Below are 54370 nucleotides of genomic sequence, written 5' to 3' on the forward strand. Positions count from 1 at the left end.
CGCCGGTCCGGGCAGCTCGGCGAGCCGGGAGCGCAGGGTGGCGAGCCAGCCGTCGGTGACGAGCTCGACCTCGGCACCGTCCACTTCGGTCGTGCCGGCCAGGACAGCAGCCAGCGCGTCGACGGGCGCGAGGGGTTTCAGCGCCCGCTCCCGGGCGCGGCTCGCCGACGCCGGGTCGAGCAGCACCCACCGATCCCGCAGCCGCACGACAGGCCGGCGGGCCTCGGCGAGCACGTCCAGCTCGGCCGCCGACAACTGCGTGCCACCGAGGGTGAGCTGCCAGTCGAGCTCCAGCGCGCGGCCGCCCCCGAAGAACGCCGGCACGTCGTCCGGCGCGGCACCGGGGCGCACGACGGCGCGGGCCGTGAGCCCGGCCAGCTCGGCGGGCCAGTGGACGGCGACGCCGAGCTCGGCCAGCCGGCCGGCGGCGTCACCGAGCAGCTCGCGGATGTCGTCGTCGCGCAGCGCCACCTCCGCGGGCACGGGCGCGGCCAGCAGCGGCGCGAGCGCCGGCCACACCTCGGCGCAGCGCCGCAGCAGGAGCAGCACCTCGTGGCGGACCGCCTCGGCACCGGTTCGCCACAGTTCCGCCGCATCCACGAGCGTGTCGCCGTGCACCTGCACCACCGCGCGGAACCGACCGTCGTCCAGGTCGTCCGATTCGAGCCGCAGCGACACCCGCGTGGTGGCGGCGAGGCCGGCGACGTCACGCAGGAACCGCAGCAGCAGCGGGAACGGCTCGGGCAGCCGGGCCGGGTCACCGGGCAACGGGGTGGCGTGGGCGTGCGGCGGCATCGCGTCCGCGAGCCGGCGCAGCCACTGCTCTTCCTCCGGTGCCAGCGGTCCCGTCCATCCGGCCTCGGCCAGGCGCGTCCCCGCCTGCGCGGCGATCGACCAGAACTCGGCCGACGCGTCGCCGCGGGCTCGGCCCAGCAGTTCGACGGCGTCGGCGACCGGGACCCGCCGCGCCGGAACCGTGCGCGGACCGTCTCGCAGCACCACGTCGAGTGGTCCCCGCTCGCCCGGTCCCACCGCTGTCGTGCCGTCCGGGTGCCAGAACGCGACGAAACCCGGCTCGACGACGACGGCCTCCCCCGGCGATGCGCTCCCCACGACTCCCCTTCCCGTCGGTCTCGGACGCCGTCCGCCGACGTTACCAGAACTCTGTACGACGTACGAGGAAATACAGGGCAGAATGACGCGGATGAGCACGGAGTACACCGGCGGCGGCGACCCGCGGCGCACGATCGAGCTGCTCTGGGGCGTCCCCGGGCCGCCGCGGCGCGGGCCGAAACCCAAGCTCACCGTCGCCGATGTCGTCGCGACCGCGACCCGGCTGGCCGACGCCGACGGGCTGGAGGCCGTGACCATGCGCCGCGTCGCCGACGAGCTCGGCGTCGCCCCGATGTCGCTCTACACCTACGTGCCCGGCCACGCCGAGCTGATCGACCTGATGCTCGACGACGCCCACGGCGAGCTCACCGCCGAACTGCCCTCGACCGGCTGGCGCGACGCCCTCACCGCCGTGGCCGAGGACCTGTGGCGCCTCTACCACCGCCACCCCTGGCTCCTGCAGATCACCACCGGCCGCCCGCCGCTCGGACCCAACACCTTCGCCAAGTACGAACGCGAGCTCAGCGCACTCGACGGCCTCGACCTCGACGAGCTGGAGCTCGACGCCGTCGTCAGTCTCGTCATCGGGCTCGTGCAGGGCACCGCGCGCGGCTCCATCGACGCCGTCCGGCTCGCGCGCCGCACCGGCCTGACCGACGCCGAGTGGTGGGAACGCAGCGCGCCCGTCCTCACCGAAATCCCCGCCGCCGACGCCGCGAACTTCCCGCGCGCGAGCCGCGTCGGCACCGCCGCCGGCCAGGCCCACAACGCCGCGTCCAACCCCGAGCACCACTTCCGCTTCGGCCTCGCCCGCATCCTCGACGGGGTGACGCTGCTCGTCGAGCGCCGCTGAAGGCCTGGAGACTGTCGGTCCCCCGGTTTAGGTTCGCACCAGGTGTCGGTTTCGCGCATGCCCGATCGTCGAGCGGGTACGAGCGAGCCGGTACCGGAGGGAGCACGGGTGGAGGAGCACGGGCGGGACGCCGCGGTGGAGGCCGCCGTCGCGCGGGCGTTCCGGGAAGAGTGGTCGCTGGTCGTGGCCACCCTCATCCGGATCACCGGCGACTGGGACCTCGCCGAGGAGTGCGCCCAGGACGCCTTCACCCTCGCCGTGCGCACCTGGCCGCGCGACGGCATCCCGACCCGACCCGGGGCCTGGCTCACCACCGCCGCCCGCAACCGAGCCGTCGACCGGATCCGCCGCGACGCCGTCGGAGCGGGCAAGCTCCGGGAGGCCGCGCGCATGATCGTCCCCGACGAACCACCCACCGACGACACCACCGTGCCCGACGACCGCCTCCGCCTCATCTTCACCTGCTGCCACCCGGCGCTCGCCGTCGAAGCCCAGGTCGCGCTCGCGTTGCGCACCCTGGCCGGGCTCAGCACCGCCGAGATCGCCCGCGCGTTCCTCGTGCCGGAGGCCACGATGTCGCAGCGGCTCGTGCGTGTGAAACGCAAGATCCGCAGCGCCGGCATCCCCTACCGCGTGCCGCCCGCGCACCTGCTGCCCGAACGCACCGCGGCCGTGCTCGGCGTGCTGTACCTGCTGTTCAACGAGGGCTACACCGCCAGCGCCGGACCCGACCTGCAACGACCGGACCTCGCCGCCGAAGCGATCCGCCTGGCCCGCGTGCTCGTGCACCTGATGCCCGACGAACCCGAGGCGACCGGTCTGCTCGCGCTCCTGCTGTTGCAGCACGCCCGCCGCGCGACCCGCGTCGCCGGCAACGGGGAGCTGGTGCCGCTGGAGGAACAGGACCGCGGCCGCTGGGACGCCGCCGCGATCATCGAGGGCACGACCCTGCTGGAAGCCGCGTTGCGCCGCCGCAGCCCCGGGCCGTACCAGGTGCAGGCCGCGATCGCCGCGTGCCACGCCACCGCCGCCCGCGCCGCCGACACCGACTGGGCCCAGATCGCCGGCCTCTACCGCGAGCTGCGCCGGCACCTGCCCACCCCCGTCGTGGAGCTCAACCACGCGGTCGCCGCGGGGATGGCCTTCGGGCCCGCGACCGGCCTCGCGCTCGCCGACGAGCTCACCGCCCGCGGCACGCTCGCCGGCTACCACCTGCTGCCCGCCACCCGCGCCGACTTCCTGCGCCGCCTCGGCCGCACCGCCGAAGCCCACGCCGCATACACCGACGCGTTCGACCTCACCCGCACCGACGCCGAGCGCAGCTACCTGCGGCGCAGGCTCGCCGAAACATCGCCCGAAAAATCCCGCGCCGGAGTGTCGGTCCCGGCGCCGCCCGTTCGTCGGCTGGACGAACCGACCCGTGAACCGGAAGGACCGCGATGATCACCAAGACCCTGCGCGTGCCCGGCGCCGAGCTGACCTACGACGTCGACGGCGACGGCCCCGTGCTGCTGCTCGTGCCCGGCGGACCCGCCGACGCCACGGCGTTCACCGGCCTGCGCCCGCACCTGACCGGCCACTACACCGTGGTCACCTTCGACCCGCGCGGCATCTCCCGCAGCCCGATCGCCGGCGAACCCGGCCGCGACCTCGTCGGCGAGCACGCCGACGACGTGCACCGCCTGCTCACCGAAATCGGCGGCGGGCCCGCGCACGTGTTCGCCAACAGCGGCGGCGCGATCACGATGCTGGAGCACGCCCGGCGCCACCCGGGCGAGGTGGCGACCCTGGTCGCCCACGAACCGCCGATCAGCCGCTACCTCGGCGAAATGCTCGCCGAGTTCCCCGACATCCCGGCGATCTACCGCGAGCAGGGCATCGAAGCCGCGCTCGGCGCGTTCATGGCCGCCTCCGGCTTCGACGTGCCGCCGCCACCGGCTCACCCCTCGGCCGAGCAAATCGAGCAGGGCAAACGGATGCAGGGCAACTTCGCCTTCTTCTTCGGCCACCTCATGGCCGCCATCGGAGCCTGGGAACCCGACCTCGACGCCCTGCGCGCCACCGACACCCGCCTCGTCGTCGCCGTCGGCAAGGCCGCGGCCGGCACCCCCGCCCACACCGCCGGGCTCGAACTCGCCCGCGCGCTCGGGCAGGAAGCCGTGGAGTTCCCCGGCGACCACGGCGGGTTCGCCGGCGAGCCCGGCCCCTTCGCCACCCGGCTGACCGAAGTCCTCACCCACGCCTAGGAGACCGCTCATGCGTTACCTGCTCATGATCGCCGGCGAAGAGCCCACGGAAGAACAGAAGATCGCCGGGTGCGGAGGCTGGTCCGACGACCTGCTCGCCCGCGGCATCTTCGTCGGCGGTGGCGGCCTGCACCCGCCGGCCACCGCCACCTCCGTCCGCGTGCGCGATGGAGACGTCCTGCTGACCGACGGCCCGTTCGCCGAGAGCAAGGAACAGATCGGCGGCTTCGTCATGATCGACTGCGCCGACCTCGACGAGGCCGTCGAAATCGCCTCCCGCCACCCCGCCGCCGCGTACGGCACCATCGAAGTCCGCCCCATGCTGGGCTGACCCGAACCCAGAGGAGAACCCCATGCCGTCCCTGGTGGAGCGCGAAGACCAGCCCTACGTCGGCTACCGCGCGACCGTCGGCCTCGACGGGCTGCGCGAGGTCGCGCACCGCATCGCCACGATCGTCGGCGCCCTCGCCGAACGCGAGGTCGCGCCGGCGGGCGCGCCGTTCTTCCGCTACCTCGTGATCGGCTCGGACATGGCGAGCCTGACGGTGGAAGCCGGTGTGCCCGTCACCGCGCCGGTCGAGCTGGGCGAGGAGTACCGCAACGACGTCGTGCCCGGCGGGAAGTACGTGCTGGCCACCCACTACGGCGCACCCGACGGACTCGTCGCCGCCACCGCCGAACTGCTCGAGTGGGGCGCGGCCGAAGGCGTGCGCTGGGACCGCACCCAGGCCGCCGACGGCGAGCACTGGACCGGGCGCCTCGAGGTCTACCGCACCGACCCGCGAGTGGAACCCGACGCCACGAAGTGGGAGACCGACCTGTACTTCCGCGTCGCCGACTGACGAGCGCGCCGCGGGACCGGCTTGAGCATCGCGTCAGCCGGTCCCGCGCGCCAGCCACCCGCCGAGCAAGCACGCGAATCCGGCCGTCGAAGCGAACGCGCGCAGCAGGTTCCACCGCACCCAGCTCGTCTCGAACCGCGCCCGCAGTTCGGCCAGCGGCGCCGTGCCGCGGTCCAGCGCGTTGTTCATCGGGATGTTCTTCACCGCCGTGATCACGATCATCGCCAGCAGCAGCGCGAACCCGGCGATCAGCCACGGCAGCGCCCCGCGCCCGCCGGATGCCAGATCCAGCACCGCCGCGGCCGCCGCCAGCAGGGGCGCGCCGAGGAACGTGAGCAGGAACCAGCCGTTGACGATCGCGATGTTGATCTCGCGCATCGCCGTGACGAACGTGTGGTCGTCCGCGCGCGCCAGTCCTGGCATCACCGACACCGCGTAGGAGTAGAACAACCCCGCGATCAACCCCGCCGCGACGATCGCGACCACCAGCACCACCCCGGACACCGTGGACATGCCGTGCTCCCTTCCCCAGCCGGCGCGGCTCACCGCGTCCAGACGCCCGTCGCCGCCGTCGAGCGCGCGTAATCGCCGAAATCGCGCGCCGGGCGCCCCAGCACCAGCTCCACGTCGCCGGTCACGTGCGAGTTGCGCCCGTCCAGCACCCGCGCGAACAGCTCGACCAGCACCCGCGCCTCGTCCTCGGGCACCCCGCCGTCGGTCGCGAGCCGCACGAACTCGTCCGCCGAAACCGGACGATAGCGGACATCCCGCCCGATCGCGGCGGAGATTTCCCCGGCCACGTCGCCGAAGGTCAGCAGCCGCGGGCTGGTCAGCTCCAGCGTGCGGCCGTCGAGCGCACCCGTGGTCAGCGCCTCGGCCGCGATGTCGGCGACGTCGTCGGCGTCCACGAACGGCTCCGTGGTCTGCCCGGCCGGCAACGCGATCTCGCCCGCCAGCACCGGCTCGAGGAAGAAGTGCTCGCTGAAGTTCTGGAAGAACCAGCTCGCCCGCAGCACCGTCCACGCCGCGCCCGACTCGCGCACCACCTGCTCGCTGACCGCCGCGTCCTCCTCGCCCCGCCCGGACAGCAGCACGATCCGCTCCACCCCGGCCGCCACCGCCTCCGCGCAGAACGCCCGGATCACCGGCGCCGCCCACGGCACCACGAGGTCGGGATAGAACGTCAGGTACACCGAGCCGACGCCGTCGAGCACCGGCGCCCACGTCATGTCGTCCGCCCAGTCGAACCGCGGCTCGCTGCCCCGCGAGACCACCCGCACCTCGGCACCGCGCGCAGCCAGCCGCTGCGACACCCGGCGCCCCGTCTTGCCCGTACCACCCAGAACCAGAGTTGTTTTCGTCATGAGAGCCAGTGAAGCGCCGATGAATGAGACTCTCCATGGTTCATCGGCTCGATCCCATGTTCCAGCGTCTACACTGCTCGCATGGATCCGCTCGCCGCGCTCCTCGACGGGCCCCGCGCGCACGGGGCCTTCCTGCTCCGCTCGGTCCTGACGCCACCGTGGTCACTGCGCATCGAGGACGAGGCCCCGCTGACGGTCGTGGCCGTGGTGACCGGCGAGGCCTGGCTCGTGCCCGACCACGACGACGCCACACACCTCGGCGCCGGGGACATCGCGGTCGTCCTCGGCCCCGAGCCGTACCTGTTCGCCGACGACCCGGCCACCCCACCGCAGGCGGTGATCCTGCCCGGCCAGGAATGCCGCGCCCCCGACGGCGAGCACCTCGTCGACCTCGTCGACGTCGGCGTCCGCACCTGGGGCACACCGGGCGGCGGCACCACAGTGCTGCTCACCGGCACCTACCCCCGCGTCGGCGAAGTGTCGCGACGGCTGCTCGCCGCCCTGCCGCAGACCCTGCTCGTGCGCGCGGCCGACTGGGACAACGCGCTCGTGCCGCTGCTCGCGACCGAGATCGGCAGAGACGTGCCCGGCCAGGAAGCCGTGCTCGACCGGCTCCTGGACCTGCTGCTCATCGCCGCCCTGCGCACCTGGTTCGCCCGCCCCGGCTCGCCCGCGCCGGCCTGGTACCGCGCCCACGACGACCCGGTCGCCGGCCGTGCGCTGCGGCTGCTGCAGGACCGGCCCGCACACCCCTGGACCGTCGCCGAGCTCGCCGCCGGCACCGGTGTCTCCCGCGCCGCCCTGGCCCGGCGCTTCACCGCGACCGTCGGTGAACCCCCGATGGCCTACCTGGCCGCGTGGCGCCTCGCCCTCGCCGCCGACCTGCTGCGCCAGCAACCCGACACCACGATCGGCGCCATCGCCCGCCAAGTCGGCTACGGCAGCGCGTTCGCGCTGAGCGCCGCGTTCAAACGCGAATACGGCCGCAGCCCCCAGCAGTACCGCACGCGCGTGCCGGCCTGACCGCGCCGCCGGAGCCCGTCACCGGAGGTTCGAGGTCGCCGACGTCGCGAAGTGGGCGACCGTCCCGGCGATCGCGTCGAGGTAGTGGCTCAGCACCACCTGGTTGACGTTGTCGAGGCGATCACAGCTTCGGTGATAACACGGGTCGTACCGCTCGTCGGCCAACCCGCCCCACGCCTGGGCCTGCGGCTCCGACTTCCGCTTGCGGTCACCGTTTTCCGCGCCACCCGACGGGATCCCGGCCTCGACGAACGCCGATTCGTCGTCGCCGACGAACTCGATGATCTGCGGCTCCACCCCGGTCTGCTTCAGCTGGCCCGCGAGGACGCCGGCGACGGTGGCCGAACCGGGCGGACCCGACGCGGACCGGTCGTCACCCACCCCGCCCTGCGCGAAGTACCCGCCGTTCGGCGAAGCGATCATGTCCACGTTGAGGTAGAGCAGGATCTTGCCGAGCTCCTCGGTGGAAAGCCCGCGCACGTAAGCCTTCGAGCCCTGGGAACCGTCCTCTTCGGACCCGAAGAACGCGAACCGCACCGCGTTGCGCAACGCCGCCGAAGGACCGAGCCGCTTCGCGATCTCCAGCAGCGCCGCCACACCCGAACCGTTGTCGACGATGCCCGGCCCCTCCTTCACCGAATCCAGATGAGCCCCGACCACCACCACGTGGTCGGGGCTGCCGGTGCGAGTCTGGGCGACGACGTTGCGCATCGTGCCCCGCTGCCGCGACCCCTCGTAAGTGGGTGTGTCCACCTGGTAACCGGCAGCCCGCAGGACACCGGCCACGTAGTCGACGCTCGCGTCGTATCCCGGGCCCGGGGACGCCCGATTGCCGCCGTTCTCGTCGGCGATCCGCTGCAACGCCTGCAGGTGGACGACCGCGCCGGCGTCACTCACCGCACTCTTCAACTGCTGGGCCACCGGACCGTCGGTGGCCGGAACGCTGACGGGCTCCTCCGCCGGAGCCGAACAACCCGCCACAACCACGCCCGCGATCAGCGCGAGCAGGAGTCTTCTGCGAGACGGGACCCGTTTCGACGACCGCATCACCAGGGTGCTCCTCCCCGAGCCCGAGCCCGTGCCACGAGATGACCGGACGGGCCCGCGCCCGCACCGGCCACCATCGTCGCCGCTCGCCCGGGCCGCGGCACCGCACGGCAAAGGTGAAACCGGCTCCGGTCCACCCCGGACGATCTCAGGCCGTGGCGACCCGCGCCGCACCCACGATGTGGTCCACGAACCCGTAGGCCAGCGCCTCCTGCGCGTCGAACCACCGGTCACGGTCGGCGTCGGCGGTGATCCGCTCCACCGACTGCCCCGTCTGGGCCGCCGTCAGCTCCGCGATCCGCCGCTTCATCTTCCCGAACACCTCGGCCTGGATCGCGATGTCCGTCGCCGCCCCCGAGATCCCCGCCGACGGCTGGTGCATCACGATCCGCGTGTTCGGCAGCAGGTGCCGCTTGCCCGGCGTGCCCGACGAGAGCAGGAACTGCCCCATCGACGCCACGAACCCCAGCCCCCAGGTCGCCACGTCCGGCTTCACCAGCTGCATCGTGTCGTAGATCGCCATCCCCGCCGTGACCGAACCCCCGGGCGAGTTCAGGTAGAAGGTGATGTCCTTCTCCGAGTCATCCGCGGCCAGCAGCAACAGCTGCGCCGTGATCCGGTTCGCCACCTCGTCGGTCACCTCCGTGCCCAGGAACACGATCCGGTCGCGCAGCAACTGCTCGTACACCGACTCGTTCGGCTGCTGCCCCGCCGCGTGCATTTCGGGAACCACCGTCAGCGTCATCGTCTTCTCCTCACTCGGTGCGAGATCCCTGTCCGCCCCGAACGTAGGAGCGCGGGCGCGGCCGTGGGGGCGCCGTTCGCTCACGGCGTGGCCGGTTCGCTCCCGGCGATCACCCGGGCCGAAGCCGCTCAGCGCAGGACGGCCGCCAGCAGATCGGTCCCCAGCGCCGTCAGATCGGGCAGGTTGAGGGTGTAGCGGACGTACCGGCCGTGCCGGCGGGTCGTGAGCAGGCCCGCACGGCGCAGGACGGCGAGGTGGCGGGAGACCTCCGGGGGCGAGAGCTCCCAGGCGTGGGCGAGTTCGCCGGTCGTGTGCGGGCCGCGGGCCAGGGTGCGCAGCAGCCGCAGCCGCACCGGATGCGCGAGTGCTTCCAGCCGGAGCGTGACCGTTTCCAGCGAGACCGGCGCCGACGGGCTCGCCGCGGCGACGGGGTACTGCACCACCGGCCGCCACCCGGGCGCGTGGATCGCCACCAGGTGCGGGCGGCCGAAGACACTGGGCAGGAACGTGACCCCGGTGTCGCGGGCGGCGGTCGCGTTGTCCTGCAGCTTGTCCACGATGATGCAGCTGCCGTCCGGAGCCAGGGTGACGGCGCCGGAGACCGACGCGAGCGCCGCCCCGGTACCCTGGCGCTTCAGCAGATCGTTCTTCAGCCGCAGATCGGCGGCGAGCTGCGCGGCGACGCCCCGCCAGGCGGCGCCGAAGAACGCTTCGGCGCACTGTTCGAGGGTGTGGCGCACCCGGGCCCGCACGGCTGCGGGGTCCGCGAGCAGCCGTTCCGCGAAAGCCTCTTGGAGCGCGCCACGGGCTTGAGCGAGGTCCAGGGCCCGCTCGCGCGCCGTCGCGTCGGCGAGCGGTGACGGCCCGGAGAAGTGGACCCGGTTGCTGCCGCACGTGGTGATGAGCGCGGCCGTCACGTAGGTTTCGTCGTCGATCCGGTCCACGTCGTCCAGCTCCTCGGCGAGGGTCGGCCGGGGCCGCGCGGGGACCAGGAAGTCGGCTCGTGAGGAACGCCAGAGGAACTCCGCCTCCCTGAGCCGCTCGGCCAGCTCCGGCGGCAGCCCCGCCCACACCTCGCCCGCCCAGCCGGCGAGCTGCGGGTGATGCCCGGGCTCGGCCAGCACGTGCAGCATCGCGGTCAGCTCGGCCAGCGGCGACGCCGCGAACCGGAGACCCCCGGACGGCAGGCCGCCGATGTCGATCCTCAACGTCATCCCCTCATCTTCGCCGGTCCGACGGCCGGAGACCGCGTCGATTGACGGGGTCCGTCAACCGACGCGGTGATCCCGGCGGCCGGCCGCACCGTGGACGCCATGGCAACCACCACCAAGATCCGGCCGGGCGTCCTCGTCCGTGCCTCCGGCGGACCCCGCTACGCCGTCGCCCTGGCCGTGGACGCGCTCGGCACCGGCCTGCTGCGGCCCTTCCTGTTGCTCTACGGGGTGACGGTGCTCAGGCTCTCCCCGCCGGTCACCGGCATCGCCATGACCGTCGGCGCCGTCGCGGGCTTGGTGTGCATGCCCGCCGTCGGCCGCTGGCTGGACCGGGGCGCGCGCAGCACGGCCGTGGCGACGTCGATGCTGGTGCGGGTGCTGGGCGTGGCACTGCTGCTCGCCGCCCCAGCGGGGCACGTCTGGCTGTTCGCGACGGCGGCGCTGTTCCTCGGCATCGGCAACCAGGCCTGGCCGGCCGCCCACGCCGCCCTCGTGGCCACGGTCTCCCACGGCTGGGAACGGGACGCGGCACTCGCGGGAGGCCGCGCACTGCGCAACGCCGGCCTCGGCGCGGGCGCCCTCCTCGCCACCGCATGCCTGACCGGCGGCACCACCGCACTTCAGGCGCTGGCAGCCGTCACCGGACTCGCCTACCTCGCCGCGGCGGCCTTGGCGTGGTCGGTGCACATCCGCGCGCATCCCGCCGCTGCTCCGGCCGACGACGGGGCCGATCGGCCCGCACCTCGGATGCGCACGGTGCTGGCCGCCAACGTGGTCTACGTCTTCTGCCTCAACGTCCCCGAAGTCGCGCTTCCCCTGGTCCTGGTCACACAGCTGCACGCGTCCCCGGTGTGGCCGGCAGCCATCTTCGTCGCCAACACGGTGCTGGTGGTCACCCTGCAGGTTCCCGTCACCGTCCTGCTGTCCCGCTTCTCCCGGCGCACCGTGCTGGCTCTCGCCGGTGTGGTGATCACCGGGTCCTACCTCGGCTTTCTGGCGGCCACGTCACTGGGCGGTGGCTGGGGAGCCCCGGCCGTCGCGGCGGTGTCCGTGGTCTGCACCCTCGGCGAGATCATCTACGCCGGCAGCGCGACCGCGCTCGTCACCGCCCTGGCCCCGGTACCGGTCCTGGGCCGCGCCCTCGCCCGCTTCCAGCTGTCCACGGGCTTCGGCCTCGCCGTCTCCCCGGCGGTCATCACCGCGCTCGCCGCCCACGGCCCGGCCGCCCTCTGGGGCAGCCTCACCGCGGCGACGCTCGTCTCCGCCGCCGCCATCGAGAAGGACCAAACACCAGCGAGGCGCTCTGCTCGCCGGCACGGGTCAGGGCCGAGCGGCGGTGCCGGTGCGGGCCGCTGATTACGCTTCCACCATGGACACTCCGGCGGACGACCGCGTCCCCATCTTGTTGCGCAGCCGGCCCAGCTGGCTCGTCGCCCAGCTCGCCACGCAGGTCACGCGGCTGGTGGGCGAGGCGTTCGACGCCGCCGGGTTCCGTCGCTACCACTACGCACTGCTCGCCGCGCTCGACGAGTTCGGCCCCGCGAGCCAGGCCGCGCTCGGACGGCGCTGCCGCATCGACCGCAGCTACGTCGTCGAGGCCGTCAGCGAGCTGGAGGCCGGCGGCCTCGTGCTGCGCGCCCCCGACCCGGCCGACCGGCGCCGCAACGTCGTCACCCTCACCGGCGCGGGCCGCACCCACCTCGCCGCGATGACCCGGACCCTCGACGACGTGCAGGCCGAGCTCACCGCACCCCTGCTCGCGGCCGAGCGCGTGCAGTTCGTCGACCAGCTCGGGCGGGTCCTCGACCACCTGCGCGAGCCCCGCGTCACCGGTAAGGGTTCCGAAATCCCGTGATCTCGATCATGGCGGTGAACGGGGCTAGCGTGGCGTACGTGTGAGCCGCAGGCCGTACCGGCTCTCTCCGTCCGTTCGCATGCGAAGGATCCGCCCCTATGACGAACCACCCCTTCCGCTTCGGGGTCTCCCTGCTCAACGTCGGTTCCCGCACGGACTGGCGCGCCCGCGCCCGCGAAGTGCAGGACCGCGGCTACGACGTGCTCCAGGTCCCCGACCACCTCGGCATGGCCTCGCCGTTCCCCGCGCTGGTCGCGGCAGCCGACGTCACGAGCATCCGGCTGGGCACCTACGTGCTCAACGCCGGCGTCCTCAGCCCCGCCTACCTCGCCCGCGACGTCGCCGACGTGCAGCGCCTCACCGACGGCCGGCTGGAGCTCGGCCTCGGCACCGGCTACATGCCCAACGAGTTCGAGGCCGCCGGCGTGCCGATGGGCTCCGGCGGCGAGCGCATCCGCAAGCTGGAGTCCACGCTCAAGGCCACGCGCGAACTGCTCGCCGCCGAAACGGGTGCGCCCGTGCCGCCGATCATGCTGTCCGGCTCGGGCGACCGCATGGTGGCGCTCGGTGGCCGTGAAGCCGACATCTTCAGCTTCTCGATCATGGCCGGCGTCACTCCTGGCACCGCCCCGGAAGACGCCTTCGCCCACCGCGTGCAGGTGCTGCGCGACGCCGCGGGCGACCGCTTCGGCGACATCGAGCTGAACCTGTTCGTCGCGGCCGTCGGAGACAGCGTCGAGGAGCTCGACCTCGGCATCATCCGCCAGGCCAGCGGCCTGCCCGACGAACAGCTCACCCAGCTGCCCGGCGTGCTCGTCGGCTCGCCGCGCGAGATCGCCGAGCGGCTGGAGCGCTACCGCGAAACCTTCGGCACCACCTACATCAGCGTGCTCGAACCGCACCTCGCCGCGTTCGCCGAGGTCATCAAGCACCTCAGCTGACCGACGTCGCGGGCGCCCAGGGTCCGCATCCGGTCCAGCACCCCTGGGCACCGCGCGGCGAATTTTCTGTGACCCGAGAGCACGAGAAATCGGGCCGGGTATCCCGTTGTGCGAATCGGCATTTTATGACCTGTTCGAGCGGCCCCTAGGGTCGAAATCATGGAGTGGAGTTTTCAGCCGGCCGAAAAGCTGGCGGCCGCATTGCATGCCGGTGAAGTGACCTCGGCGGAACTGACCGACGAGGCGATCGCCCGGATCGAGCGCGACGACAAGGTGATCAACGCGATCTGCGTGCCGGACTTCGACCGTGCGCGAGCCGCCGCGCGCGATGCCGACCAGGCGCGCGCTCGCGGCGAGGACCGGCCGCTGCTCGGCATCCCGGTGACAGTCAAGGAGTCCTACGACATCGCCGGGCTGCCCACGACCTGGGGCATGCCGCAGCACCGGGGTTACGTGCCGGCCGAGGACGCGGTCCAGGTGGCGCGGCTCAAGGCCGCGGGCGCGGTCGTGCTGGGCAAGACCAATGTGCCCTTGGGGCTGCAAGACATCCAGACCTTCAACGAGATCTACGGCACCACCCACAATCCGTGGAATCACGACCGCACGGCGGGCGGATCCTCCGGCGGATCAGCGGCGGCCCTCGCGTCCGGATTCTGCGCGCTGTCCATCGGCTCCGACCTCGCCGGTTCACTGCGCACCCCCGCGCATTTCTGCGGCATTTACGCGCACAAACCCACACTCGGACTGGCCGCGACCCGTGGCATGGTCGCGCCGCCGGCACCGGCTTTGCCGGTCGACCTCGACCTCGCCGTCGTCGGCCCGATGGCACGCACCGCCCGTGACCTCACACTCCTGCTCGACGTCATGGCCGGACCGGACCCGCTCACCCACGGCAAGGCGCACAACGTGACACTGCCGCCCCCGCGCCACGAACGGCTCGGTGACTTCCGCGTCCTGGTCCTCGACGAGCACCCGCTCATCCCGACCGGGTCCGCGGTGCGGGCGGGCGTGAACCGGGTGGCCGACGCACTTTCCGACCCCGGCGCCCGCGTCGAACGGCAAACTCCGCTGCTGCCCGACCTGGCCGAAGCCGCGACGCTGTACATGCAGCTGCTGGTTTCGGGCTCCGTCGCACGGTTTCCGATCGACGCCTACGAGCAGCTGCAGACCCGCGCGGCCGGACTGAACGCGGACGACCGGAGCCTCGACGCGACGCGGTTGCGCGCCATGGTGTTGAGCCACCGCGACTGGCTCGAGGTGAACAACCGCCGCGAGCTCCACCGCCACGGCTGGCGGCAGCTCTTCGCCGAGTTCGACGCCGTGGTCTGCCCGATCACGCCGACTCCGGCGTTCGGTCACGACCACCACCCCAATCCGCTCGAACGCCGGATCGACATCGACGGCGCCGCGTACCCGTACTTCGACCAGCTCGTCTGGGCCGGCCTGGCCACCATGCCCGGCCTGCCCGCCACCGCGATACCAGCGGGCCAGTCCCCCGAGGGGCTGCCGGTGGGGGTCCAGCTCATCGGCCCGATGTTCGAGGACCGCACCCCGCTGCGGCTGGCCGAACTGCTCGAACAGAAGATCGGCGGCTTCCAGGCCCCGAGGCAGGACGTACTACCCACCCTCGGTGGCCTGCTTACCGCTTAAGCGGCAAGATCGCGGGCGTGACCCCCGAGCTCGGCCCGACGACCCGCGTCATGCACGCGATGGAACAGCTGTGGGCGGAAATCCGCAGCCGGCACCCCGACGTGCCCGACGCCATCCTCGTCCTGGCGTCCGGCACGATGGGCACCACCACCGAGATCCACGGCCACTTCGCCCGCTCCCGCTGGCACGTCGGCCCCGGCGAGGACCCTCGCGCCGAGTTCTTCCTCGGTGCCGAAGGCCTGCGCCGCCCCGCCGCGGAAATCCTGGCCACCACGTTGCACGAAGCCGCGCACGGCCTGGCCGCGACCCGGGACATCGTCGACGTCAGCGACGGCCGGTACCACAACAAGCGGTTCGCGGCGCTCGCCCACGAGCTGGGCGTGCGGGCCGAGCAGGCGGACCGGATCGGGTGGTCGGCCACCACCGCCCTGCCCGCGACGATCGACGCTTACGCGGGTTCCCTGCGCGTTCTCGAACGGGCGTTGACGGTGTGGCGGCACACCGAACAGGAGGCCGCGGTCCGCGCGCGGGCTCCGGAACCGCTGCCCACGGATCCCGACCAGCCCGACGTCGTCGTGCCGGCACCGGTTCCGGTCGTGATCGCGCCGGTGGACGGCCGCGGCGCTCACCGCGGCGGGCCGAACTACGTGGCGGCGGTGTGCGGGTGCGACAAGCCGCGCCGCATCCGGGCCGCCCGGTCGGTTCTCGAGCTGGGGCCGATCACGTGCAGTCTCTGCAACTCGCCCTTCACGGAAATCGCGAACTGACCAAGGCCCTCAGCGGTAGCAGTACGAGTCCGACGAGGCGTCCCCGCCCTCCAGCCGGACCTGGTGCGGCCGCAGGCCACGGAAGTCTTCGCCGTGCAGGAAGCACTTCCCGTCGACGCGCAGGCCGCCGCGGACGGGATCGGTCTCGAGCTTCGCCATCCAGGCCCCGACACCGTCCGGGTAGAACTGGTCGTCCCAGGCGCCGTAGAGGGAGTTGGTGACGTAGATCCGGCGACCGTCGCGGCTCACCTCGACCATCTGGGGACCACCCGAGAGCTGCAGCGACGGCGCGGACGGGTGCGGCACCCGCCCGGTGATGCCCCCGAGGCGCACCGAGCCGGTCTCCTTCGGGTGGGCCGGGTCGCTGACGTCGAACTGCTTGAGCTCACCGATGCCCCAGCACGACACGTACAGGAACCGGTCGTCCACGCTGAGGCCGATGTCGGTGATCAGCGGCGGCACGGCCCCGAACGGCCGCAGCGCCGGCGGCAGGTCCGCGGCGTCGGCGGGCTCGGCGGGCACGGTGATCACCTTGTCCACCGCCCAGGTGTCGCCGTCGAGGTGCCAGCGCCACACCGACGCCGACAGGTCCTCGGTGGACACCACCACACCGACGAACCCCCACGTGGCGTCCGGGTCGTGCGACGGACGCACCTCGAGCACCATCTGGTGCTGCTCACCGAGGTCGACGCTCTGCAGGTGCCGGCCCTCGGCGAGGTCCCAGAAGTGCAGCGAATGCCCGTACTTGTGGCCCAGCAGCAGCTCCGGGTCGATGCCGTCCTCGATCATCGCGGGGGTGCCCCACTCGCTGCTGATCAGGACGTTCCGGTTGAGGTGCCACCACGCGTCGTAGGCCAGGTACTGCGGGCCCCGCTCGGTCTCCCACGCGCGCACCACGTCGAACGTGTCGTGGTCGAGCAGCGCGATGCCGCCCGGACCGGCCGAGCCTTCGCCGGCGCCGAGGCACGACAAGTACACCCCGTCCGGCCCGCAGTGGGAGGTGTGGGGACGGGAGTACCCGGCCTTCTCGGCCAGCTCCGCCGCGGTCACCGTCTTGTGAAGGACCGGCTGCCGCGGGTCGGGCTGGGTGTCGAAGACGTGGACGTTCGAGGAACGCAGCCCGGGCAGCAGCAGGAACCGGCGGCGCAGGCCGTCGGTGTCGTGGCCGGTGTGCGCGAACGCGCTGCTGCACGCGTTCCACCCGAAGTGGTGCAGCTCGTCGCCGCTGCCCGGCAGCTCCGACCAGCCGACCACGCTGCCGTAGGTACCCGAGTCGGGATCCACGTCGACCGTCGCCAGGGCGTCCGGTTTGGCGGCCGTCCGGTCGAACGCCACGACATAGGCGAGCGTCTCCGGCGGGGCCGCGATCGCGTCGCCGGGGCTGCGGTAGAAGGTCGGATCGGTCTGTGCCTGTGCTGACTGTCCCGTCGTCACGTTCTGCCTCCCGTGTCCGATTCCCCGCGGCCAATGTCCCGCGCGTGCCGTCGGGGCCGCAAGGCATGAACGCGCACGTCAGACGGCATCGGCGCGGGCTCCGCGAGAGCTGCCGGGCCGCTGCTCACGCGGTGCGGCAGCAGCATGCTGCTCGCGTTTTCCCTTGGCCGCGCAAGGGAAAACGGCCGGTCCAGGCCGCCTGCGGCAGGTGCCCGAGCGGGCAGTCACCACGGTGGCCATGCGGCGCGAGGGTGAAACTTCACGGTCAGGGCCGAGGGGTTTCCCCGGGCAGGTCGAGCAGTTCCGCCAGCAGGTCGGCGCGCAGGTCGGTGTTCTCGGTGGGGGTCACCAGCGCGAGCCGGTGCACGCGCTCGAGCCGGGATCGCAGGCCGTTGTGGTGCTCCGCGGCGCGGGTCAGCTGTTCGTGGGCCGCGTCCAGCCGGCCGGCCAGGACGGCGGCCCGGCTGCGTTCCTCGGCGAGGGCTTCGGCTGAGGCAGCGGATTCCGTGCGCTGGTGCTGGTGGGCAGCGTCCAGGCGTTGCTCCAGGTCCCCGAGGGAAGCCCGGGCGACGGCGAGTGTCTCGGTGGTCTGGTCGAGCCGGCCCGTGAGGTCCCGGCGGACCTCCTCCTCGCGGGCGCGGGCCTGCGCGAGGTTCGTGAGCGCGGCGTCGCGTTCGGCGGTGCGGACGGCGAGCTGCTCCGAGCGCTGGGCGAGCTCCGCGGCGAGGGCGTCGGCACGGGAACGTTCGGAGCGGATGTCGGTGGCGGCCTGGTCGGCGCGTTCGGCCGCGGCGGTGGCGGCCGCTTCGGCACGGGCCTGGTCGAGCTCGGCCGTCTTGCGGGCTTTCACCGCTTGCGCGGCGGTTTCCTGCGCGGCTTTCGCCAGCTCGGCCTGTTCCTGGGCGTGAGCCTGGGCGGCGGCGGTGGCTTCTTCGGCCTCCAGCGCGCGGGCTTCGGCGGCTTGGCGCAGGCCGTCGGCTTCGGTGGCGCGGCCTTCCGCGGTTTCGGCGCGGGTGAGCGCGGAGGTCACTTCGTCCTGCGCGCGGGCGGCGACGCTGTCGAGGGCGTTGCGCAGCGTCTGCAGCGGCCCGCCCAGTTCCGTGGCGGCGCGCACGAACTCCGCGGCCGCGTCCGTCAGCCCGGCGTGGGAGACCGAGTCGCCCAGTGCTTCCCGCAGCGCCTGGTCGGCGGCGGCGAGCTGCTTGCACGTGCGGTCTCCGGGCCAGCGGCGGTCCGGACAGAACTCGAACGGCCGGCCCCCGCGCGGCCCCGGCGGCGGCAACGGCGCCCGGCACTGCCTGAACCCGCACAGCGCGGCCGTCCGGTCCTCGATCACAGCTCCTTCAGTCACTCCTGAACCCTATCCGATTAGTTATGTACCCCATAACCGAGGTTGTAGTTATCTAACTTAATACCCAGGTCAGCTACAGAACAGAGCTTTTGTTGCTAAGCTGCTCGAGAAGATGATTGGTCGACGGAGAGTGACGGAACCGGCAGCTGTGAGTGAGATCGTGAGCCTCGGAACCGGCTCGAAAACTGGGTACCCCCTCTCGGCCGACCACGACGTCTGGCCGGGCGTCGAAGACCCCGCCGCGCTGCTCGACGCGATCGCAGAGTGGCTCGCCGGCTACGGCAACCAGGCCACCCGCCGCACCTACGCCGAAGGACTCGGCCTCCCCGTCACGGCGGCCGACCTCGCCGAGTGGGCCGAACCGGGCCGTCACCTCGACACCTGGCGAACGGCCGTCTTGCACTACGCCGACGCACTCCGCCTCACCGCGAGCCCGGCCACTGTCACCGCTCCCCCGCCCGCACCCCGCGGCCGGCTGCGCGCGCACCACTGGTTCCGCTGGTGCGCCACCCGCGGCCTCGATCCGATGGCCGCGACCTCGGCCGACGTCAAGAGCTGGCTCGACACCCTCGCCACCGCCGACGCCGCACCCGCGACGCGCGACCGGATGCTCGCCACCGTCAAAGCGCTCTACGGCTACCTCGCCGACACCGGCCTCGTCACCGGAAACCCCGCCGCGCTCAACCGCCGCCGGCTCGGCCTCGCCACGGCCGCGAGCAGCACGTCCGGCACCGTCACGCTCACCACGCGCCAGGTCCGCGCCCTCTACACCGCCGCCGGCACCCCCCGCCGCGGCGCGAGTCCCTTGGACACGGCACGCGCGGTGGCCGTGGTCGCGCTGTTCACGCTGGGGCTGCGCGTGAGCGAACTGTGCGGGCTGGACCGCTCCGACCTGCACGTCACCCGCGGCCGCCGCGCCCTGCGCGTGCTCGGCAAGGGCGGCAAGATGCGCGTGGTCTACCTCAGCGTCCCGGCGGAGAACGCGCTCATGAGCTACCTCTCCGCCCGCGACACCGCGGCCGCCTCACGCGAGACCACGGTCGAACGCCGCACGCAGGCGCGCCACGCCCCACCGTCACCTCTCCTGCAGACCCGCACCGGCAACCGCTACCAACGCCAGGCGATCTGGCAGCTGCTCCGCCGCATCACCGCCACCGGCGGCACCGAACTCGAACCCATCGCCGGCGCCATGCACCCCCACGCGCTGCGCCACTTCTACGTCACCACTGCCGTGGAAGCGGGCGCCCAGCTGGTCCACGTGCAGGCCGACGTCGGCCACAGCAGCATCGACACCACCCAGCAGACCTACGACCACGCCGCCCGCGCCCCGGAACGCAGCGCCGTCGACCTGGTCGCGGCCAGCTGGTTCCCCGACGACACCGGCACCGGCTGACGTGCGGTCGTGGCGAGTCAGGCCTTGGCGGATTCTCGTTCGGCGATCCGCGCAAGCCGCTCCAGACTCACGCGCATGTTCGCGTTGAGGTCGGCCTCCAGATCCCGGACCCCGAAGAACACCCGCAGGATCACGTGCAGGCCCCGCGGCACGGATTCGACGACCTCGTAGGACTCGATCGCCGCGGTACCGGTCCCATCCGGGCGGAACACGTACCGCCACCGGATGCCGCCGCCGCGTTCGGTGCGGCGGATGCCGAACTCCCGCGCCGGATCGGCGACTTCGACGACCGGCTTGTTCGACCAGGTGAACCAGCGCCGCTTGTTGCGGGCGACGAACGTGGCGCCCACCGCGGCACTGCTCGCACCGTCGAGCCAGCGGCACTCGATCACCTCCGGACTCCACTCGGGCGTCCGGGTCACGTCCGACACCAGGTCGTACAGCGTCCGAGGGTCGGCTTCGACGTGCCGGTGCACCTCGTCGCGAGTGAGCTCGCCCATCGTCCCCTCCCGGGAGCTGATGCGTTCTCACCGCCGCTCGACCGGCCTCTCGACACTCGTCGACGGCGGTTCCGATAGGCCATAGTGTGGCCGATACCCTATCGGGTTGTCTACGCTGCAGGTCATGGGATCTTTCAACCCGCATCCCGGCTCGGCCGGCCTCGACGCCGACGGCGGCCCTCGCCACGCTTCGCCACCGTCGGGCCGGCGTGAGCGGCTGCGGCTGCAAGCGATCGACGAGATCCTCGACGCGGCGCTCGACGTCGTGACCGAGCAGGGCGCCGCCGCGCTCAACCTGTCGGAGGTGGCGCGACGGGTGGGGTTGCGGCAGTCGTCGCTCTACCAGTACTTCGACTCGCGGCTCGCGGTGTACAACGCGCTGTTCGAACGGGGAATGGAGCAGCACCTGGACGTCGTCCGGACGGCGGTCGCGGCCGTGCCGGAGGGCTGGGCGGCCCTGCGCGCGATCGCCGCCGCCACGGTCCGGTTCTCGGTCGACCACCCGGCCTTGTCCCAGCTGCTGTTCCTCCCGGCGGTGCCGGGGTTCGAGCCGTCGGCGCGGGCGTATCGGCCCAGCTTGGCGGTACAGGAGCTGACCACGCGAGCGTTCGCCGCGGCCGTCGACCGCCACGAGCTGCACCCGGCGGCCGCCTCGGAGCGGGGCGTCGGGCTGTTCATCGCCCTCGGCGCCGGCGTCGGCTCGCTCCAGCTGGGCAACGATCAGCACGCCGGCTTCGACGAGGGCCGGTACGCCCGCCTGGTCGAACCCGCCCTCGACATGTTCGCCGCCTACTTCTCCCCGGACAAACCGGCCGGTTGGGTGCCCTGACCGAGGAGCCACGGCCCGCCCGGCTCGCTGCACACCCGTCGCGCCGAGCGGCGAAAGCGCCGCCGATACGCTGGCAGCAACCCCGCAGCCTGGAGAACACTTGCCCCACCACGATCCGCTCACCGCCGACTGCAGCAGCTGCTTCGGGCTCTGCTGCGTCGCCCTCACCTTCACCCGCTCCGCGGACTTCGCGATGGACAAGGCCGCCGGCGACCCGTGCCCGAATCTCGAGCCGGAGTTCGGCTGCGGCATCCACGACCGCTTGCGGGACAAGGGATTCTCCGGCTGCACCGTCTACGACTGTTTCGGCGCCGGGCAGAAGATCTCACAGATCACGTTCGGCGGGCGGGACTGGCGCAGCGAACCGGGCGGTGCGAAGCAGATGTTCGCCGCGCTGCCCGTGATGCGCCAGCTGCACGAACTGCTCTGGTACCTCACCGAAGCGCGGTCCCTCGACGTCACGCGGGAGCTGCACACCGAACTCGACACCGCGCTCGGCGAGACTCAAGCGCTGACGCTGACCGACCCGGACACCCTGCTCGCCGTGGACGTCGCCGGGCAGCGCGCCCGCGTGGACGTGCTGCTGCAGGCCACGAGCCGGCTCGTGCGGGGCGGGGTGCGCGGCAAGAAGAAGGACCGCCGCGGCGCCGATCTCATCGGAGTGAGGCTCGCGAACGCGGACCTGCGGGGCACGAACCTGCGCGGCGCCTACCTCATCGCCGCGGACCTGCGCCGCGCCGATCTGCGCCAGGCCGACCTGATCGGGGCGGACCTGCGCGACGCCGACGTCCGCGGCGCGGACCTCACCGCGTGCCTGTTCCTCACGCAGTCGCAGGTCAACGCCGCCCGCGGCGACGCCACGACCCGGCTCACCGAACGCCTCAGCCGGCCCGCCCACTGGTAGCCGGGCGCGTCGACCCGACCACGACGCCACCGAGCCGCGCGACCCAGCTGCCGCACAGGCAGCGGACGTAGTCGGCCCGGCTGCCGCGCGAGCCGGGCACGACGGCGGACGGGGGCAGTTCGGCCAGCGGCCAGTCACAACGGGGGCAACGGTTCTCATCCATGCCCCGATCGTGCTGTAATGAGTCAGTGCACTTCAACCCTTACGGCGGCTCCGGCGCGCAGGTGGCCGCGGCGCTGGCCACTCTGGTCCGGGACGACGGCGTCCCGGCGGACGACGTGCTGGACACCTGCCGCGCCCACGGCATGACGCTGACCGGGCTCACTGACGACGAAGGCGCCCGGATCCTCGACTGGGGCCGGCGGCTGCGTGAAGTCTTCGCGGCCGGCAGCGCAGATCGGGTCGGGCTCGTGAACCGGTTGCTCGCCATCGCGGCCGTGCGCCCGCACATCTCCGGCCACGACGGCAAGCCCCCGCACCTGCACTACGCGAGCGAGGACGCCGGGGCCGTGGAACGCGTGCAGGCGCACTCGACCGGCGGGCTCGCCCACCTGGTGTGCGAAGCACCCGACCGCTTCGGCCTGTGCGCGCGCGAGGGCTGCGGGATCGCGTTCGTGGACACCTCGCGCAACGGCCGCCGCCGCTTCTGCTCGACGCGGTGCGGCACCCGGGTCAACGTCGCCGACCACCGGGCCCGGCAGCTCAGCGCCTGACTCAGCTCATCTGCTCGTGGATCCAGTCGAGGATCGTGTCCACTCGCGCGGTGGTCTCCACGCCGGGCTGGGGGCAGTCCGGGCCGTTGTCCTCGACCGCCACCAGCCGGCCCTTCTGGTTGCCCTCGGGGACGAAAAACGGTGAGCCCGAGTCGTCGTGACACGGGCTGTTCTCGACGGTGCGCGCCTCCCGGGGGCTCATGTCGAGCTCGGTGTGGCGGATGTCGCTGACCTCGAAGTGGCCGCGTTTCATGTGGTCGGCCGGGGCGACGACGGTGGCCGAGAGCGAGCCCCAGCCCACGAAGTCGACGTCCTCGCCGACCTTCGGCGGACCGGTCGGCAGCGTCAGCGGCGCGATGTCGGTGATCGGGGCGCTGAGCTTGACCAGCGCGAGGTCGTTGACCGGCGACTGGCGCACGTCCACCGCCTGCACCACGTGCCCGCGCGGGTCGTCGTCGTTGATCTTCCCGACCGCCACCGTCATGTGGTACTGCGGCGCGCCGCCGACGCGGGTGCCGTCGAGGTCGTGGAAGCAGTGCCCGGCCGTGATGATCCAGTCCGGCGCGATCAGCGAACCGCTGCAGCCGCCGCCGCGTACGCCGCCGCCCTCGACGGGGATGTCCTTCGACGTGAGCTTCGCGTTGAACGGCATCACACTCGGCGGCAGAGCCGGCGCCGTGCTGCTGGGCGCCGCGTCGGGCTGAGCCGACGAGCCCTGCCCGGCGGCGCCCGCGCGCGTGTGCGCGACTTCGGCCGTGTCGGCGTGCCCCTCGGCGGACGCGGTCGCACCCTTCTGGACGGTGACGTAGCCGCCGGCGAGGCCCGCACCAGCGACGATGGCGAGTGCCAGCGCGCCGTGCCGGGAACGACGGTGACCGGATCGTGACTTCACACTCGCAACAACGGACGGAGACCCCAAGAAGTTCATCCATCCGTGGAGAAATCTCAGCGAATCTCGTCACTCTGTGACACCGCAGCCGATCAAGGGACGTTTCGGGCTGCATTAGGGTTCCCGTTATGACCAACCGCTTGGTATCCCTGGGCGATTCCTTCACCGAAGGTGTCGGCGACGACGATCCCGCCGCGCCGAACGGCGTGCGCGGCTGGGCCGACCGCGTCGCCGAGGTGCTGGGCGCTCGTGAGCCGGACTTCCGCTACGCCAACCTCGCCATCCGCGGGAAGCTGCTGCCCCAGGTGCTCGCCGAGCAGGTCGAGCCGGCGATCGCGATGGAACCGGACCTGGTCACGCTCTACGCGGGCGGCAACGACCTGATGCGCCCGAAGGTCGACATCGATGCGCTGACCGACTCCTACGAGCTCGCCGTCGCCCGGCTGCGCGGCACCGGTGCGCGGGTCGTGCTGTTCACCGGCGTCGACGGGGTCGAAGACGCGTTGTTCCGGCAGATGCGGGGGCGCGTCGCGATCTACAACGAGAACGTGCGCGGCATCGCCGCCCGCCACGGCACGCTACTGGTGGACATGTGGTCGATGCGGCAGCTGCGCGACCGGCGGCTCTGGGCACCCGACCGCCTGCACCTCAACTCCCGCGGCCACCTCGAGGTCGCCATCGCGGTCCTCGGCGTGCTGGGGGTCCCCCACGACCTCACCTCGGCCGAGCTGGGGCCGCGCCCGCGCCTGTCGGCCCGCGAACGCCGGGAGGAGAACCTGCGTTGGAGCCGCGAGCACGCGTGGCCGTGGGTTCAGCGCCGCCTGCGGGGCGAGTCGTCCGGCGACACGATGAGCCCGAAACGCCCCGTGCTGGAGCCGTTCGGGTCCGGTGCACTCGGATCAGGCACGCTCGGATCAAGCGCCGACGCGCGGCGCGTGCGCGGCTGACAAGGCGGGGCGCAGGCCGTCGAAGAGGATCGCGACCACGCGGTCGCGCAGGGCGCAGTCGGCACCGATGTGCTCGGCGGCCTTGGCCGTGCCGATGATCACCGGGATCAGCTCGGCCACGGTGAGGTCGGCGCGCACCGCGTCGGCGTCCTGCGCGCGGCGCAGCAGCACGCCGAGCGCCTCCAGCAGGCGGGTGGCGACGTCCGAGCCGGCCTGTGGCACGTGGATGCCGGCGGCGCTGAGGGCTTCGAAGTAGGCGTTTTTCGCGCTGGACATCTCGATCCAGCTGGTCAGGAACGTGAAGAACGCGGCGCCGGCGTCGGGTGAGTCCTGCGCGACGACCGCCTCGGCCTCGTCGACGAAGCGGTGCAGCCGTGCGTAGAGCACCGCTTCGAGCAGTGCTTCCTTCGTCGGGAAGTGCCGGAACACCGTGCCGACGCCCACGCCGGCCTCGCGTGCGACCTCTTCGGTCGGGGCGCCCGTGCCTTTGGCCGCGAACACCGTCTCCGCGGCTTCGAGCACTTTGGCCCGGTTGCGCCGGGCGTCGGCGCGCAGCGGTTTGGACTCCGTCACGGTGCCTGATCGTAGCCGGGTTCAGCCGGGCAGCGCGCTGAGCACGCGTTCCAGGGCTCGCGGCACGTGCGAGCGCCAGCCGCCGCCCATGATCCGGCGGGAGACGCGCTCGAACTCGTCGTCCGGGTCGAAGCCCTCGTGGCTGAGGAACAGCCGGGTGCCGGTGCCCTCCGGCACGAGCCGCCACGTGACCGTCCACTTCGGACCCCACTTGATGCTCAGCTCGCGTTCGGGGTCGGCCACGAGCACCTCGCACTGCACCGGCCCGCCCGCGAACCCGGCCGCCGGCACGGGCTGAGCGAGCAGCTCGAACCGGTGTCCCACCACGGGTTTGATGTCGTTGGGCATCGTGAGCCAGCGTTCCAGCAGCTCCGGTTCGGTGAGCGCGCGCCAGACCTTGCGCGCGGGGTGCGGCAGGAACTGGTCGACGTGCACGGCCGTCGGGTCTTCCGCGTTCGGCACGGCCTCGGTCACAGGTCCTCCTCGTCGAGCAGGTCACGCAGGTTGGTGAGCTTGGTGCGCCAGAACTGCTCGAACGGGTGCAGCCACGTCGTCACTTCCTCCAGCGGTGCGGCTTCGAGGGAGTAGACGCGGTTGCGCCCGGCACGCTGCTCGGTGACCAGTCCGGCCTCCCGCAGCACGCGCAGGTGCTCCGACAGGCTGGGCCGGCGCATGTCGAAGCGCACGGCCAGATCACCGGCGGCCATCGGGCCCTCCAGCAGCATCCGCAGCACCTCGCGCCGCGCCGGGTTGGCGAGCGCGGCGAAGACGTCGTCGTTGACCGGCACGCCGCTCAGCCCGGCCGGTTGCCGAACGCCGACGGCTCGAGCAGGCCGACACCGTTGCCGTCGAGGTCGCGGAACGAGGTCGCGCGACCCCACGGCATCCCCTGCGGCTTGGGGACCTCGATCCCGTTGTCGCGCAACGCGGCCACGTCTGTGTCGAGGTCGGTGGTGTCGAGCTGGAAGTGCAGCGGTCCGGTGAGCGTGACGCCGGAGATCGGGTAGTCGACCAGCACCAGACCGGTCTGCGCCCCCTTCGGCGCCACCATCACGAACCGCCCGGCCGGCCCACCGCGATCGACCACGACCTCGAACCCGAGCTTCTCGACGTAGAAGTCGCGCGCTTTCGCCTGGTCGGCCACCGGCACGGTGACGAACTGAATGCGGGAGACGGTCATGCCGGAAACAATAGGTAGGAGAAATCCTACGTGTCAACCCGCAGGGCTTTGCGACAGAGCGGAGGGCGCGCCCGTGCAACATCGCCATCGCCGGAGCCGCACCGGGTCACTGAGCTCGCGGCCGACTTCTCGGTCGCGAGCCATGCAGACGGCGATCGAGCACGTCGAGGGGCGCTCGCTGGTGAAGGGCACCGGGATCACGCGCGCCGCGGGGCGGCCGCGGCACACTGCGGGCCGGCCACTTCGCCGGGCAGGGCGGCGACGTGACCCACCGCGGGTTGAGCTCTACCGCGACGTCTACGCGATGTCCTGGCCGACCAGGCTCAACGACGCGGCGTCACTCGCGCAGCCGGGAGTTCAGCCGGGCGGCCTGCCGGGTGAGGTGGTCGCGTTCGGGCAGGTTGGGGGCGGCCGCGGCGGCTTCGGTGTAGAGGTGGGCCGCGGTGGCGGGGTCGCCGGCGCGTTCGTGGAGGTAGGCCGACGCCGCGGTGTGGCGGGGCAGGGTGGGGTCGAGTTCGGCGAGCGCGGCCAGGCCTGCGCGGGGACCGTCGGCCTCGCCGACCGCGACGGCTCGGTTGAGGCGGGCCACCGGGCTGTCGGTGAGGCGCACCAGCTCGTCGTACCACTCGACGATCTGCACCCAGTCGGTCTCCTCGGCCGACTGGGCGTCGGCGTGCAGCGCGGCGATCGCGGCCTGGGCTTGGAACTCGCCCAGGCGGTCGCGCGCGAGCGCGGCCTGCAGGATGTCGACGCCCTCGGCGATCAGGCGCGTGTCCCACTGGCTGCGGTCCTGTTCGGCCAGCGGGACGAGCCGGCCGTCGGTGCTGGTCCGCGCGGGGCGGCGGGCGTGGTGGAGCAGCATCAGGGCGAGCAGGCCCGCGACTTCCTCGTGGTCGATCCGAGCGGCCAGCTGGCGGGTGAGCCGGATGGCCTCGGCGGCGAGGTCGACGTCCCCGGAGTAGCCCTCGTTGAAAACCAGGTACAGCACCCGCAGAACCGTGGCGACGTCGCCGGCCTGGTTCAGACGCACGCCCGCCACGGTCTTCTTGGCCCGGGTGATGCGCTGGCCCATCGTCGCCTCGGGCACGAGGTAGGCCTGCGCGATCTGCCGCGTGGTCAGCCCGCCGACCGCGCGCAACGTGAGCGCGACGGCCGAAGCCGGGGTCAGCGACGGGTGCGTGCACAGGAAGTACAGCTGCAGCGTGTCGTCGGCGACCTCGCTCGGGCCCGGTTCCGGCTCCTCGTCCGCGCGCAGTTCCCGGTTGCGGCGCGAGGAGTCGGCGCGCGCGGCGTCGAGGAACTTGCGCCACGCGACGGTGACCAGCCAGCCCTTCGGGTCACGCGGCGGGTCGTCCGGCCACACGCGCACGGCCTCCACCAGGGCTTCCTGCACCGCGTCCTCGGCCGCCGCGAAATCGGCTCCGCGGCGGCCGAGGATCCCGATCACCGCCGGGGTGAGGGTCCGCAGCAGGGTCTCGTCCACCGGCACCGTCATTCGGTGATGGCGGGGCACTCGCCGTAGAACGGGCGCACCTCGAGCCACTCCTGGACCGGCTTGCCACCCGCACCCGGTGCCGCGGACAGCTCGCCGGCGAGTTCGACCGCGCGCTCGTGGGACTCGACGTCGATGATCACCCAGCCGGCGATGAGGTCCTTGGTCTCCGCGAACGGCCCGTCGGTGACCGGCGGCCGGCCCTCGCCGCCGGAGCTGACCCAGGTGCCTTCCTGCGAGAGCGCCTGGCTGTCCACGAACTCGCCGGTGCTCTGGAGCTTGGCCGCGAAGTCGCGCTGGTACTGCACGTGGGCCGTGACCTCGTCGGGGGTCCACTGGTCCATCGGCACGTCGTTGCCGGCGGCCGGCGCGCCGCGGTAGTGCTTGAGCAGCAGGTACTTGGCCATCGTCGTTCTCCTCGGTGTGGTTCCGGCCCATTCTGGCCGGGTTCGGTAGGGGGACGCAGCCGTTCGCGGGTTCCCGACATCCGGCGGCGGAAATCTTCTAGGCGTGCTGACGCTCGGCGCGCTGCTTGACGAGCTCTTCGACGGCGCTGGGCAGGGTGGTCTCGAAGTCGATGAGCTTCACCCAGGTCGGGGTCACGACGATCCGGACCATGCCGTCGTAGAGCGACCGGACCTCGGCCTCCCACTCGACGCGCTGTTCGGCGGTCATCTCGTAGGAGCCGTTCATCTGCAGGTACTCCTCGGGGATCCCGTCGACGACGTCCAGCTCCGCGCGGCCGCGGACGAGCAGGATCTTCGGCGGGTGCACCTCGGTGTCGATGGTGAGCGCGACCATCGGGTTGGCGCGCAGCGAAGGGAGCTTCGGTGCGTTCTTGGTGGTGCACATGACGATCTCGGTGCCGTTCCAGGCGAACCCGATCGGCACGGTGCGCGGCGTCCCGTCCTGGGCGACGTAGGCCAGGCGGGTCAGGTCGCGCGCCAGCAGCTCCTGGCTGAGCGGGCGGTTGAGGATCTCGGTGATCTCGCTGCGGTCCACGGGGGTCTCCTCGGTGAGGCTCGGTCTGTGTTCGCCGCGGGGACGGAGCCGCGCCCGGGTTCCCGACATCCCGTCGCGAAGTTTTCCGGAACAATCGCAGACCGTGGTTTTCGGCGGAATACGACCACAAAGGGTGACGGGATGAAACGGCCTTCCCGCATCGTTCGTCAGGAATCGCCGAACCGGGGCAGGTGCCTCACACTATTGAGTGACGCCAGTCACGAGAGGTGTGCATCATGGTTCTAGGCGACAACGAAGTCACCAAGTCAGTCGCAGCGTCCTCCGGAGACCGTCGAGTGCAGGTGCGGCGGGCGGCGCTCGCCGGGTCGATCGGGACGACGATCGAGTGGTACGACTTCTTCCTCTACAACACCGCCGCCGCACTCGTCTTCCCCCACCTGTTCTTCCCCTCTTCAACCGGCTACGCGGGCGTGATGCAGTCGTTCGCCACCTACGCGGTGGGGTTCGCCGCACGCCCGGTCGGCGCGGCGATCTTCGGGCACTGGGGCGATCGCCTGGGGCGCAAGGCGACGCTCATCGTCACCCTGCTCCTGATGGGCTTGTCCTCGGCACTCGTGGGGGTGCTGCCGGGGACCGCGTCGATCGGGATCGCGGCTCCCATCATCCTGGTGCTGCTGCGCCTGGTGCAGGGCATCGCGATCGGTGGTGAGTGGAGCGGATCGGTTCTGCTCGCGATGGAATGGGGTGACCAACGCCGGCGCGGGCTGCTCGCCAGTTTCGCCCAGGTCGGCGTGCCGGTCGGGCTGGTGCTCGGAACCGGTGGCATGACCCTGCTGTCGGCCACGCTGTCGCAGGAGGACTTCGATTCGTGGGGCTGGCGGATCCCGTTCCTGCTCAGCCTGGTGCTCGTGGTCATCGGTCTCGTGATCCGGCTCCGGATCCTCGAGACCCCGATGTTCGCGGGGGTGGTGGCGAACAAGAAGACGTCGAAGGCGCCGGTGAAGGACGCGGTGCGCCACCACTGGCGGGAGATCCTGCTCTCGGCGGGCCTGCGCTTCAGCGAGCAGATGCCGTTCTACCTGTTCACCAGCTTCGTGCTCGTGTACGTGGTGGAACGTCCCGAGTTCAGCAAGACGTTCATCCTCAACGCGGTGCTCGTCGGCGCGCTGGCGGAGCTGGTGCTGATCCCGGTGTTCTCGCAGCTCTCCGACCGGATCGGCCGGAAACGGGTGTATCTGAGCGGCTCGGTGCTCACGGCGGTGATCGCGTTCCCGTACTTCACGATCCTCAGCCACGCCGGACACGTGCTGATCTTCGTCGCGGTGATCGTGTCGCTGGCCGCGCACGCGATGCAGTACGGGCCGCAGGCCGCGCTGATCGGCGAGAGCTTCCCGACGCACCTGCGCTACGGCGGCGCCGGCCTCGGGTACCAGCTGGCGTCGGTGTTCGCGGGCGGGCCCGCGCCGCTGCTGGCGACGTGGCTGCTGCACCTGACCGGCACGCCGTACTCGGTGTCGATCTACATCGTGCTGTCCGCGGTGGTCACGGTCCTGTGCGTGATCGCGCTGCCGGACCGGTCGAAAGCGAACATCGACGACGTGAGCGTCTACGCCCGCCGTTGACGACGAAAGAGGGGCGCCGCACCGGAATGACGGTGTGGCGCCCCTCTTTCGCGTGGTGCGTCAGCGGCGCTGCTGCGGCGGCCCGCCCTGGGGTCCGCCGAACGGGCCCTGCTGCGGGAACGGCCCGCTGCCCGGACCCTGCCCCTGCTGACCGCCGAACTGCTGCGGCGGGCCCTGGTACGGACCACCCGGCGGAGTGGTCGGGGGCTGCGGCTGCGGGAGCGACTGGGGGTTCTGCTGCTGGAGCCCCGGCGGCGGCGTGCTGGGCGGCGGCGTGGTCGGGGCCGGCGGTGCGGGCGGCTCTTCCTCAGCCGGTGCGGCCGGAGCCGCGGCTTCCGGCGTCGAGGTGGGGCCGCCGAGAGCGCGGCGCGGCGGCGGGGTGTTGAGCGGGCTCGGCACCTCCTTGCGCGCCACGGCTTCCGCGGCGGCGACGGCCTCGGCGACCTTCGGGTCGGTCGAGGTGTCGAACCAGCCGGCGACCTCGTCGTCGTCGAGGTCGGGGCGTTCGGGGGTGTCGTCCTTCGGCGGCTCGTAGCGGAACACGCCGTCGTCGCCGGGGGCGCCGAGCGCGCGGGCGAAGCCCTCGAGGGCCTTGCCGTAGTCGCTCGGGATCATCCAGACCTTGTTCGCGTCGCCCTGCGCCATCTGCGGCAGGGTCTGCAGGTACTGGTAGGCGAGCACCTCGGGCGTCGGCCGGCCGGCCTTGATGGCGGCGAAAACCTTCTCGATCGCCTTCGCCTGACCCTGGGCCTGCAGGTAGCGGGCGGCGCGTTCACCCTGCGCGCGCAGGATGCGGGACTGCCGCTCGGCCTCGGCCGCGAGGATCGCGGCCTGCTTCTGGCCTTCCGCGGAGAGGATCTGGCTCTGCTTCTGGCCTTCCGCCGTCTTGATCGACGACTCTCGCTGACCTTCGGCGGTGAGGATCATCGCGCGCTTCTCCCGGTCGGCGCGCATCTGCTTCTCCATCGAGTCCTGGATCGACGGCGGCGGGTCGATCGCTTTGAGCTCGACCCGCGCGACGCGGATGCCCCAGCGGCCGGTGGCCTCGTCGAGGACGCCGCGCAGCTGGCTGTTGATCGCGTCGCGGGAGGTCAGCGTCTGCTCCAGGCTCATGCCACCGACCACGTTGCGGAGCGTGGTGGTGGTGAGCTGCTCGACACCGATGATGTAGTTGGAGATCTCGTACACTGCGGCGCGCGAGTCGGTGACCTGGAAGTACACGACGGTGTCGATGTTGACCGTCAGGTTGTCCTCGGTGATCACCGGCTGCGGCGGGAACGAGACGACCTGCTCGCGCAGGTCGATCCGGGCGCGGACCTTGTCCAGGAACGGCACCAGGAACGTCAGGCCGGGCGAGGCGACCGTGCGGAACCGGCCGAGTCGCTCGATCACCGCCGACTGGGCCTGCGGCACCACCATGATCGCCTTGACCACCGTGATGATGACGAACAAGACCAGAAGCGCGACCACGACGATCGCAATTGTCGACAAGAGCGTTTCCCCTTACCTAGTACCGTTTTCCGGAGTTCTCGCGATCACGACACGACGTCCACCACGGCGGTGGCGCCGGAGATCTCGACGACGGTCACGCTGGTGCCCGGCGCGATCGGCGGGTGCGACTCGTGCACCGCGCGCGCCGACCAGATCTCTCCCCCGATCTTCACCTGCCCGGCGTCGTAGTCCACTGTGGACACCACGACGGCGCGGGCGCCGATGAGCGCGTCCGTGCCCGTGGGTGTGTGGGAGCCGGCGAGGAAGCGGCGCTTGAGCGCGGGGCGGACCAGTGCCAGCAGTGCGACGGAGCTGACGGCGAACACGGCGACGTCGATGAAGATGTTGCCGGTGATCGCTTCGGAGCCGGCGCCGAGCAGCGCGGCGATGCCGAGCATGATCAACACGAAGTCGCCCGAGATGACTTCCGCGATCATCAGGACGATGCCGATGATCAGCCAGATCAATGCTGCTGCCATGTGCTCATGCTCTCAGATCGCGCCGGTTCGCACCGGGCAAGTGACTCGACGTGACCGACGCGTGACCTTGCCCGAAATCGGGCATACCGGGCTCACTTCCGGGTCATTCGGCGGGTTCGGTGACGAAGTCGATGAGCCGTTCGACGGCGCCGATGAGCGGCGTCTCGAGGTCGCGGAAGCTGCTCACGGCGGCCAGGACCCGTTGCCAGCCCTCATAGGTCTCGCCCCAGCCGAGCGCCTCGCAGATCCCGACCTTCCACTCGGTGCCGCGCGGGATCTCCGGCCAGGCGCGGATGCCGACCGCGGCAGGTTTCACGGCCTGCCAGATATCCACGTACGGGTGACCGGTCACGAGCACCTGTTCGTCCCGGATCTGCGCGACCAGCCGTGACTCCTTGCTGCCCGTCACGAGGTGGTCCACCAGCACGCCGAGGCGGCGGCCGGGCCCGGTGCCGAAGTCGGCGATCTTCCCGGCCAGCACGTCGACGCCGTCCAGCGGCTCCACGACCACGCCTTCCACACGCAGGTCGTGGCCCCACACGCGTTCGACGAGCTCGGCGTCGTGCTTGCCCTCGACCCAGATCCGGGAGTCCCGTGCGACGCGGGCCTGCAGGCCCTGCACCTTCACCGAGCCGGACGCCGACACCTTCTTGACGGGCGCGGCGGCCTTGCGGACCGGCACGAGCGTGACGGGCTTGCCCTCCAGCAGGAACGCCGCCGGGCCGAGCGGGAACACGCGGTGGCGGCCCTTGGCGTCCTCGAGCACGACATTGCCGTACTCGATCTTCACGACCGCGCCGCAGTAGCCGCTGGCGGGATCTTCGACCACGAGGCCGGGTTCGGCCGGGATCTCGGGGATCTTCCGCTTGCGCGGACCCGACAGCACGTCGTCGTACGAATGTGAGCGCACGGCCGAGCACCGTAGTGCGGTTCGTAGGCCGAAGTCGTGCCGCCACGCCGGGCGGCTCTTGATCCTTGACGGCCTTCGATGCGCCGGAAATGTCGTACCCACGTGCGATTCTTCGGGTTCCTGCCGTTCCCAGGGGAGGTCGAGGTCATGGCGGGTGGGGGGATCTTCGGGTCGCTGACCGGGACGGTCGAGGCGCCCGGGCAGTGGTTGGTGCTGGTGACGGGCTTGTTCGCGGCCGCGGTGTCGGCGGGGACGTTCGCGTTCCTGTCGAGCGAGAAGGATCTGCTGATCGGGCACGCGAACGTGCTGGGGACGGTGTTCCACGAGGCCGGGCACGCGCTGGCGAGCGTCCTCACCGGCGGCGGGGTGTACCGGATCGCGATCACCGGCGCCGACAGCGGTGCCACGTGGTCGTGGGCCCCGTCGCCGTGGTCGCGGACGTTGACGAGCGTGGCCGGGTACGCGATGCCGTCGCTGGCCGGGCTCGGTGCCGCCGGGCTGCTGCGCCACGGCCACGCGCCCGCCGTTCTCGCGCTCACGACGCTGGTGATGGTGCTCGTGCTGGTGGTCACGCGGGACCTGATCACCTTCGTCGCGGTGGTCGCGCTGGGGATGGTCACCTTCACCGTCTGGCGGGCGGCACCGGGGTGGGTGCAGAACGCCGTCGCGTACGGCGAGGCGTGGCTGCTGCTCACCAGCGAGATCGGCGGGCTGGCCGCGATCGTGTCCAACCGGGTGCGCCACGGCCTGCGCGACCACACCGACGACGCGGCCGGCCTCGCCGAGCTCACCTCGATCCCGGCGTTCGTGTGGATCGCCGGCTGGTTCGTGGTCATCGGCTGGGCGCTGGAGAAGGCGGTGCCGCTCCTGTGGCCGTGACGAGTGGCCGTGCCGCTGGGCCGTGACGGGCCGGTTCAGCGGGCGTGCGCGGATTCCTTCGGGGGCGTGCGGGTGCCGTGGAGGGTTTCGGCGAGGTCCGCGTACAGGCGCGGCGCCAGCTCGGCGAGGGGGTCGCGGGCTTCGGCGGGCAGATTGCCGAGGGTGTCCCGGACGGCCCCGGGGTCGCCTTCGTACATCATGATCCCGAGCACGAGCGGGAGCTTCTCGGCCGGGAGCGCGGCCGCGGCCTGGGCGGCCATCGTGTTCCACTCGGCGGCGGTGATGTGCTGTTCGATCAGCGGGAGCACGTAGTCCTCTTCCGCGCCGAGGTGCTCGTACAGCACGGTGATCAGCGGGTCGAGCACGGCCAGCACGGCGTCGCGGTGCGCGGGGTCCGGCTCGCTGCGCCAGGCCGCGACGGCCTCGGTGAGGTCGACGCCGAGGAACGCGATGCGTTCGTGGTGGCGTTCCATGCCGTGCACGAGCGGCGCGACGTCGGCGGGGCAGCGGTCGAGCAGGTGCGGCCAGATCTCGAGGTCTTCGGCGTGATGGTGGTGGTGCAGGATCGTGCTGACGAGCTCGAGGTGGCCCGCGACGAGCGCGGCGCGCGCAGTGTCCCCTTCGGCGACGCCGGTGATCAGCTTCGGCATCAGCCCGAACTCGCGGCGCAGCGCGGTGTGCACCATGCGCATCTCGCGGGTCATCGCGCCGGGAGCCTTCGTTGCGGTCATGTCAGTCCTTCGGCAGCGGGAGCCGGCGCGTGCTCGCCCGGCATCCCGCGACACGGCGCTCGGCACCGCAACGGTTGAACCCGGAGCCGAACAGTGACAAGCGCCACACCTACCGCAGGAGCGCGAGGACTGCGTCGGTGAAGGGCGTCGGGCCGGTGCGGCGCAAGGGGCCCATCGCGACGAGGGGGGCGAGCGCGACGCACCACGCGCGGGTGCGGCCGGGGTCGGGCAACTCGGCGAGGCCGTCGTCGAGTGCGCCGCCGTCGGCGAGCGGGAGGAACGCCCAGTCGACGCTGTCGAGGGCCGGGTCGCCGATGCACGGGCGGGGGTCGATCGCGACGAGGCCGCGGGCCGGGCCGGCGTCGAGGACGTTGCCGGGGTGCAGGTCGCCGTGGACGAGAGCGACGGGGCCGGTGGTGGCGAGGGTTTCGGCGCGGGTGCGCCCGGTGCGCAGGACGTGCATCGGCAGGTGCGCTTGCGCGGTGCTGCCCCGCAAGCGGCGTTCGGCGAGGTCGAACATCGCGTGGACGCGCTCGAGCTGGGTCGGGAACGGGCCGTCCGCGCCGACGCCGTGGAGCTGGCCGAGCAGGTCGCGGACCTGGTTCCAGGGGACGTCGGCGCCGGTCAGGGGGGTGCCGGGCACTAGGCCTTCGAGCAGGATCGCGCCCGCGGCGAGGTCGGTGTCGAGCAGCTGCACGACTCGAGGCAGGCCGGCCCACGCCTGCAACGCCGTGGCCTCGGCCCGGGCGATCGCGGGATCGGGGCACAGTTTCAGGACGCGGGGACCGTCGGGGCTGTCGCACAGCAGGGTCCGGCCGGTGTTGCCCGGGCGCGCTTCCCGGACCGTGAGGGTCCAGCGCTGCGCGAGGCGCGTGACGAGTTCGGGTAGCGCGTCGCACCACGGTCCGACGCCCGCGCCGAACCGGTCGACGAGCCTCGCGCGGGCCGTGGCGTCCAGCGAGTCGTTCAGAAGAGCGGCCAGGGGATCGCGCGCCAGTCGTCGCCGGGTTCGGGGAAGACCCCTTCGGCGAGCAGGAAGTCGGTCCGCTGCGAGAGCGCGCGGACCTCGAAGGTGGTGATGTGCTCGCCGAGGTCGGCGCCGAGCTTGCCGTCGAGGTCGGACCGCAGCTTGCGCAGCTTCTCCGCGGCCTCGTCGCCGAGGCGCTCGCCGATCCAGCCCCACAGCACGGTCCGCAGCTTCGGGTCGGTGTGCAGGCAGATGCCGTGGTCGACGCCGTAGACGCGGCCGTCGGTGCCGGCGAGCAGGTGCCCGCCCTTGCGGTCGGTGTTGTTCACGATGACGTCGAGCACGGCCAGCTCACGCATCCCGGGGTGGTCGGCGTGGACGAGGACCGCCGGGTCGCCGAGGCGGTCGTGGGCGTGCAGCACGGTGCGCCAGCCTTCGGGGACCTCGTCGGGCGCGCAGACGTCGACGACGTCGCCGTCCTCGGCGGTCTCCACCCACAGCTGGACCATGCCGGGCCCGAACGGGCCGTCGCGCAGGACGGTGGGCGGGATGGCGCCGAGGCCGGACGCGTCGGCGATCATCGCGGTCGCGACCTCACGGCCGGCGAGGGTGCCGTCGGGGAAGTCCCACAGCGGCCGCTCCCCCGACACCGGCTTGTAGACCACCCGGCCGGTGACGCCGTCGAGCTCGATCGCGCAGAACAGGGTGACGTTGGAGGCGTCGACGAGCCGGCCCTCGACGTCGATGCGGCCGTGCGTGACGAATTCGCGCGCGGCGGGGTCCGTCGGCTCCGGCGGAGTGCTGGCCACCGGCGCCCTCAGTCCTCGGCCACGTCGACGTCGCGGCGGTAGCCGTTCTGCCGGGGGCAGATGTGCCCGGTCGCGTCGAGGGGCTCGCCGCACAGCGGGCAGGGTTTGCGCCCGGCGTTGACGACGCGGTCGGCGCGCTCGGCGAAGGCGCGGGCGGCGACCGGGGTCAGGAACACGCGCACGGCGTCGGGGCCCTCCTCGGTGTCGTCGAGGACCACCGTCTCGTCGACCTCACCCTCGGTGATCGCGAGCAGCTCGATCACGACGGCGCTGGAGTCGGCGTCCCAGCCGAGGCCCATGGTGCCGACGCGGAACTCCTCCTCGACGGGCACCGTGAGGGGGTCGACGTCGAGATGGTCGTCGGGGACGTCGGTGGGCACGTCGGCGCCGAAGCGGCTGGCGACCTCCTCGAGAAGGGAGCCGAGGCGTTCGGCGAGGACGACGACCTGCTGTTTCTCGATCGTCACGCTGATCGTCCTGACATCTTCCGACGCCTGGAGGTAGAACGTGCGATCGCCGGGCTCGCCGACCGTTCCGGCGACGAACCGGTCGGGCTTGCGGAAGACGTGGATTACGCGAGACATAGCACCCCCGACCCTAGGCCACGGGCGCATGATCGGCATCCGCCGCCCCTGGTTGACCGGGATTTCGGTGCGGTGCGTGCGGGTGCGGACACGCAGCGGATCGCCGTTAGGCTTTCCGGGTGCCACAGATCTCTTCATACGGAACCTGGACCTCACCCGTTTCGGCGGCGGACGTGGCGGCCGCGGGAGGTGGCGCACAGTGGCCGGCGACCGCGGGTGACGAACTGTGGTGGGCCGAGGCCCGACCGGCCGAAGGCGGCCGCGTGGCGCTCGTGCGCGCGGTGCCGGGTGGCGGGGTCGAGGACGTGCTGCCGGCGCCGTGGAACGTCCGCAACCGGGTGCACGAGTACGGCGGCCGGCCGTGGGTCGCGATCGGCGACGTCGTGGTTTTCACCCATTGGGCCGATCAGCGGGTGTACGCGTCGGTCGCCGGTGAGGTGAGCGCGCTGACGCCGGAGCCGGCCGAGCCGCAGGGCGTGCGCTACAGCGATCTTCGCGCGGGCCGCGCCGGTGAGGTGTGGGCGGTGCGGGAGCGCAGCACCGGACCGCGCCGCACGGACATCTCCCGTGAGCTGGTGGCCATCCCCGTCGCGGGCGGGGCCGAGCGCGTGCTCGTGGCGGGCCATCGGTTTTTCACGGCGCCGCAGCTCTCGCCCGACGGTGCGCACGCGGCGTGGCTCGCGTGGGACCACCCGGCGATGCCGTGGGACGGCACGGAGCTGTTCGTCGCGCCCGTGGACGGCGACGGGGTGTTCGGCGAGGCCCGGGTGCTGGCCGGTGGCGCCGACGTGGCGGTCTGCCAGGTGGAGTGGGAGACGCCGGACCGGCTGCTGGCGCTGCTCGATCCGGACGGCTGGTGGAACCTGCACCGCGTCGGGCTCGACGGGACGGTAGTGAACCTGGCGCCGGTGGAGCGGGAGATCGGCGGCGCGATGTGGAAGCTCGGCGCGAGCTGGTTCGTGCCGCTCGGCGGCGGGCGGCACGCCGTCCTCACCACGGACGGGCTGGCGGTGCTCGACGAGCACGCCGGTTCGGTGACGCCGGTCGTGCCGGAGCTGAGCGTGTGGTCGACGTCCGGGCTGGCCGTGGTGCCGGGTGGCGTCGTGGGGATCGCCGGGGGCGCGGACCGCGAGAGCGCCGTGGTGCGCGTGGATCTCGACGCGGGCACGTGGACGGCGCTGACGCCGCAGCCGGCCGACCTGCCGCCGGCGGAGTACCTGCCGGTGCCGCAGGAGCGTGTGTTCACCGCGGCGGACGGTTCGCGGATCCCGGCGTTCGTGTTCGCGCCGCGGAACCCGGACTTCACCGGTCCCGAGGGTGAGCGGCCGCCGTTCCTGGTCCACGTGCACGGCGGGCCGACCGGGCGCAGCGACGCGGCGCTGGACCTGACGATCGCGTATTTCACCAGCCGTGGCATCGGCGTGGTGGCCGTGAACTACGGCGGCTCCACCGGGTACGGCCGGGCGTTCCGGGAGCGGCTGCGCGAGCAGTGGGGTGTGGTGGACGTCGGCGACTGCGTGGCGGTGGCCGAGGCGCTCGTGGCCGAGGGCGCCGCCGACGGCGCGCGGCTCGGGATCCGGGGTGGCAGCGCGGGCGGGTTCACGTCGGCGGCGTCGATCACCATGACCCGCACGTACGCGGCGGCGACGGTGAAGTTCCCGATCCTGGACCTCGCCACGTGGACGGGCGCCGGTGGCGAGACGCACGACTTCGAGTCGCAGTACCTGGTGGGGCTGGTCGGCCCCTACCCGGAGACCGCGGACCGCTACCGGGAGCGTTCGCCGATCACGCACGCGGGTTCGCTGGCGGGGCCGGTGCTGTTCCTGCAGGGGCTGGAGGACCAGATCTGCCCGCCGGAGCAGGCGGACCGGTTCGTCGCCGGCCTGGCCGGCAGCGGCGTCGACCACGCCTACCTGCGGTTCCCGGGTGAGCAGCACGGGTTCCGGCGGGCGGAGACGATCGTGACCGCGCTGGAGGCCGAGCTGTCGTTCTACGGCCAGGTGTTCGGGTTCGCGACGCCGGACGTGGCGAAGCTGGAGCTGTCCCGATGAGACCGCCGCGGCTGGCGCCCGGGGACACGGTGGCGCTGGTGGCGCCGTCCGGTCCCGTCGCGCCGGATCTGCTCGACGCGGCGCTGCCGGTGCTGCGCGGGTGGGGTGTGAAGGTGCGGGTCGGCGAGGCGGTGCACGGCTCGACGTCGGGCTACCTGTCGGCGCCGGACGAGGTGCGGGCGGCGGAGTTCACGGCCGCGTGGCTCGACCCGGAGGTGTCGTGCGTGCTCGCGGCCCGTGGCGGGTACGGCGCGCAGCGGATGCTGGACCTGATCGACTGGGCGGCGCTGCGCGCTGCCGGGCCGAAGGTGCTGGCGGGTTCGTCCGACGTGACGGCCCTGCACCGTGCCGTGGCCACCCACCTGGGCCTCGACACGTTGTTCTCGCCGATGCCCGCTTCGGTCCTGTTCGACGAGACCGCGGCCGAGCACCTGCGGCGCACGCTGTTCGAGCCGGAGCGCACGCGCGTGCTGCACGCGCCGGCCGCCGACGTGCTCGTGCCGGGCCGCGCGTCGGGCGTGCTGGTGGGTGGCAACCTGTCGCTGCTCGCGGCCGGGCTCGGCACGGTGGAGCAGGGTTCGGCCGCGGACGGGATCGTGCTGCTGGAGGACGTGACCGAGAGCGTGTACCGGATCGACCGGATGCTGACGCAGCTGCAGCGCGCGGGCTGGTTCGCCGGCGCGCAGGGCGTGGTGCTGGGCTCGTGGGCCGCGTGCGGCGACCCGGCAGAGATCCGGGCGCTGGTGCTGGACCGCTTGGCCCCCTTGGGCATCCCGGTGCTGGGCGACTTCGGCTTCGGCCACGTGGCGTCCTCGCCGACGCTGCCACTGGGCGCGCGGGCTTCGCTGGACACCGAGCTGGGCACGTTGACCCTCGACTCCCCCGCGCTGGCCTGATCATGCGGTTGTCCGCTTCGGAAGCGCGAGCTCGCTTCGCGGCCTCCCGCGTGGCCCGCCTGGCGACGGCTTCGGCTGCCGGCGTGCCACACCTGGTACCGGTGACCTTCGCGGTGTCCGGTGATTCGATCGCCTTCGCCGTCGACCACAAACCCAAGTCGACGACCGCGCTGCGCCGCCTGGCGAACATCGCGGAGAACCCGGCCGTGTCCTTCCTCGTCGACGCCTACTCCGACGACTGGTCCCAGCTGTGGTGGGCCCGCGCGGACGGCGTCGCGCAGGTGCTGGATCCGGCCGCGCGGGCCGAGCCGGTGTCGTGGCTGGTGGCGAAGTACCCGCAGTACGCCGAGCACCCGCCGGAACACGCGGTGGTCCTCACGACCGTGCACTCGTGGCACGGCTGGTCCTTCTCGTAACGGTGTGACGACGGCCGCTAACGATCGCCGGGTGATCGACGATCTTGCTGCCGTGCTGAGGAAAACGCTGGTTTTGGCCGGTCTCGTGCTGGTGCTCGCGGGATGCTCTTCGGGCGAGGTGAAGGCCGGGATCGGGACGCGCACGTCGACCCCGCCTCCGACCACGAGCCGGAAGTCGCACATCCCGAAGCCGGCGGATCTGTCGCAGTTCCTGCCGACGGACGAGGCGCTGGCCCCGACGGGGTTCGCGGTGGAGGACCAGCCGCGGTCGACCATCAGCGTCGTGTACCCGAAGAAGCTCATCGTCGCCTGTGAGAACGAGGCGATGGAGTCGTGGGACAAGGCCGTGGTCGAGGGCAGCTCGGCCGGCTGGTTCAAGATGGGCGGCGGCGCGAACCCGGCAGTGACCTCCGAGACCGTCGACGAGCGCATGGGCCGCTACGACGGCGTGACCGGCGCGCAGGTGGTTGCCCAGATCAAGGCCGCCATGGCTTGCGGCACGTTCACCGAAACGGCCGAGGACTTCAAGGTGGACGAAAAGTTCACCGCCCCCGCGCTCCCCGGGGTCGACGCGCAGTACGGGTTCTGCGGCGCGGCCGCCGACACTCCTGATGTCCGGAAGTGCGTCCTGTTTCTCGCCCACGGCGATCGGGCGGAGGTGCTCGAATCGACCGAGATCAACGACGAGGGCCTGAAACCCGGCAAGGCGAAGAAGAGCCTGCTGACGACGCTGCCGATGTTCGCCGCGGCGTTCGCCAAGGACCGGTAACGATCACCGGGTGATCGGCGATCTTGGTGCGTGCACAGACGGATTTTGTGGAAAACGGCGGCGGTGTCCGGTCTCGCGGTGATCGTCGCGGGATGTTCGTCCGGTGCGGCGACGACCGGGCCGAGTGCGACGACGAAGGCGCCGCCCGTGTCGAGTAGCGCGCCGCCTTCGTCGGTGGTGCATCCGCCGACGTTGGAGCGGCTGCTGCCGACCGAGGACGAACTGGCGGAGGTCGGGCAGGACGAGTACGTGCAGCCGGTCGAGTACGTCATCGGCGAGACCACGCCGTTGCGGCTGGTGAACGCCTGCGGTGCGGCGCAGCCCTGGGACGCGAAAGCGAAGCTGGGTGCCCAGGCGCATTCGAACAGCGAGAGCGGCGAGATCGCGCAGCTCGTGGCCGAGTACGACGGTTACACCGGTGCTCAGGTCGTGGCAGGTGTGAAGAAGGCGCTCGCCTGTGGCCACGTGACGGTGCAGCACCTTGACTTCGGGTCGGTCAGCGAGTTCACGGCGCCGAAGGTGGCGGATGCGCAGTACGGGTTCTGCGCGGCGCCGACCGACCCCATCGGGGTGCGGATCTGTGTGCTGGTGCTGGGCAAGGGTGACCGGGCCGAGTCGCTCGTCTTCACGAACACGGACTGGGTCGACAAGCCGGGCCGGTCCGTGTTGGCGAAGGTCGCGCCGCTGTTCGCCGAGGCGCTCGGGCGGCCCTAGCCCTCGGAGGTGGGTGCCGCGGGGAGGAACTTGTCTTCCCGCGGTCGCCGCCACGCCGAGATGAGGCCCAGGGGGTCCGGGCGCAGCAGGGACGCGGCCGCGTAGAGGCTCACCACCACGACGATCGCGATGAACCACCAGTCGTACAGGGCCTGTTCGCCGGTCGGGTAGTACACGAGGGTCACGAAGACCGACACGGCCACCACGGCGGAGAGGTTCCGGCGTTCCCAGGGGAACGCGGAGATGAGCACGAAGCCCCAGGTGAGGTACCACGGCAGGGTCGGCGGCATGAGGATCGCGACGGCCAGCAGCGTGATCGCGGCGCGATACACGGCCTTGCTGCCGCCTTCGCGGGCGAGCCACCACTGGCGGATGCCGAACGCGGCGAGGCCGATCATGGCGATCGCGCGGGCGACGGTGACGAACGGCGACGGCTGGACGTTGGCGACGAGGTGCACGAGGTTGTACACGGCTTCGCCGATGCCGGTCGGGAAGTTGAGCCAGTTGGCGATGAGCTGCGGTGCCGCGAGGCCCGACCACCAGCCGAGGTTGAGGGAGCCCAGCGAGACCCAGGTGCCGGCGACGAACACGGGCAGGAAGAGCCCGACGGACGCGGCGCCGGCCTTGAAGAAGTTCTTGACCTTCGACTCGCCGGTCATGTTCGCGGCCCACATCCAGACGAGGAAGGGCAGGGCGACGGCGGCGGTCGGTTTGATCAGCATGCCGATGGTCACGAGCACGACGGCGACGATGTACTTGCGCTCGAGGGCGGCGAGGACGCCGGTGGTGAGGAAGCCGAGCATCATGAGGTCGTTGTGCGGGCCGCCGAAGAGGTGGATGACCATCATCGGGCTGGCGACCGCGAGCCACAGCGCCACGGGGAGCTTGCCGCCGAGGTGCTTCACGAGCCGCGGCAGCGCCCACAGGGTCATGCCGAGGCCGACGAGCAGCACGGCGCGGGTGAGGATCACGCCGGCGATCATGTTGTCCTGCGTGATGGACACGATGCCCTTGGAGATGAGCAGGAACAGCGGCCCGTACGGGGCGGGCGTGGTCTGCCAGAGCGGGTGGACGTTCTGCACCACGTTGGGGAGCACGTCGAGCTCGGCGGGGCCGTTGGCGTACGGGTCGAGCCCGTAGAGCAGCTGGGCGCCCTGGCCGAGGTAGGAGAAGACGTCGCGGGTGAACAGCGGCGGCGACACGAGCAGGGGCGCCATCCAGCACAGGGCGGCGACGAGGATGGGCTTGCTGCCGATGCGGCCGGCGAGCACGTAGCGGCCGAGGCGGACCCAGGCCCAGACGACGAGCGCGAAGCCGAGGTAGAGCAGTCCGTTGGCGAGCGCGCGGCCGTGGCCGTAGCGGATCCACGACAGCGGGCCGTGGCCGAGGACGGGGTCGCGGATCAGGATCCCGCCGGCGCCGAGCGCGGCGAGCATGAGCAGCGTGGTCCCGATGGTGCCCATCGCGATCGTGCGGTACGGGAACCGCGAGGGCGTGAGGAATCGCGCGTCCGGAGCGCTGATCGCGGACGGCTGCGCGGAGTCGGTGGTGGTCGCCATTTCGATCCAGGAGATTACCGGGTGAATCTTCGCCTCACCGCACGGGCTCCCGCTCCGATGCCGTTTCGCGCACCTGTTCGGGCGGCCGGCGTGCGGTCCGGGTGAATGTTCCGCCCGTGGGTGGTGGACGCCGTTTTTCCGGAAGTGGCCCGGAACGTTCAGCTGCCGGTGGTCGCGCGCTGGGCCGTGCCGCCGGGCAGGGCGGCGAGCAGGGAGCGGGTGTACTCGTGCCGGGGGTCGAGCAGGACCTGCTCGACGGTGCCCGTTTCGACGAGTTCGCCCCGGTACATCACGGCGACGCGGTCGGCGATGTTCCAGGCCAGGCCCAGGTCGTGGGTGATCACGAGCCCGGCGAGGCCGAGTTCGCGCCGCAGCCGCAGCAGGAGGGCGAGGATTTCGCCGCGCACGGATGCGTCGAGGGAGGCGACGGGTTCGTCGGCCACGAGCACGGCGGGTTCGAGCGCGAGCGCGCCGGCGATGACCACGCGCTGGCGCTGGCCGCCGGAGAGCTCGTGGGGCAGGCGGTCGAGGAACTTCTCCGGGGGCCGCAGCTCCGCCGCCTCCAGCGCCTTGAGCACGGTGTCGCGTTCGGCGGGCAGGCCGTGGATGCGGGGGCCTTCCGCGACGGCTTCGTAGACGGTGTGGGCGGGGTTGAGCGCGCTCGTGGGGTCTTGCAGGACGAGCTGGACCTTGCGCCGGTAGGCGCGCAGCGCGGCGCCGCCTGCGGGGAGGGGTTTGCCGCCGTGGCGGATCGCGCCGGAGTCGGCTTTCTGCAGGCCGAGCAGGGTGCGGGCGAGGGTGGTCTTGCCGGAGCCGGACTGGCCGACCAGGGCGACGATCTCGTCGCGGCGCACGGCGAGGTCGACGCCGTTGACGGCGTGGATGCGCTTGCCGGTGCGGTCGCGGAAGCTGACGTGGAGGTTTTCGGCTTCGAGCAGCGGGGTGTCGCCGGGGCCGGCGCGGTGCTCGGGTTCGGGCGGCAGCGGGGTGCTGGTGGCCGGGGCGAAGCGGGACACGGGGTCGCCGACGGTGGGGAACGCGGCGGCGAGCGCGCGGCTGTGTTCGTGGTGCGGGTCGGCCATGAGCTCGGCGCTGGGGCGTTCCTCGACGAGCTGCCCGTCGTACATCACGGCGATGCGGTCGCAGGTGGCGGCGAGTACGGACAGGTCGTGGCTGATCATGACGAGCCCGATGTCCTGTTCGGCCACGAGCTTCGACAGCAGGGCGAGCACCTGGGCCTGCACGATCACGTCGAGTGCGGTGGTCGGCTCGTCGGCGATCACCAGGCGCGGTGAGCAGGCCAGGGCCATCGCGATCATCACGCGCTGTTTCTGTCCGCCGGACAGCTCGTGCGGGTAGGCGCCGGCGCGCGAGGGTGGCAGGTCGACCTGTTCGAGGAGCTCGGCGACGCGGGCTTTCACCTGCGGCTCGCTCAGCGCGCCGGTCTCGGGCGGGTGCAGGCGCAGGGGTTCGGCGATCTGCTCGCCGATGCGGCGCACGGGGTTGAGCGCGTGCATGGCGCCCTGGAACACCACCGACGCCTCGGCCCAGCGCACGGCGCGCAGGCGGCCCCAGCGCATCGTGGTGACGTCTTCGCCGTCGAGCAGGATCTCGCCGGTCACGGTGGCGCTGCGGGGCAGCAGGCGCAGCACGCTCATGGCGACGGTGGACTTGCCCGAGCCGGACTCCCCCGCCACGCCGAGCGTGCCGCCGGCTTCCAGGCGCAGGTCGACGCCGCGGACGGCGGGGACCTCGCCGCCGCCGGTGCGGTAGGTGACGCCGAGGTTCTTGAGTTCGAGCAGGGCGGTCACGAGTGTTGTCCTTTGAGCCTCGGGTTCAGCACCGTCTCCAGCCCGCGGCCGACCAGGGTGAAGAACAGCACGACGAGCACGATCGCGATGCCCGGCGGGAGCAGGTTCCACCACGCGCCGCGGCTGACGGCGCCGTTGTTGAGCGCGGTTTCGAGCATGGCGCCCCAGGAGATGGAGCTCGGGTCGCCGACGCCGAGGAACGACAGGGTCGCGTCGGCGATGATCGAGTTGCCGACCACCAGGGTGGTGTTGGCGAGCACGAGCGGCGCGACGCCGGGCAGGACGTGTTTGCCGACGACGTGCAGGTGGCCGCCGCCGAGCGCCCGGGAGCGTTCGATGTAGGGGCGGCTTTCGATGGTGAGGGTCTGGGCGCGCACGAGCCGGGCGGTGCTGGGCCAGGCGGTGACGCCGATGGCGAGCACGATCGTCCAGATCCCCTGCGGCAGCACCGCGGACAGCGCGATGGCGAGCACGAGGGAGGGCAGGACGAGGAAGAAGTCGGTGAAGCGCAGCAGGATCGTGGAGATCCAGCCGCCGAAGTGCGCGGCGGCGATGCCGATGACGGTGCCGATGAGCACGCTCAGCACCGTGGCGGCGAACCCGACGAGCAGGGAGATCCGGGTGCCCCACATCGTCAGCAGGAGCACGGAGCGGCCGTCGATGTCGGTGCCGAGCCAGAACTGCCCGTCGGGCGGGCTCAGGGGGCGGCCGGTGGCCTGGGTGACGTCGAGGCCGCTGGAGTCGCTGATCACGGGCAGCAGCAGGGCGAGCAGGACGGTGAGCACGAGCAGGACGAACCCGGTGAGCGCGGCTTTCTGGGCGGCGAACTCGTGCCAGGTGCGGGCGATGCCGGCGCGGCGGCGGCGCCACGCGATGGCGCGCGGCGTCTCGGACGCGGTGGTGGCGGGGGCGGTCATGCGGTGCGCACCCTCGGGTCGAGCACGCGGTAGAGCAGTTCCGCGAGCAGGTTCATCAGGACGACGGCACTGGCGAGCACGACGAAAACTCCTTGCAGCACCGGCAGGTCCGGGCCGTGCAGCGCGTCGTAGGTGAGCTGGCCGAGGCCGGGCCAGCTGAACACGGCCTCGACGGTGACGGCGCCGGAGACGACCATGCCGAACTGCATGAACACCAGGGTCACGGTGGGCAGCAGCGCGTTGGGCACGGCGTGGCGGCGGCGGACGAGGTCGTCGCGCAGGCCTTTGGCGCGGGCGGTGGTGAGGTAGTCGGCGTTCATCTCCCCCAGCAGCGACGAGCGCATCACCAGCATGTACTGGGCGTAGAACACCGCAAGCAGTGTCACGCACGGCAGGACCAGGTGGTGCAGCACGTCGAGGCCCTGGGCGAGGAACCCGGGTCCGGCGTCGGGCGAGTGCATGCCGCGGCTGGGGAACAGGCCGCCGGTGACGACGAGCAGCAGCAGGCCGAGCCAGAACTGCGGAACCGACCACAGGGTCAGGGCGATGCCGGTCTGGGCGCGGTCGAAGAAGCTGTCGCGTTTCCAGGCGGCGCGGATGCCGAGCCACAGGCCGAGCGCGACGGCGAGCACGGTCGCGCTGCCCACGAGCAGCACCGTGGGCCACAGCCGTTCGCCGATCATGTCGAGCACGGGCCGGCGTTCGATGTAGGAGGTGCCGAAGTCGCCGCGGAACAGGCCGGTGAAGTAGTCCCAGAACTGGGTGATCAGGGGCTTGTCGATGCCGAGGCGGTCGCGCAGCTCGGCGATCTGGACGGGGTCGGTGGGGCGTTCGCGGACCATGAACGCCACGGGGTCGCCGGGCAGGAGCCGGAACAGCAGGAACCCGAGCACGATCACCAGCACGATGCTGGCGAGGGCTTCGGCGATCTTGGTGAGGACGAACCGGGTGGTGCCGGTCCCGCCGCGGTTCTCGTCGGGGTCGACGAGAACCGCGGCCTGGTCGGAGGTGAGTGACTGCGTCAAGAGGTGCTACTCCCGGTCGTCCGCGGCTTTGCCGCGCCGGCCGATCATGATGCCGCCGCCGACGAGGACGACGACCACGACGACACCGAGCACGATCCACAGCACGGTGTTCGAGCCGCCGCTCTCGGCGGCGGTGTTCTCCGTGCCGGCGGGGACGGCGCCGTAGACACCCCAGTAGCCGGTCTGCTCCAGGATCGAGCCCTGGGGCTGCGGCTGGGTCTGGAAGCCGGAGAACTTGTCGGAGCGGTAGGCCTCGAGCGCGTTGTCGTAGTCGAGGACGACGTTCACGGCTTGGCTGTAGAGGCGGGCCTGGGCCTGCTTGACGTAGCCGGCTCGGGTGGCCGGGTCGGTGTCGGTGAGCTGCTGCTTGTAGAACCCGTCGTAGGCCTGGTCGCAGAAGAACGTGTCGGTGGTGGCGCCCTTGCCCTGGGCGTTGGGCCGCGCGGCGCAGGTGTGCAGCGCGAGCGCGTAGTCCGGGTCGGGGTTGGTGGCGTAGCCGGAGATCGCGAGGTCGTAGTTGCCGGCGGTGGTGCGGTCGTTGAGCTCCTCGTCGGAGACGAGCTCGGGCTTCACGGCGATGCCGATCTGCTGCAGCCAGCCGGTGACGTACTGCACGGTGCGCTGGTCGAACGCGCGGTTGGCGTGGCCGGTCAGGCGCAGCTCGAGGCGCGCGCCGCCGGGCGCGACGCGGATCCCGTCGCCGCCCTTGGCGTAGCCGGCCTCGTCGAGAGTCTTGTTGGCGGCCGCGAGGTCGAACTTGCGGGCCTCGGCCGGTGAGGGATCCCAGTGGTAGGCGGAGTAGATCGGCGGGATGACGCCGCCGCCGAGCTGGCCGTAGCCGCCCATGACCCGGTCGACGATCGTCTTGGTGTCGATGCTTTCCGCGATGGCCTGGCGCAGCCGGAGGTCCTTCAGCACGGGGTTGCCGTTGCCGATGGGCTTGTTGGTCACGTCTTCGACGCCGAAGTTGATGTTGATCTCGTTGTAGCGGCGCCCGGGTGCCTGGTTGGTGGCGATGTTCGGCTGGCCCTTGAGGGCGTCGAACTGGGTCGGGGTGAGCCGGTTGATCACGTCGACCTCGCCCTGCTTGAGGGCGTTGACGGCGGCTTCGACGTCCTTGAACACGAGCAGCTGCAGTTCGTCGACCTTGGGCGCACCACGCCAGTAGGAGGTGTTGGCCTTGAACTTCACGTACTCGTTCTGCTTGTACTCGGTGAGCTGGTACGGGCCGTCACTGACGCCGACCACGGACAGGTCGTCGGTCTTCGGGTCGTTGAGGTCCTTGATCGGCGCCCAGATGTGCTCGGGCACGATCGGCACGTCGAGCAGGTCCATGGTGGCCTGCACGGCCTTGGTCTTGATGATCAGCGTCGTGGCGTCGGGTGCGGCGACGCTCTGGAAGTTGGCGACGTAGTTGCCGTTCGCGGTGCGTGCGGTCTCGTCGTCGAGCATGCGCTGGAAGGTGAACGCCGCGTCCTTGGCGGTGACGGGCTGCCCGTCGGACCACTTCACGCCCTGGCGGATCTTGAACGTCCAGGTGAGCTTGTCGGGCGAGGTCGTCCACGACTCCGCGAGCGCGGGCGAGGCTTCGGCCTTGTCCGCGCTCGGGATGGTGAGGAACTCGTAGATGAACCGGCCGACCTGCGTCGACGCCGCGAGCGACGCCGTGAACGGGTTCAGGTGGTCGATCCCGGTCGTGAGCGCCACCCGCAGCACCTTCGGCTGCGCCGGCTGCTGTGCCGCGGCGGTTCCCGCCAGCGGCAGAATCGCCATGGTTCCCGCGGCCAGAACCGCGATGACGCGGTTCACCCCGCGCCGAACGTGCTTGATCCGCACTTGAAGACCACCCCATCGTCTAGCCCCAGAGCCGAAAAGTAACCACATACCGAGGGAAGGGCGCAATATGTTCCGACAACTGTGCGTGTCCGATCGTTATGTGCGGCGTGCCGTCACCGTGCGTGACCTCGGGTGTTCCGCCCCGGGCCGGACGTAGGATGACTAGAGTGCCTGCATGCGGATCATGGTCTCGGCGGACATGGAGGGCGCCACGGGCGTCACGTGGACCGACGACGTCGTGCCCGGTACCGAGCCCTGGCAGCGGTTCCGGCGGTTGTTCACCGGTGACGTCAACGCGGTGCTGGCGGGGTTGTTCGAAGCCGGTGCGTCCGACGTCCTGGTGAACGAGGCGCATTCGTCGCAGCGGAACCTGTTGCTGGAGGAGCTGGATCCGCGGGCGCGGATGCTCACGGGGCGCCACAAGCCGTTGTCGATGATGCAGGGCATCGATTCCGGTGTGGACGGTGTGGTGTTCCTCGGTTACCACGCGGGCGCCGGCTTCGACGGCGTGCTCTCGCACACGTACCTGGAGAACCAGATCACCGGGGTGTGGCTGGACGACGTGCCCGCGAGCGAGGGCCGGCTCAACGCGGCGCTGGCCGCGGAGTACGGCGTGCCGGTACTGCTGGTCAGCGGGGACGACCAGGCATGTGAGGACGCCCGTGACTACGCTCCGGAAGCGGAGCTGGTGCCGGTGAAGGAGTGCGTGAGCCGGTACGCGGCGATCTGCCTGCCGCCGGCGCGCACCTCCGAGCTGCTGACCGCGGCGGCTTTGGACTCGTGTGTGCGGGCCGGGCGGGTGGAGCGGCTGCCGGGGCGGCACCGGATCGAGGTGGAGTTCGACGCGAGCCACCTGGCGCAGGCGACGGCCGTGATCCCGACGGTGGAGCAGATCGGCACGCGCCGGGTCGGGTTCGACGCGCCGAGCATGACCGAGGCGATGAAGGCGTTCAAGGTGGTCACGGCCATCGCGGCGGGGGCGGTGCAGGGTATCTATGGCTGACGTGGCTGACCCCGTCGAGCTTTGCGCGGATCTGATCCGGTTCGACACGACCAACCGCGGCGGCGGGGACTCCGAGGGCGAGCGGGAGGCGGCGGAGTACGTCGCGGAATTCCTGGGGCGCCACGGGGTTGCGGCGAAGATCGTGGAGTCGGCGCCGCGGCGGGCGAACGTGATCGCGCGGATCCCGGGTGCTGATCCGGCGTTGCCGGCACTGCTGGTGCAGGGGCACCTGGACGTGGTCCCGGCGGACGCGGCGGACTGGTCGGTGCCGCCGTTTTCCGGTGAGGTGCGCGACGGGTTCCTGTGGGGCCGGGGCGCGGTGGACATGAAGGACTTCTGCGCGATGGTGCTTTCCGCCGTCGCGTCGGGGCTGCGGCCGCGCCGGGATCTGGTGCTGGCGTTCGTGGCGGACGAGGAGGACAAGGGCGACTTCGGGGCGCATTGGCTCGTCGCGCAGCACCCGGAGCTGTTCGAGGGCTGCGCCGCGGCGATCAGCGAGTCGGGTGGCTACAGCTACCACGTGCCGGCGGCCGACGGGCGCGCCGTGCGGCTGTACCCGGTGGGGACGGCCGAACGCGGCACCGCGCACATCAAGCTCACCGCCCGCGGCCGGGCGGGGCACGGCTCGCGCCCCAACGACGAGAACGCCGTGACCATGCTCGCCGACGCGTTGCACCGCATCGCCGGGCACCGCTGGCCGGTGCGGCTGACCCCGACCGTGCGGGCGTTCCTGGACCGCACGGGTGCGGCGCTGGGCGTGCCCGTGGACCTCTCCTCGGGTGACGCGGTGGACGCGACAGTGGCGCGGCTCGGCCCGGCCGGTTCGCTCGTGGTGCCGACGGTCCGCAACAGCACCACGCCGACGATGCTGTCCGCGGGCTACAAGGTGAACGTGATCCCGTCGACCGCGACGGCCCAGGTGGACGTCCGGGTGCTGCCGGACGCCGAGGACGAACTGTTCGAGGTCCTCGACTCCCTGCTCGGCCCCGGGGTGACGCGCGAGTTCGTCGCGCACCAGCCGCCCGTGCAGGCCCCGGTGGACTCACCGTGGTTCGACGCCATGGCCGCCGCCCTGCGCGCCGAGGACCCCGACGCGGTGGTGGTGCCCTACTGCATGGGCGGCGGCACGGACGCGAAGGCGTTCTCCCGGCTGGGCATGGCGTGTTACGGCTTCGCTCCCCTGTCACTACCCGAGGGCTTCCCGTACCGCGCCATGGCGCACGGCGTGGACGAACGCGTACCGGTGGACGGGCTGCGCTTCGGGACCCGGGTGTTGAAGCGGTTCTTGGAGTCCTGTTAGGACGCACCCTTTTGTTGCCGCGTCGGTCAACTCGATCGCACCAACGGGCTGGGCGACGGCGCTTCGTTCAGCGTCGACCGGCTGGTAGCCACGGCTCAGGCACCCGATCGGATGGCGACCGCGCTGACGGTCTCGTCCGGTCGGGTCACTCGCAATGTTGCGGGCGTCCGGACAATCCGCACCTGGGCTGCGGCGATGCGCCGACTCCGCTTGAACGCTCCGCCGCCGAAGCGCGCGGCGAAAGACCGCCCGCGTGTCGGCGCCGTCTGACCTCGACAAGATCGATGACTAGCCGCTCACCGGGCTGTCTAGACCACGGCCCGCACGCGAACCTGGCCCGCGCACCCTGCGATGTCCGTCAGGAGTCGCGCTCTACGCCTGGTGGTGAGCTCGGCGATGCAACCGGCAGGTGGTGGTGCAGCTGCTGCAGGGTGTCCGCGAGGCTCCAGCCGGCGGGGATGGTGGTTTCACCGGGAACGCCGAGCTGGTCGTCGGCGACGTACCAGCTGCGCATGTCCTCGGGGGTGAATTCCTGCGCCTGGCGGCGGGTGGCGTGGCGGGCAACGGTTTCCTCGAACGGCACGGCGAACTGGACGAGGGCCAGGCCGTGCCCGTAGGCGGAGCGCACGGCCTCGGCGACTGTGGTCTTGCCCGAGCCTGAGGGGCCACGCAGCACGAGGAGCGTGGTGTTCTCGTGCCCGGTCCGGGCGCTCATGGGTGGGTCCTTGGTCTGGTCGGCGAGCTGGTTTCGCCGACACCTGCCCGCGCACGGCGATCTCGCTGCCGGCCTCGGCGGCGTCGCGGTCGGCGAGGTACTCCTCGATCATGGCCAAGAACCAGCCTCGGCGAAACCCACAAGGGGCAGCGCGGTCACGTACCTGCCGCCGCGTCAGCGGCTCGGTCAGGGTTTGCGGGCCACGGCTGCGAGCAGGCAGTGATCGGAGAGTTTGAGAGGCTGCATGCGGGGGCCCGTGGGCCACCAGTCGGCCGGCTGGACCAGGCCGGGCTCGAGGAGCTCGAGGCCGGCGAGCATGGTGTTGATCTCGGCGCGGGTGCGGAAGTGGATCCGCCCTGAGGAGGCGCCTTGATATACGCGTTCGATGTTGCGGGCGACGGCGCTGTACTCGTCGTCTTCGGGGTCGAGGGCGTGGCTGAGCACCACATACGATCCTGACGGCAGGGCGTCGAGGTAGTCACGCAGTACGGCGGCCGGGTCGTCGGCGCAGAAGTGCATGCTCATCGAGTGGATGAGTGCGAGGGGTTTGTCCCAGTCGAGCTCGCCGCGCACGGTCGGATCGGCCAGCAGCTTCGTGGGCTGGAAGATGTCGCCTCGGACGATGTGGGTGTGCTCATTGTCGGCCAGCAGCGCGCGGCCGTGGGCGAGCACCACCGGATCGTTGTCGACGTAGACCACGCGCGCGTCGGGGTTGGACCGTTGTGCGACCTCGTGGACGTTCTCGGCGGTGGGTAGCCCGGACCCGCAGTCGAGGAACTGGTCGATGCCGATGTCGCGGGCCAGGAAGCGCACGGCGCGGATCAGAAATTCTCGAGCGACGACGGCCAGTTCGGTCACCTCGGGTGCCACGGCTTGGACCTTGCGCAGCATTTCCCGGTCGACCTCGTAGTTGTCCTTGCCGCCCAAGCCCGCGTCGTAGACCCGGGCGGTACTCGGCACGGTCGGATCGATGACCATCGCAAAGTCGTCGTCGAGCTCGCTCATGGGTAGCAACGTACCGCTAAGCGGTTGCGCTCCGACGTCGACCGGCGGCCACCGTAATGGTGAATATGTCTGACCAGCAAAGATCAGAGGATGATGCGGCTCCCTGCCGCAGGTAGCCGTGGTGCGACGGTGGTCCGGGCCACTGGACCGCGCAGTTGTGAGAGGAACTCGGAGTGCGTGTAAGCGCCCTCGCCCGCCCTTCTCCGAGTCAAAAAGGCCGTGCGTGAGCGTGCCGTGGGCCGCTAATGTGACAGCACTGTTGTATCCCGGTGTGAGGACGCGCTGATGGCTGGGCTGTACCCCGAGATCGAACCGTACGAGCACGGCCTGCTCGACGTCGGAGACGGGCACGAGATCTACTGGGAGACTTGCGGAAACCCGGCCGGGAAGCCCGCGCTCGTCGTGCACGGCGGCCCGGGCTCGGGCTGCTCGGCGAACCTCCGCCGCTACTTCGACCCCGAGCGGTACCGGGTCGTGCTCGTCGACCAGCGCGGCTGCGGCCGCAGCATCCCGCACGCCGGCGCTCCGGTCGCCGACCTCTCGGCCAACACCACTGCCCACCTGATCGCGGACTTCGAACTCCTCCGGACCCGGCTCGGTATCGAGAAGTGGTTGCTGTTCGGCGGTTCCTGGGGCTCGGTGCTCGGACTGACTTACGCTCTGCGCCACACCGAGCGGATCAGCGAGATCGTCCTGATGGGCCTGGCGACCGACCGGCACCTCGAGATCGAAATGCTCATCCGCGGCCTCGGTGCCTACTTCCCGGAAGCCTTCGCCCAGTTCCGCGAGGGCGTGTCCGAGAACGAGCGCGACGGCGACCTGTCCGCCGCATACCACCGACTGGTCATGGACCCGGACCCCGTGGTCCACCACAAAGCGGCCGCGGATTGGTGCGCCTGGGAAGACGCGATGCTGCCGGGCGTGCGGCCACACGACGTCTACGAGGATCCGACGTACCGGCTCTGCTCTGCCCGGCTCGTCACGCACTACTTCAGCAACCGGGCGTTCCTCGAGGACGGCGTCATCCTGCGCGAAGCGGCCAAGTTGGCGGGG

General features: G+C 71.7%; 58 protein-coding genes (2 of these 58 cut by a window edge). 26 read left to right on the plus strand and 32 right to left on the minus strand.

Going from position 1 to position 54370, the window contains the following annotated elements; translation table 11 throughout:
* Nucleotides 1-1113 carry the beginning of a DEAD/DEAH box helicase gene (locus ACFY1H_RS08590; protein ID WP_386945520.1) on the minus strand. Its footprint begins 1410 nt before the window's first position, so only the first 1113 of its 2523 coding nucleotides appear in the window; the start codon lies at nt 1111-1113; its stop codon lies beyond the left edge, outside the window.
* A gap of 82 nt (nt 1114-1195) precedes the next feature.
* Between ACFY1H_RS08590 and ACFY1H_RS08595 the strand changes: the two genes are divergently transcribed.
* The 5 genes from ACFY1H_RS08595 (at nt 1196) to ACFY1H_RS08615 (ending at nt 5054) form a co-directional block, all read left to right on the plus strand.
* Nucleotides 1196-1966 carry a TetR/AcrR family transcriptional regulator gene (locus tag ACFY1H_RS08595; RefSeq protein WP_366576071.1) on the plus strand — a complete coding sequence of 257 codons (771 nt, stop codon included), beginning with the start codon at nt 1196-1198 and terminating at the stop codon, nt 1964-1966.
* A gap of 108 nt (nt 1967-2074) precedes the next feature.
* Complete coding sequence (locus ACFY1H_RS08600; RefSeq protein ID WP_366576069.1) at nt 2075-3409, plus strand: RNA polymerase sigma factor; 1335 nt, start codon at nt 2075-2077, stop codon at nt 3407-3409.
* A complete protein-coding gene (locus ACFY1H_RS08605) occupies nt 3406-4212 on the plus strand; it encodes an alpha/beta hydrolase (RefSeq protein ID WP_366576067.1) in 807 nt (268 codons plus the stop codon). The genes ACFY1H_RS08600 and ACFY1H_RS08605 overlap by 4 nt, the downstream gene beginning before the upstream one ends.
* A gap of 10 nt (nt 4213-4222) precedes the next feature.
* Entirely contained in the window at nt 4223-4543 is a 321-nt protein-coding gene (locus ACFY1H_RS08610; RefSeq protein ID WP_366576065.1) for a YciI family protein, read from the plus strand.
* Between the two features lie 22 nt (nt 4544-4565).
* Nucleotides 4566-5054 carry a GyrI-like domain-containing protein gene (locus ACFY1H_RS08615; protein ID WP_366576063.1) on the plus strand — a complete coding sequence of 163 codons (489 nt, stop codon included), beginning with the start codon at nt 4566-4568 and terminating at the stop codon, nt 5052-5054.
* 33 nt (nt 5055-5087) lie between these two features.
* Here the strand turns inward: ACFY1H_RS08615 and ACFY1H_RS08620 are convergent, their stop codons facing one another.
* Entirely contained in the window at nt 5088-5567 is a 480-nt protein-coding gene (locus ACFY1H_RS08620; RefSeq protein ID WP_366576061.1) for an anthrone oxygenase family protein, read from the minus strand.
* Nucleotides 5568-5596: 29 nt separating this feature from the next.
* Entirely contained in the window at nt 5597-6418 is an 822-nt protein-coding gene (locus ACFY1H_RS08625; protein WP_366576059.1) for an NmrA family transcriptional regulator, read from the minus strand.
* 81 nt (nt 6419-6499) lie between these two features.
* On the opposite strand from ACFY1H_RS08625, the gene ACFY1H_RS08630 reads away from it, so the two are divergent.
* Nucleotides 6500-7441, plus strand: coding sequence for an AraC family transcriptional regulator (locus ACFY1H_RS08630; protein ID WP_386945523.1), 942 nt, complete (start codon nt 6500-6502; stop codon nt 7439-7441).
* Nucleotides 7442-7459: 18 nt separating this feature from the next.
* Here the strand turns inward: ACFY1H_RS08630 and ACFY1H_RS08635 are convergent, their stop codons facing one another.
* The 3 genes from ACFY1H_RS08635 to ACFY1H_RS08645 all read right to left on the minus strand — a co-directional run bounded on the left by ACFY1H_RS08635 (nt 7460) and on the right by ACFY1H_RS08645 (nt 10447).
* Nucleotides 7460-8338, minus strand: a complete 879-nt coding sequence (locus ACFY1H_RS08635; protein WP_366576056.1) for a M20/M25/M40 family metallo-hydrolase — start codon at nt 8336-8338, stop codon at nt 7460-7462.
* 298 nt (nt 8339-8636) lie between these two features.
* Nucleotides 8637-9233 (minus strand): ATP-dependent Clp protease proteolytic subunit, encoded by a 597-nt coding sequence (locus tag ACFY1H_RS08640; protein WP_366576054.1) that lies wholly within the window; start codon nt 9231-9233, stop codon nt 8637-8639.
* Nucleotides 9234-9361: 128 nt separating this feature from the next.
* Entirely contained in the window at nt 9362-10447 is a 1086-nt protein-coding gene (locus ACFY1H_RS08645; RefSeq protein ID WP_386945526.1) for a DUF5937 family protein, read from the minus strand.
* A 99-nt stretch (nt 10448-10546) separates the two neighbouring features.
* Here ACFY1H_RS08645 and ACFY1H_RS08650 point away from each other — a divergent pair, with 99 nt between their 5' ends.
* The 5 genes from ACFY1H_RS08650 (at nt 10547) to ACFY1H_RS08670 (ending at nt 15660) form a co-directional block, all read left to right on the plus strand.
* On the plus strand, nt 10547-11803 hold the full coding sequence (locus tag ACFY1H_RS08650) for an MFS transporter (RefSeq protein WP_386945528.1): 1257 nt from the start codon (nt 10547-10549) through the stop codon (nt 11801-11803).
* A gap of 13 nt (nt 11804-11816) precedes the next feature.
* Nucleotides 11817-12302: a MarR family winged helix-turn-helix transcriptional regulator gene (locus tag ACFY1H_RS08655; protein WP_386945529.1), complete on the plus strand. Its 486-nt coding sequence runs from the start codon at nt 11817-11819 to the stop codon at nt 12300-12302.
* Between the two features lie 98 nt (nt 12303-12400).
* The gene (locus ACFY1H_RS08660) at nt 12401-13243 is read left to right on the plus strand and encodes a TIGR03621 family F420-dependent LLM class oxidoreductase (RefSeq protein WP_366576047.1); all 843 of its coding nucleotides are present in this window, start codon (nt 12401-12403) and stop codon (nt 13241-13243) included.
* 159 nt (nt 13244-13402) lie between these two features.
* Nucleotides 13403-14893: an amidase gene (locus ACFY1H_RS08665; protein ID WP_386945531.1), complete on the plus strand. Its 1491-nt coding sequence runs from the start codon at nt 13403-13405 to the stop codon at nt 14891-14893.
* A gap of 17 nt (nt 14894-14910) precedes the next feature.
* Nucleotides 14911-15660: a hypothetical protein gene (locus tag ACFY1H_RS08670; RefSeq protein WP_386945533.1), complete on the plus strand. Its 750-nt coding sequence runs from the start codon at nt 14911-14913 to the stop codon at nt 15658-15660.
* A gap of 9 nt (nt 15661-15669) precedes the next feature.
* Here ACFY1H_RS08670 and ACFY1H_RS08675 read toward each other — a convergent pair whose 3' ends face one another.
* Nucleotides 15670-17094 (minus strand): selenium-binding protein SBP56-related protein, encoded by a 1425-nt coding sequence (locus ACFY1H_RS08675; protein ID WP_386945535.1) that lies wholly within the window; start codon nt 17092-17094, stop codon nt 15670-15672.
* 265 nt (nt 17095-17359) lie between these two features.
* Nucleotides 17360-18445: a response regulator receiver protein gene (locus tag ACFY1H_RS08680; RefSeq protein ID WP_386945537.1), complete on the minus strand. Its 1086-nt coding sequence runs from the start codon at nt 18443-18445 to the stop codon at nt 17360-17362.
* 148 nt (nt 18446-18593) lie between these two features.
* Between ACFY1H_RS08680 and ACFY1H_RS08685 the strand changes: the two genes are divergently transcribed.
* On the plus strand, nt 18594-19838 hold the full coding sequence (locus ACFY1H_RS08685; RefSeq protein ID WP_386945538.1) for a tyrosine-type recombinase/integrase: 1245 nt from the start codon (nt 18594-18596) through the stop codon (nt 19836-19838).
* Between the two features lie 17 nt (nt 19839-19855).
* On the opposite strand, the gene ACFY1H_RS08690 is transcribed toward ACFY1H_RS08685, so the two are convergent.
* The gene (locus ACFY1H_RS08690; protein ID WP_386945539.1) at nt 19856-20338 is read right to left on the minus strand and encodes an SRPBCC family protein; all 483 of its coding nucleotides are present in this window, start codon (nt 20336-20338) and stop codon (nt 19856-19858) included.
* Nucleotides 20339-20462: 124 nt separating this feature from the next.
* On the opposite strand from ACFY1H_RS08690, the gene ACFY1H_RS08695 reads away from it, so the two are divergent.
* Together ACFY1H_RS08695 and ACFY1H_RS08700 are read left to right on the plus strand one after the other, a co-directional pair.
* Nucleotides 20463-21167, plus strand: a complete 705-nt coding sequence (locus ACFY1H_RS08695; protein WP_386945541.1) for a TetR/AcrR family transcriptional regulator — start codon at nt 20463-20465, stop codon at nt 21165-21167.
* A gap of 100 nt (nt 21168-21267) precedes the next feature.
* Complete coding sequence (locus tag ACFY1H_RS08700; RefSeq protein ID WP_386945542.1) at nt 21268-22071, plus strand: pentapeptide repeat-containing protein; 804 nt, start codon at nt 21268-21270, stop codon at nt 22069-22071.
* Here the strand turns inward: ACFY1H_RS08700 and ACFY1H_RS08705 are convergent.
* Nucleotides 22049-22234, minus strand: coding sequence for a hypothetical protein (locus tag ACFY1H_RS08705; protein ID WP_386945543.1), 186 nt, complete (start codon nt 22232-22234; stop codon nt 22049-22051). The genes ACFY1H_RS08700 and ACFY1H_RS08705 overlap by 23 nt on opposite strands.
* 25 nt (nt 22235-22259) lie before the next feature.
* On the opposite strand from ACFY1H_RS08705, the gene ACFY1H_RS08710 reads away from it, so the two are divergent.
* Nucleotides 22260-22784, plus strand: coding sequence for a CGNR zinc finger domain-containing protein (locus ACFY1H_RS08710; protein WP_386945544.1), 525 nt, complete (start codon nt 22260-22262; stop codon nt 22782-22784).
* A 1-nt stretch (nt 22785) separates the two neighbouring features.
* Here the strand turns inward: ACFY1H_RS08710 and ACFY1H_RS08715 are convergent, their stop codons facing one another.
* Complete coding sequence (locus ACFY1H_RS08715; RefSeq protein WP_386945546.1) at nt 22786-23676, minus strand: trypsin-like serine protease; 891 nt, start codon at nt 23674-23676, stop codon at nt 22786-22788.
* 125 nt (nt 23677-23801) lie between these two features.
* On the opposite strand from ACFY1H_RS08715, the gene ACFY1H_RS08720 reads away from it, so the two are divergent.
* The gene (locus ACFY1H_RS08720) at nt 23802-24620 is read left to right on the plus strand and encodes an SGNH/GDSL hydrolase family protein (RefSeq protein WP_386945548.1); all 819 of its coding nucleotides are present in this window, start codon (nt 23802-23804) and stop codon (nt 24618-24620) included.
* Here ACFY1H_RS08720 and ACFY1H_RS08725 read toward each other — a convergent pair.
* The 7 genes from ACFY1H_RS08725 to ACFY1H_RS08755 form a co-directional block, all read right to left on the minus strand.
* Complete coding sequence (locus tag ACFY1H_RS08725; RefSeq protein WP_366576022.1) at nt 24588-25193, minus strand: TetR/AcrR family transcriptional regulator; 606 nt, start codon at nt 25191-25193, stop codon at nt 24588-24590. The two genes, ACFY1H_RS08720 and ACFY1H_RS08725, sit on opposite strands and share 33 nt — an antisense overlap.
* Before the next feature lie 21 nt (nt 25194-25214).
* Nucleotides 25215-25667, minus strand: coding sequence for an SRPBCC domain-containing protein (locus tag ACFY1H_RS08730; protein ID WP_386945550.1), 453 nt, complete (start codon nt 25665-25667; stop codon nt 25215-25217).
* Nucleotides 25664-25981: a metalloregulator ArsR/SmtB family transcription factor gene (locus tag ACFY1H_RS08735; RefSeq protein WP_386945552.1), complete on the minus strand. Its 318-nt coding sequence runs from the start codon at nt 25979-25981 to the stop codon at nt 25664-25666. The genes ACFY1H_RS08730 and ACFY1H_RS08735 overlap by 4 nt, the downstream gene beginning before the upstream one ends.
* A 5-nt stretch (nt 25982-25986) precedes the next feature.
* Nucleotides 25987-26373 carry a VOC family protein gene (locus ACFY1H_RS08740; protein ID WP_386945554.1) on the minus strand — a complete coding sequence of 129 codons (387 nt, stop codon included), beginning with the start codon at nt 26371-26373 and terminating at the stop codon, nt 25987-25989.
* A 337-nt stretch (nt 26374-26710) separates the two neighbouring features.
* Nucleotides 26711-27868, minus strand: a complete 1158-nt coding sequence (locus ACFY1H_RS08745) for an RNA polymerase sigma factor (protein ID WP_386945556.1) — start codon at nt 27866-27868, stop codon at nt 26711-26713.
* Entirely contained in the window at nt 27865-28272 is a 408-nt protein-coding gene (locus ACFY1H_RS08750) for a YciI family protein (RefSeq protein WP_386945558.1), read from the minus strand. Before ACFY1H_RS08750 ends, ACFY1H_RS08745 begins: the two co-directional genes overlap by 4 nt.
* A 97-nt stretch (nt 28273-28369) precedes the next feature.
* Nucleotides 28370-28867: a pyridoxamine 5'-phosphate oxidase family protein gene (locus tag ACFY1H_RS08755; RefSeq protein WP_386945559.1), complete on the minus strand. Its 498-nt coding sequence runs from the start codon at nt 28865-28867 to the stop codon at nt 28370-28372.
* Between the two features lie 236 nt (nt 28868-29103).
* On the opposite strand from ACFY1H_RS08755, the gene ACFY1H_RS08760 reads away from it, so the two are divergent.
* Nucleotides 29104-30450, plus strand: a complete 1347-nt coding sequence (locus ACFY1H_RS08760) for an MFS transporter (protein WP_366576011.1) — start codon at nt 29104-29106, stop codon at nt 30448-30450.
* 60 nt (nt 30451-30510) lie between these two features.
* Here ACFY1H_RS08760 and ACFY1H_RS08765 read toward each other — a convergent pair whose 3' ends face one another.
* The 3 genes from ACFY1H_RS08765 to ACFY1H_RS08775 form a co-directional block, all read right to left on the minus strand.
* Entirely contained in the window at nt 30511-31869 is a 1359-nt protein-coding gene (locus ACFY1H_RS08765; RefSeq protein ID WP_386945952.1) for an SPFH domain-containing protein, read from the minus strand.
* 116 nt (nt 31870-31985) lie between these two features.
* Nucleotides 31986-32420 carry an NfeD family protein gene (locus ACFY1H_RS08770; RefSeq protein WP_366576009.1) on the minus strand — a complete coding sequence of 145 codons (435 nt, stop codon included), beginning with the start codon at nt 32418-32420 and terminating at the stop codon, nt 31986-31988.
* Nucleotides 32421-32523: 103 nt separating this feature from the next.
* The gene (locus tag ACFY1H_RS08775; RefSeq protein WP_386945562.1) at nt 32524-33330 is read right to left on the minus strand and encodes a DUF3097 domain-containing protein; all 807 of its coding nucleotides are present in this window, start codon (nt 33328-33330) and stop codon (nt 32524-32526) included.
* A 102-nt stretch (nt 33331-33432) separates the two neighbouring features.
* Here ACFY1H_RS08775 and ACFY1H_RS08780 point away from each other — a divergent pair, with 102 nt between their 5' ends.
* Nucleotides 33433-34209: a M50 family metallopeptidase gene (locus ACFY1H_RS08780; protein WP_386945564.1), complete on the plus strand. Its 777-nt coding sequence runs from the start codon at nt 33433-33435 to the stop codon at nt 34207-34209.
* 35 nt (nt 34210-34244) lie between these two features.
* Here ACFY1H_RS08780 and ACFY1H_RS08785 read toward each other — a convergent pair whose 3' ends face one another.
* From ACFY1H_RS08785 to ACFY1H_RS08800, 4 genes are all read right to left on the minus strand, one after another.
* Entirely contained in the window at nt 34245-34940 is a 696-nt protein-coding gene (locus ACFY1H_RS08785) for a hemerythrin domain-containing protein (protein ID WP_386945565.1), read from the minus strand.
* A 109-nt stretch (nt 34941-35049) separates the two neighbouring features.
* Nucleotides 35050-35922: a phosphotransferase gene (locus tag ACFY1H_RS08790; RefSeq protein WP_386945954.1), complete on the minus strand. Its 873-nt coding sequence runs from the start codon at nt 35920-35922 to the stop codon at nt 35050-35052.
* A complete protein-coding gene (locus ACFY1H_RS08795) occupies nt 35907-36716 on the minus strand; it encodes an SCO1664 family protein (RefSeq protein ID WP_386945566.1) in 810 nt (269 codons plus the stop codon). Before ACFY1H_RS08795 ends, ACFY1H_RS08790 begins: the two co-directional genes overlap by 16 nt.
* An 8-nt stretch (nt 36717-36724) precedes the next feature.
* Nucleotides 36725-37300: a DUF3090 domain-containing protein gene (locus tag ACFY1H_RS08800; protein ID WP_366575999.1), complete on the minus strand. Its 576-nt coding sequence runs from the start codon at nt 37298-37300 to the stop codon at nt 36725-36727.
* Between the two features lie 119 nt (nt 37301-37419).
* Between ACFY1H_RS08800 and ACFY1H_RS08805 the strand changes: the two genes are divergently transcribed.
* The 5 genes from ACFY1H_RS08805 (at nt 37420) to ACFY1H_RS08825 (ending at nt 42146) form a co-directional block, all read left to right on the plus strand.
* Nucleotides 37420-39351 carry a prolyl oligopeptidase family serine peptidase gene (locus tag ACFY1H_RS08805; protein ID WP_386945568.1) on the plus strand — a complete coding sequence of 644 codons (1932 nt, stop codon included), beginning with the start codon at nt 37420-37422 and terminating at the stop codon, nt 39349-39351.
* Nucleotides 39348-40247 (plus strand): LD-carboxypeptidase, encoded by a 900-nt coding sequence (locus ACFY1H_RS08810; protein ID WP_386945570.1) that lies wholly within the window; start codon nt 39348-39350, stop codon nt 40245-40247. Before ACFY1H_RS08805 ends, ACFY1H_RS08810 begins: the two co-directional genes overlap by 4 nt.
* Nucleotides 40248-40249: 2 nt before the next feature.
* Entirely contained in the window at nt 40250-40663 is a 414-nt protein-coding gene (locus ACFY1H_RS08815) for a TIGR03668 family PPOX class F420-dependent oxidoreductase (RefSeq protein ID WP_366575993.1), read from the plus strand.
* 31 nt (nt 40664-40694) lie between these two features.
* Nucleotides 40695-41432 carry a hypothetical protein gene (locus ACFY1H_RS08820; protein WP_386945572.1) on the plus strand — a complete coding sequence of 246 codons (738 nt, stop codon included), beginning with the start codon at nt 40695-40697 and terminating at the stop codon, nt 41430-41432.
* Nucleotides 41433-41579: 147 nt separating this feature from the next.
* Nucleotides 41580-42146, plus strand: coding sequence for a hypothetical protein (locus tag ACFY1H_RS08825; RefSeq protein WP_386945574.1), 567 nt, complete (start codon nt 41580-41582; stop codon nt 42144-42146).
* Here the strand turns inward: ACFY1H_RS08825 and mptB are convergent.
* From mptB to ACFY1H_RS08850, 5 genes are all read right to left on the minus strand, one after another.
* Nucleotides 42143-43705, minus strand: coding sequence for a polyprenol phosphomannose-dependent alpha 1,6 mannosyltransferase MptB (gene mptB / locus ACFY1H_RS08830; protein WP_386945575.1), 1563 nt, complete (start codon nt 43703-43705; stop codon nt 42143-42145). The two genes, ACFY1H_RS08825 and mptB, sit on opposite strands and share 4 nt — an antisense overlap.
* A 158-nt stretch (nt 43706-43863) precedes the next feature.
* Nucleotides 43864-45516, minus strand: a complete 1653-nt coding sequence (gene nikE, locus ACFY1H_RS08835) for an ABC transporter ATP-binding protein (protein WP_366590162.1) — start codon at nt 45514-45516, stop codon at nt 43864-43866.
* On the minus strand, nt 45513-46433 hold the full coding sequence (locus ACFY1H_RS08840) for an ABC transporter permease (RefSeq protein ID WP_366590160.1): 921 nt from the start codon (nt 46431-46433) through the stop codon (nt 45513-45515). The genes nikE and ACFY1H_RS08840 overlap by 4 nt, the downstream gene beginning before the upstream one ends.
* Complete coding sequence (locus ACFY1H_RS08845; RefSeq protein WP_366590158.1) at nt 46430-47458, minus strand: ABC transporter permease; 1029 nt, start codon at nt 47456-47458, stop codon at nt 46430-46432. Before ACFY1H_RS08845 ends, ACFY1H_RS08840 begins: the two co-directional genes overlap by 4 nt.
* A gap of 6 nt (nt 47459-47464) precedes the next feature.
* A complete protein-coding gene (locus tag ACFY1H_RS08850) occupies nt 47465-49231 on the minus strand; it encodes an ABC transporter substrate-binding protein (RefSeq protein WP_366590172.1) in 1767 nt (588 codons plus the stop codon).
* A 238-nt stretch (nt 49232-49469) separates the two neighbouring features.
* Between ACFY1H_RS08850 and ACFY1H_RS08855 the strand changes: the two genes are divergently transcribed.
* Both ACFY1H_RS08855 and ACFY1H_RS08860 read left to right on the plus strand, forming a co-directional pair.
* Nucleotides 49470-50297 carry a M55 family metallopeptidase gene (locus ACFY1H_RS08855; protein WP_366590156.1) on the plus strand — a complete coding sequence of 276 codons (828 nt, stop codon included), beginning with the start codon at nt 49470-49472 and terminating at the stop codon, nt 50295-50297.
* Complete coding sequence (locus tag ACFY1H_RS08860) at nt 50290-51597, plus strand: M20/M25/M40 family metallo-hydrolase (RefSeq protein WP_386945578.1); 1308 nt, start codon at nt 50290-50292, stop codon at nt 51595-51597. Before ACFY1H_RS08855 ends, ACFY1H_RS08860 begins: the two co-directional genes overlap by 8 nt.
* A gap of 358 nt (nt 51598-51955) precedes the next feature.
* On the opposite strand, the gene ACFY1H_RS08865 is transcribed toward ACFY1H_RS08860, so the two are convergent.
* Both ACFY1H_RS08865 and ACFY1H_RS08870 read right to left on the minus strand, forming a co-directional pair.
* Nucleotides 51956-52312 carry a hypothetical protein gene (locus tag ACFY1H_RS08865; RefSeq protein ID WP_366590152.1) on the minus strand — a complete coding sequence of 119 codons (357 nt, stop codon included), beginning with the start codon at nt 52310-52312 and terminating at the stop codon, nt 51956-51958.
* A gap of 186 nt (nt 52313-52498) precedes the next feature.
* Nucleotides 52499-53317, minus strand: coding sequence for an SAM-dependent methyltransferase (locus ACFY1H_RS08870; protein WP_386945580.1), 819 nt, complete (start codon nt 53315-53317; stop codon nt 52499-52501).
* Between the two features lie 285 nt (nt 53318-53602).
* On the opposite strand from ACFY1H_RS08870, the gene pip reads away from it, so the two are divergent.
* Nucleotides 53603-54370: the 5' portion of a prolyl aminopeptidase gene (gene pip, locus ACFY1H_RS08875; RefSeq protein ID WP_386945582.1), read on the plus strand. 180 nt of this gene lie beyond the right edge of the window; 768 of the gene's 948 nt are visible here — the first part of the coding sequence; it begins with the start codon at nt 53603-53605; its stop codon lies off the right edge, out of view.

The sequence above is a fragment of the Amycolatopsis sp. NPDC001319 genome (assembly GCF_042896185.1).
In the GTDB taxonomy this organism is placed as follows: domain Bacteria; phylum Actinomycetota; class Actinomycetes; order Mycobacteriales; family Pseudonocardiaceae; genus Amycolatopsis.

What these genes read in the sequence shown, in the direction of transcription:
- ACFY1H_RS08595 (WP_366576071.1), top strand. Translation starts at nt 1,196, where the DNA reads ATGACGCGGATGAGCACGGAGTACACCGGCGGCGGCGACCCGCGGCGC.
- ACFY1H_RS08605 (WP_366576067.1), top strand. Translation starts at nt 3,406, where the DNA reads ATGATCACCAAGACCCTGCGCGTGCCCGGCGCCGAGCTGACCTACGAC.
- ACFY1H_RS08610 (WP_366576065.1), top strand. Translation starts at nt 4,223, where the DNA reads ATGCGTTACCTGCTCATGATCGCCGGCGAAGAGCCCACGGAAGAACAG.
- ACFY1H_RS08615 (WP_366576063.1), top strand. Translation starts at nt 4,566, where the DNA reads ATGCCGTCCCTGGTGGAGCGCGAAGACCAGCCCTACGTCGGCTACCGC.
- ACFY1H_RS08620 (WP_366576061.1), bottom strand. Translation starts at nt 5,567, where the DNA reads ATGTCCACGGTGTCCGGGGTGGTGCTGGTGGTCGCGATCGTCGCGGCG.
- ACFY1H_RS08625 (WP_366576059.1), bottom strand. Translation starts at nt 6,418, where the DNA reads ATGACGAAAACAACTCTGGTTCTGGGTGGTACGGGCAAGACGGGGCGC.
- ACFY1H_RS08630 (WP_386945523.1), top strand. Translation starts at nt 6,500, where the DNA reads ATGGATCCGCTCGCCGCGCTCCTCGACGGGCCCCGCGCGCACGGGGCC.
- ACFY1H_RS08640 (WP_366576054.1), bottom strand. Translation starts at nt 9,233, where the DNA reads ATGACGCTGACGGTGGTTCCCGAAATGCACGCGGCGGGGCAGCAGCCG.
- ACFY1H_RS08645 (WP_386945526.1), bottom strand. Translation starts at nt 10,447, where the DNA reads ATGACGTTGAGGATCGACATCGGCGGCCTGCCGTCCGGGGGTCTCCGG.
- ACFY1H_RS08650 (WP_386945528.1), top strand. Translation starts at nt 10,547, where the DNA reads ATGGCAACCACCACCAAGATCCGGCCGGGCGTCCTCGTCCGTGCCTCC.
- ACFY1H_RS08655 (WP_386945529.1), top strand. Translation starts at nt 11,817, where the DNA reads ATGGACACTCCGGCGGACGACCGCGTCCCCATCTTGTTGCGCAGCCGG.
- ACFY1H_RS08660 (WP_366576047.1), top strand. Translation starts at nt 12,401, where the DNA reads ATGACGAACCACCCCTTCCGCTTCGGGGTCTCCCTGCTCAACGTCGGT.
- ACFY1H_RS08665 (WP_386945531.1), top strand. Translation starts at nt 13,403, where the DNA reads ATGGAGTGGAGTTTTCAGCCGGCCGAAAAGCTGGCGGCCGCATTGCAT.
- ACFY1H_RS08690 (WP_386945539.1), bottom strand. Translation starts at nt 20,338, where the DNA reads ATGGGCGAGCTCACTCGCGACGAGGTGCACCGGCACGTCGAAGCCGAC.
- ACFY1H_RS08695 (WP_386945541.1), top strand. Translation starts at nt 20,463, where the DNA reads ATGGGATCTTTCAACCCGCATCCCGGCTCGGCCGGCCTCGACGCCGAC.
- ACFY1H_RS08705 (WP_386945543.1), bottom strand. Translation starts at nt 22,234, where the DNA reads ATGGATGAGAACCGTTGCCCCCGTTGTGACTGGCCGCTGGCCGAACTG.
- ACFY1H_RS08720 (WP_386945548.1), top strand. Translation starts at nt 23,802, where the DNA reads ATGACCAACCGCTTGGTATCCCTGGGCGATTCCTTCACCGAAGGTGTC.
- ACFY1H_RS08740 (WP_386945554.1), bottom strand. Translation starts at nt 26,373, where the DNA reads ATGACCGTCTCCCGCATTCAGTTCGTCACCGTGCCGGTGGCCGACCAG.
- ACFY1H_RS08745 (WP_386945556.1), bottom strand. Translation starts at nt 27,868, where the DNA reads ATGACGGTGCCGGTGGACGAGACCCTGCTGCGGACCCTCACCCCGGCG.
- ACFY1H_RS08750 (WP_386945558.1), bottom strand. Translation starts at nt 28,272, where the DNA reads ATGGCCAAGTACCTGCTGCTCAAGCACTACCGCGGCGCGCCGGCCGCC.
- ACFY1H_RS08760 (WP_366576011.1), top strand. Translation starts at nt 29,104, where the DNA reads ATGGTTCTAGGCGACAACGAAGTCACCAAGTCAGTCGCAGCGTCCTCC.
- ACFY1H_RS08765 (WP_386945952.1), bottom strand. Translation starts at nt 31,869, where the DNA reads ATGGTGGTGCCGCAGGCCCAGTCGGCGGTGATCGAGCGACTCGGCCGG.
- ACFY1H_RS08770 (WP_366576009.1), bottom strand. Translation starts at nt 32,420, where the DNA reads ATGGCAGCAGCATTGATCTGGCTGATCATCGGCATCGTCCTGATGATC.
- ACFY1H_RS08785 (WP_386945565.1), bottom strand. Translation starts at nt 34,940, where the DNA reads ATGACCGCAACGAAGGCTCCCGGCGCGATGACCCGCGAGATGCGCATG.
- ACFY1H_RS08800 (WP_366575999.1), bottom strand. Translation starts at nt 37,300, where the DNA reads ATGTCTCGCGTAATCCACGTCTTCCGCAAGCCCGACCGGTTCGTCGCC.
- ACFY1H_RS08810 (WP_386945570.1), top strand. Translation starts at nt 39,348, where the DNA reads ATGAGACCGCCGCGGCTGGCGCCCGGGGACACGGTGGCGCTGGTGGCG.
- ACFY1H_RS08815 (WP_366575993.1), top strand. Translation starts at nt 40,250, where the DNA reads ATGCGGTTGTCCGCTTCGGAAGCGCGAGCTCGCTTCGCGGCCTCCCGC.
- mptB (WP_386945575.1), bottom strand. Translation starts at nt 43,705, where the DNA reads ATGGCGACCACCACCGACTCCGCGCAGCCGTCCGCGATCAGCGCTCCG.
- ACFY1H_RS08840 (WP_366590160.1), bottom strand. Translation starts at nt 46,433, where the DNA reads ATGACCGCCCCCGCCACCACCGCGTCCGAGACGCCGCGCGCCATCGCG.
- ACFY1H_RS08850 (WP_366590172.1), bottom strand. Translation starts at nt 49,231, where the DNA reads ATGGCGATTCTGCCGCTGGCGGGAACCGCCGCGGCACAGCAGCCGGCG.
- ACFY1H_RS08855 (WP_366590156.1), top strand. Translation starts at nt 49,470, where the DNA reads ATGCGGATCATGGTCTCGGCGGACATGGAGGGCGCCACGGGCGTCACG.
- ACFY1H_RS08860 (WP_386945578.1), top strand. Translation starts at nt 50,290, where the DNA reads ATGGCTGACGTGGCTGACCCCGTCGAGCTTTGCGCGGATCTGATCCGG.
- ACFY1H_RS08865 (WP_366590152.1), bottom strand. Translation starts at nt 52,312, where the DNA reads ATGAGCGCCCGGACCGGGCACGAGAACACCACGCTCCTCGTGCTGCGT.
- ACFY1H_RS08870 (WP_386945580.1), bottom strand. Translation starts at nt 53,317, where the DNA reads ATGAGCGAGCTCGACGACGACTTTGCGATGGTCATCGATCCGACCGTG.